45 protein-coding genes and 1 tRNA gene (1 of these 46 running past the window's edge) are annotated in these 57,671 nt (G+C 63.4%); 34 read left to right on the forward strand and 12 right to left on the reverse strand.

Features of this window, described 5'->3' with window-relative positions:
- The 3 genes from K289_RS48730 to K289_RS0119045 all read left to right on the forward strand — a co-directional run.
- Window positions 1–116: biotin/lipoyl-containing protein (locus K289_RS48730; protein ID WP_156918057.1), on the forward strand; the 116-nt coding region annotated here is incomplete at its 5' end.
- Window positions 117–322: 206 nt separating this feature from the next.
- On the forward strand, window positions 323–1,189 hold the full coding sequence (locus K289_RS0119040; protein ID WP_027552993.1) for an oxaloacetate decarboxylase: 867 nt from the start codon (window positions 323–325) through the stop codon (window positions 1,187–1,189).
- Entirely contained in the window at window positions 1,186–1,485 is a 300-nt protein-coding gene (locus K289_RS0119045; protein ID WP_027552994.1) for an acylphosphatase, read from the forward strand. The genes K289_RS0119040 and K289_RS0119045 overlap by 4 nt, the downstream gene beginning before the upstream one ends.
- A gap of 6 nt (window positions 1,486–1,491) precedes the next feature.
- Here the strand turns inward: K289_RS0119045 and K289_RS0119050 are convergent, their stop codons facing one another.
- A complete protein-coding gene (locus K289_RS0119050; RefSeq protein WP_027552995.1) occupies window positions 1,492–3,012 on the reverse strand; it encodes a PAS domain-containing sensor histidine kinase in 1,521 nt (506 codons plus the stop codon).
- Between the two features lie 156 nt (window positions 3,013–3,168).
- Between K289_RS0119050 and K289_RS0119055 the strand changes: the two genes are divergently transcribed.
- From K289_RS0119055 to K289_RS0119070, 4 genes are read left to right on the forward strand one after another with little or no spacing between them, the layout of a single operon-like run.
- Complete coding sequence (locus K289_RS0119055) at window positions 3,169–3,726, forward strand: GbsR/MarR family transcriptional regulator (protein ID WP_027552996.1); 558 nt, start codon at window positions 3,169–3,171, stop codon at window positions 3,724–3,726.
- Between the two features lie 16 nt (window positions 3,727–3,742).
- Window positions 3,743–4,408, forward strand: coding sequence for a DUF4166 domain-containing protein (locus K289_RS0119060; RefSeq protein ID WP_027552997.1), 666 nt, complete (start codon window positions 3,743–3,745; stop codon window positions 4,406–4,408).
- On the forward strand, window positions 4,405–5,841 hold the full coding sequence (locus tag K289_RS0119065; RefSeq protein WP_027552998.1) for a TIGR01777 family oxidoreductase: 1,437 nt from the start codon (window positions 4,405–4,407) through the stop codon (window positions 5,839–5,841). Before K289_RS0119060 ends, K289_RS0119065 begins: the two co-directional genes overlap by 4 nt.
- Window positions 5,838–6,284: a hypothetical protein gene (locus tag K289_RS0119070; RefSeq protein WP_156918059.1), complete on the forward strand. Its 447-nt coding sequence runs from the start codon at window positions 5,838–5,840 to the stop codon at window positions 6,282–6,284. Before K289_RS0119065 ends, K289_RS0119070 begins: the two co-directional genes overlap by 4 nt.
- Before the next feature lie 18 nt (window positions 6,285–6,302).
- Here K289_RS0119070 and K289_RS0119075 read toward each other — a convergent pair whose 3' ends face one another.
- Window positions 6,303–7,160: a LysR family transcriptional regulator gene (locus K289_RS0119075; RefSeq protein ID WP_027553000.1), complete on the reverse strand. Its 858-nt coding sequence runs from the start codon at window positions 7,158–7,160 to the stop codon at window positions 6,303–6,305.
- A 113-nt stretch (window positions 7,161–7,273) separates the two neighbouring features.
- Between K289_RS0119075 and K289_RS0119080 the strand changes: the two genes are divergently transcribed.
- Entirely contained in the window at window positions 7,274–7,702 is a 429-nt protein-coding gene (locus K289_RS0119080; protein ID WP_027553001.1) for a 4-oxalocrotonate tautomerase family protein, read from the forward strand.
- On the opposite strand, the gene lipB is transcribed toward K289_RS0119080, so the two are convergent.
- Window positions 7,699–8,433 carry a lipoyl(octanoyl) transferase LipB gene (gene lipB / locus K289_RS0119085; RefSeq protein ID WP_027553002.1) on the reverse strand — a complete coding sequence of 245 codons (735 nt, stop codon included), beginning with the start codon at window positions 8,431–8,433 and terminating at the stop codon, window positions 7,699–7,701. The genes K289_RS0119080 and lipB overlap by 4 nt on opposite strands.
- A gap of 70 nt (window positions 8,434–8,503) precedes the next feature.
- Between lipB and K289_RS0119090 the strand changes: the two genes are divergently transcribed.
- Both K289_RS0119090 and K289_RS0119095 read left to right on the forward strand, forming a co-directional pair.
- Window positions 8,504–8,746, forward strand: a complete 243-nt coding sequence (locus tag K289_RS0119090; protein WP_018647371.1) for a FliM/FliN family flagellar motor switch protein — start codon at window positions 8,504–8,506, stop codon at window positions 8,744–8,746.
- A 135-nt stretch (window positions 8,747–8,881) separates the two neighbouring features.
- Window positions 8,882–8,966: transfer RNA gene (locus K289_RS0119095), tRNA-Leu, on the forward strand.
- A 212-nt stretch (window positions 8,967–9,178) separates the two neighbouring features.
- On the opposite strand, the gene K289_RS47770 is transcribed toward K289_RS0119095, so the two are convergent.
- Both K289_RS47770 and gspD read right to left on the reverse strand, forming a co-directional pair.
- Window positions 9,179–9,943, reverse strand: a complete 765-nt coding sequence (locus K289_RS47770) for a Hint domain-containing protein (protein WP_051310666.1) — start codon at window positions 9,941–9,943, stop codon at window positions 9,179–9,181.
- 214 nt (window positions 9,944–10,157) lie between these two features.
- Entirely contained in the window at window positions 10,158–12,512 is a 2,355-nt protein-coding gene (gene gspD, locus K289_RS0119105; RefSeq protein WP_027553003.1) for a type II secretion system secretin GspD, read from the reverse strand.
- Window positions 12,513–12,821: 309 nt separating this feature from the next.
- On the opposite strand from gspD, the gene K289_RS0119110 reads away from it, so the two are divergent.
- From K289_RS0119110 to K289_RS44690, 11 genes are all read left to right on the forward strand, one after another.
- Window positions 12,822–13,073: a hypothetical protein gene (locus tag K289_RS0119110; protein ID WP_027553004.1), complete on the forward strand. Its 252-nt coding sequence runs from the start codon at window positions 12,822–12,824 to the stop codon at window positions 13,071–13,073.
- Window positions 13,074–13,268: 195 nt separating this feature from the next.
- Window positions 13,269–13,736, forward strand: coding sequence for a type II secretion system major pseudopilin GspG (gene gspG / locus K289_RS0119115; RefSeq protein WP_051310667.1), 468 nt, complete (start codon window positions 13,269–13,271; stop codon window positions 13,734–13,736).
- Complete coding sequence (locus K289_RS0119120) at window positions 13,681–14,205, forward strand: prepilin-type N-terminal cleavage/methylation domain-containing protein (protein ID WP_084788648.1); 525 nt, start codon at window positions 13,681–13,683, stop codon at window positions 14,203–14,205. The genes gspG and K289_RS0119120 overlap by 56 nt, the downstream gene beginning before the upstream one ends.
- Window positions 14,183–14,578 carry a prepilin-type N-terminal cleavage/methylation domain-containing protein gene (locus K289_RS0119125; RefSeq protein ID WP_035685193.1) on the forward strand — a complete coding sequence of 132 codons (396 nt, stop codon included), beginning with the start codon at window positions 14,183–14,185 and terminating at the stop codon, window positions 14,576–14,578. The genes K289_RS0119120 and K289_RS0119125 overlap by 23 nt, the downstream gene beginning before the upstream one ends.
- Window positions 14,579–14,595: 17 nt before the next feature.
- On the forward strand, window positions 14,596–15,279 hold the full coding sequence (locus tag K289_RS44680; RefSeq protein ID WP_256380006.1) for a type II secretion system protein J: 684 nt from the start codon (window positions 14,596–14,598) through the stop codon (window positions 15,277–15,279).
- A gap of 2 nt (window positions 15,280–15,281) precedes the next feature.
- Window positions 15,282–16,205: a general secretion pathway protein GspK gene (locus tag K289_RS0119135; protein ID WP_051310670.1), complete on the forward strand. Its 924-nt coding sequence runs from the start codon at window positions 15,282–15,284 to the stop codon at window positions 16,203–16,205.
- Window positions 16,206–16,382: 177 nt separating this feature from the next.
- On the forward strand, window positions 16,383–17,192 hold the full coding sequence (locus K289_RS50565) for a hypothetical protein (RefSeq protein ID WP_156918060.1): 810 nt from the start codon (window positions 16,383–16,385) through the stop codon (window positions 17,190–17,192).
- A 310-nt stretch (window positions 17,193–17,502) separates the two neighbouring features.
- Window positions 17,503–17,754 (forward strand): hypothetical protein, encoded by a 252-nt coding sequence (locus tag K289_RS0119140; RefSeq protein WP_156918061.1) that lies wholly within the window; start codon window positions 17,503–17,505, stop codon window positions 17,752–17,754.
- A 353-nt stretch (window positions 17,755–18,107) separates the two neighbouring features.
- Window positions 18,108–19,286, forward strand: coding sequence for a polysaccharide biosynthesis/export family protein (locus K289_RS0119145; RefSeq protein ID WP_027553010.1), 1,179 nt, complete (start codon window positions 18,108–18,110; stop codon window positions 19,284–19,286).
- Between the two features lie 252 nt (window positions 19,287–19,538).
- The gene (locus tag K289_RS52350; RefSeq protein ID WP_245283956.1) at window positions 19,539–19,871 is read left to right on the forward strand and encodes a hypothetical protein; all 333 of its coding nucleotides are present in this window, start codon (window positions 19,539–19,541) and stop codon (window positions 19,869–19,871) included.
- Window positions 19,871–20,725, forward strand: a complete 855-nt coding sequence (locus tag K289_RS44690) for a lytic transglycosylase domain-containing protein (RefSeq protein ID WP_084788649.1) — start codon at window positions 19,871–19,873, stop codon at window positions 20,723–20,725. Before K289_RS52350 ends, K289_RS44690 begins: the two co-directional genes overlap by 1 nt.
- 50 nt (window positions 20,726–20,775) lie before the next feature.
- On the opposite strand, the gene K289_RS53095 is transcribed toward K289_RS44690, so the two are convergent.
- Together K289_RS53095 and K289_RS44695 are read right to left on the reverse strand one after the other, a co-directional pair.
- Window positions 20,776–20,973 carry a DUF4880 domain-containing protein gene (locus K289_RS53095; protein ID WP_027553012.1) on the reverse strand — a complete coding sequence of 66 codons (198 nt, stop codon included), beginning with the start codon at window positions 20,971–20,973 and terminating at the stop codon, window positions 20,776–20,778.
- 16 nt (window positions 20,974–20,989) lie between these two features.
- Complete coding sequence (locus K289_RS44695) at window positions 20,990–21,649, reverse strand: RNA polymerase sigma factor (RefSeq protein ID WP_051310671.1); 660 nt, start codon at window positions 21,647–21,649, stop codon at window positions 20,990–20,992.
- A 505-nt stretch (window positions 21,650–22,154) separates the two neighbouring features.
- On the opposite strand from K289_RS44695, the gene K289_RS0119170 reads away from it, so the two are divergent.
- The 9 genes from K289_RS0119170 (at window position 22,155) to K289_RS44700 (ending at window position 45,225) form a co-directional block, all read left to right on the forward strand.
- Entirely contained in the window at window positions 22,155–23,735 is a 1,581-nt protein-coding gene (locus K289_RS0119170; RefSeq protein WP_245283957.1) for a ShlB/FhaC/HecB family hemolysin secretion/activation protein, read from the forward strand.
- Entirely contained in the window at window positions 23,736–25,676 is a 1,941-nt protein-coding gene (locus K289_RS0119175) for a DUF2341 domain-containing protein (protein WP_027553014.1), read from the forward strand.
- A gap of 4 nt (window positions 25,677–25,680) precedes the next feature.
- A complete protein-coding gene (locus K289_RS0119180) occupies window positions 25,681–26,085 on the forward strand; it encodes a biopolymer transporter ExbD (protein WP_027553015.1) in 405 nt (134 codons plus the stop codon).
- 12 nt (window positions 26,086–26,097) lie between these two features.
- The gene (locus K289_RS0119185; RefSeq protein ID WP_027553016.1) at window positions 26,098–26,820 is read left to right on the forward strand and encodes an energy transducer TonB; all 723 of its coding nucleotides are present in this window, start codon (window positions 26,098–26,100) and stop codon (window positions 26,818–26,820) included.
- An 83-nt stretch (window positions 26,821–26,903) separates the two neighbouring features.
- Entirely contained in the window at window positions 26,904–28,703 is a 1,800-nt protein-coding gene (locus tag K289_RS0119190) for a putative porin (RefSeq protein WP_245283958.1), read from the forward strand.
- A gap of 2 nt (window positions 28,704–28,705) precedes the next feature.
- Entirely contained in the window at window positions 28,706–29,299 is a 594-nt protein-coding gene (locus tag K289_RS0119195) for a hypothetical protein (RefSeq protein WP_027553018.1), read from the forward strand.
- On the forward strand, window positions 29,296–30,318 hold the full coding sequence (locus K289_RS0119200) for a peptidylprolyl isomerase (protein WP_027553019.1): 1,023 nt from the start codon (window positions 29,296–29,298) through the stop codon (window positions 30,316–30,318). Before K289_RS0119195 ends, K289_RS0119200 begins: the two co-directional genes overlap by 4 nt.
- A gap of 312 nt (window positions 30,319–30,630) precedes the next feature.
- Complete coding sequence (locus K289_RS0119205) at window positions 30,631–44,199, forward strand: filamentous haemagglutinin family protein (protein ID WP_156918062.1); 13,569 nt, start codon at window positions 30,631–30,633, stop codon at window positions 44,197–44,199.
- A 36-nt stretch (window positions 44,200–44,235) separates the two neighbouring features.
- A complete protein-coding gene (locus K289_RS44700) occupies window positions 44,236–45,225 on the forward strand; it encodes a glycosyltransferase family 2 protein (protein ID WP_063614152.1) in 990 nt (329 codons plus the stop codon).
- Window positions 45,226–45,407: 182 nt separating this feature from the next.
- Here the strand turns inward: K289_RS44700 and K289_RS44705 are convergent, their stop codons facing one another.
- The 3 genes from K289_RS44705 to K289_RS48230 form a co-directional block, all read right to left on the reverse strand.
- Entirely contained in the window at window positions 45,408–46,430 is a 1,023-nt protein-coding gene (locus tag K289_RS44705; protein WP_051310674.1) for an NAD-dependent epimerase/dehydratase family protein, read from the reverse strand.
- The gene (locus tag K289_RS0119220) at window positions 46,427–47,572 is read right to left on the reverse strand and encodes a hypothetical protein (RefSeq protein ID WP_027553021.1); all 1,146 of its coding nucleotides are present in this window, start codon (window positions 47,570–47,572) and stop codon (window positions 46,427–46,429) included. The genes K289_RS44705 and K289_RS0119220 overlap by 4 nt, the downstream gene beginning before the upstream one ends.
- Window positions 47,573–47,766: 194 nt before the next feature.
- Window positions 47,767–49,284, reverse strand: a complete 1,518-nt coding sequence (locus K289_RS48230; protein ID WP_198024736.1) for a sugar transferase — start codon at window positions 49,282–49,284, stop codon at window positions 47,767–47,769.
- A gap of 477 nt (window positions 49,285–49,761) precedes the next feature.
- On the opposite strand from K289_RS48230, the gene K289_RS44715 reads away from it, so the two are divergent.
- Entirely contained in the window at window positions 49,762–51,558 is a 1,797-nt protein-coding gene (locus K289_RS44715; protein WP_051310676.1) for a carbamoyltransferase C-terminal domain-containing protein, read from the forward strand.
- Window positions 51,559–51,597: 39 nt separating this feature from the next.
- Here the strand turns inward: K289_RS44715 and K289_RS44720 are convergent, their stop codons facing one another.
- A complete protein-coding gene (locus tag K289_RS44720; RefSeq protein WP_051310677.1) occupies window positions 51,598–52,836 on the reverse strand; it encodes a glycosyltransferase in 1,239 nt (412 codons plus the stop codon).
- On the opposite strand from K289_RS44720, the gene K289_RS0119250 reads away from it, so the two are divergent.
- Window positions 52,805–54,169: an alpha/beta fold hydrolase gene (locus K289_RS0119250; RefSeq protein ID WP_198024737.1), complete on the forward strand. Its 1,365-nt coding sequence runs from the start codon at window positions 52,805–52,807 to the stop codon at window positions 54,167–54,169. The two genes, K289_RS44720 and K289_RS0119250, sit on opposite strands and share 32 nt — an antisense overlap.
- Before the next feature lie 190 nt (window positions 54,170–54,359).
- Here K289_RS0119250 and K289_RS44725 read toward each other — a convergent pair whose 3' ends face one another.
- Window positions 54,360–56,012 carry a substrate-binding domain-containing protein gene (locus tag K289_RS44725; protein ID WP_051310679.1) on the reverse strand — a complete coding sequence of 551 codons (1,653 nt, stop codon included), beginning with the start codon at window positions 56,010–56,012 and terminating at the stop codon, window positions 54,360–54,362.
- Window positions 56,013–56,520: 508 nt separating this feature from the next.
- On the opposite strand from K289_RS44725, the gene K289_RS0119260 reads away from it, so the two are divergent.
- Together K289_RS0119260 and K289_RS0119265 are read left to right on the forward strand one after the other, a co-directional pair.
- Window positions 56,521–57,492, forward strand: a complete 972-nt coding sequence (locus K289_RS0119260; RefSeq protein ID WP_198024738.1) for a peptidylprolyl isomerase — start codon at window positions 56,521–56,523, stop codon at window positions 57,490–57,492.
- A gap of 110 nt (window positions 57,493–57,602) precedes the next feature.
- Window positions 57,603–57,671, forward strand: partial view of a hypothetical protein gene (locus tag K289_RS0119265; RefSeq protein ID WP_156918064.1) — the start only. It continues 1,206 nt past the right edge of the window; 69 of the gene's 1,275 nt are visible here — the first part of the coding sequence; it begins with the start codon at window positions 57,603–57,605; its stop codon lies beyond the right edge, outside the window.

A 57,671-nucleotide genomic window follows, 5' to 3' on the forward strand; every position in this document is an offset into this window, starting at 1 on the left:
AAGCCATGAAGATGCAGAACGTGCTGCGCGCCGAGCGCGACGGCACCGTGAAGAAGGTCCACGCCAGCGCCGGCGCGACGCTCGCGGTGGACGCGCTGATTTTGGAGTTTGCGTAAGGAGCGGGCACAGGCGGTAGATCCTCACCCTGAGGAGTGCGCTCTTCGCGCGCGTCTCGAAGGGCGAGGCCACCGCTCGGGCCTTCATCCTTCGAGACGCGCGTTCCGCGCTCCTCAGGATGAGGAGCTGGCATTCTGGATTGCTTCGCGGCGCTCGCAATGACGGAGTAGGTTGCGGACTGCGTCGCAACAGTTGAGAGAGTACCATGGCCTTTCGTTCCCGCCGCGAAAAACTCCGCACCATCCTGTCGAGCTCGGCCTGCGTCCATCCCGGTTCGGTCTATGACGCGATCTCGATCCGGATCGCCGAGGATCTCGGCTTTCCGCTCGGCATGTTCGGCGGCTCGGTCGCTTCGCTCGCCGTGCTCGGCGACCCTGATGTCACGCTGATCACGCTCACCGAGCTTGCCGAGCAGATGCGGCGGATGTCGCGCGCTGCAACGCTTCCGGTGCTGGTCGATGCCGACCACGGCTATGGCAATGCGCTCAATGTGCGCCGCACGGTACAAGAGCTGGAGACTGCGGGTGCGGCCGGCCTCACCATCGAGGATACGCTGCTGCCGGCCGCCTTCGGCGAAGCCAGGACGCAGCTGATCTCGCTCGAGGAAGGCGTCGGCAAGATGAAGGCGGCGCTCGATGGCCGCAGCGATCCCTCGCTCGTCATCATGGGCCGCACCGGTGCGGCCTCAATCTCTTCGCTCGACGATACCATCCGCCGTGCGCAGGCCTACGAGGCCACCGGGATCGACGCTCTGTTCTTCACCGGCATCAAGTCGCGCGCCGAACTCGATGCGATCGCGGCGGCAACGAGCCTGCCGATCGTGCTGGGCGGCGCACCGGACGAATTGAACGCGCTTGACTATCTCGCCGGCCAGCGCGTCCGCATCGCGCTCCAGGGCCACGCGCCGATCGCGGTGGCGACGCAAGCCGTCCACGACACGCTGAAGGCGCTGCGCGAGGGCACGCCGCCGAAAAACCTCAAAGGCCTCGCATCGTCCGAGCTGACCGGCCGCGTCATGCGCGAGGCCGACATGAAGGCGCGCAGCGCCGAATTTCTCGGGCTGAAAAAATGAGCCGGGCGATCCTCCAGGTCATGATCCGCGGCCGCGTCCAGGGCGTCGGCTATCGTGCCTGGGTCGAATACCAGGCTGTTACCAGCGGACTCGAAGGCTGGGTCCGCAACCGTCGCGACGGCAGCGTCGAAGCGCTGTTTGCGGGGGCGCCGAAGCATGTCGCCGACATGGTCGCGCTGTGCCGCCACGGTCCGCCGTCTTCGCGCGTCGACAGCGTCACCAGCGAGACCGCCGGCGCCGACGAACTGAACCTGCGCAGGGCAGGGGAAGCCTTCTCGGTGCTGCCAACGGTCTAGTCGGCTTCACCGCGGCAGCTTGGCGATCGCCTCGCTCAGCTCGTGGATCTCATAGGGCTTGCGCAGGATCGGGAAGTCGCCGCGGACGTCGGCGGCGACGTCGCTGTAGCCGGTGGCGAGCAGGATCGGCAGGCCGGGGCGGATCTGGCGCAGATGGTGGGCAAGGCTGAGCCCGTCCATCTTTCCGGGCATCACGATGTCAGAGAAGACGAAGTCGACGCCATTCGTCTCAAGCTCGCGTAGCGCGGCCTCGGCATCGGCGACCCGGTGCACGCTGTAGCCGAGCTGCTCCAGGAGCCCGGTGCTGACAGATGCGACGTCCGGATTGTCCTCCACCAGCAGCACGGTGCCGCTGCCGCGGAACGGTGCCTCCTCCGTGGTCTCCCGCACTGGTGTGTCCATCCCGCGCGGCAGGAGGATGGTGAAGGTCGTGCCCTTGCCGAGCTCGCTGGCGACCTTCACTGTACCGCCCGCCTGGTGGGCGAAGCCGTGCACCTGGGAGAGGCCGAGGCCGGTGCCCTTGCCAATCGGCTTGGTCGTGAAGAATGGCTCGAAGATCTTGTCGAGCACGTCGGAGGGAATGCCGAGGCCGGTATCGGCGACGCCGATCGCGACGAACTCGCCGACGTAGGGCGTTTCGGCCAACACGGTGTTGCGGGCGCCGATCGTCACGGTGCCGCCGTCGGGCATCGCGTCGCGGGCATTGATGACGAGATTGAGCAATGCGGTTTCGAGCTCGGAGACGTCGGCCTTTATTGGCCAGACGCCGCGATCGATGTTGAAGGCGAGTCGCACGGCGCTGCCGACGCCGGCCTCGAGTACCTCGCGGATCGCCGCGATGCGGCCGGCGAAATCAATCGCCTGCGGATTGACGCTCTGCCGCCGTGCGAAGGTGAGGAGCTGGTTGGTGAGCGCAGCGCCGCGTTTCGTCGCCGTGTCGATCGCGGAGATCGCGCGCTGCACCTTTTCGTCGTCTTCGGTTCCCCGCTTCAGCATGTGCAGGCTGCCGCTGATGATCATCAACAGGTTGTTGAAGTCGTGCGCGACCCCGCCGGTGAGCTGGCCGAGCGCGTCGAACTTCTGCGACTCGGCGAGCTGCTTCTGCATCGCCTCGAGCCTGAGCTGGGCATCGCGCCGCTCGGTGATGTCCCGCGTGATCTTGGCAAAGCCGACGAGCTCGCCGTCCTCGTAGATCGGATCGATTACCACGCTGGCCCAGAAGAAGGTGCCGTCCTTGCGGACGCGCCAGCCCTCTTCCTCGTAGCGGCCCTTTTCCCGGGCAATGCCGAGCGCGCGTGCGGGCTTGCCGTTGGCTCGGTCGGCCTCGGTATAGAAGCGGGAAAAATGTTGTCCGACGATCTCGCTCGGCGAATAGCCCTTGATGCGCTCGCCACCGATGTTCCAGCTCGTGATGATCCCGCTGGGGTCGAGCATGTAGAGGGCGTAATCCGAAACGCCGTCAATCAACAGTCGGAAACTGCGTTCGCTTTCGAACAAGTCTCTCTGTCGATTGTACTTTTTCACCATTCCCAGCACCCTGCGTCGACCCGTGCAAACGCCGCAGGACAGGGATTGTTCCCGGCCCTGGGACATTTTTAGGCAAATGTCGCGGACGGTATGCAAAGCATCAAAGCATTCGGCGGCGGGCTTGACAGTCGGTCGGCGTCGTCAGATATTTCTGTTATGACAGAAACAACCGGCAAGAAGAAACTCCCCGCGGCCGTCGAGCGCTTCATCCTGCATTGGGGCGACATGGGGGACGAGTGGGGCGTCAACCGCTCCGTCAGTCAGATCCACGGGCTGCTCTATCTCGCGGAAGCGCCAATGACGGCGGAAGACATCGCCGACACGCTCGGCATGGCGCGCTCCAATGTTTCCAACTCGCTCAAGGAACTCCTCGCCTGGAACCTGATTCGGCGCGTGCCGATCCTCGGCGACCGTCGCGACCATTACGAGGCCGAGGCCGATATCTGGGAGGTCGCGGCGCGGATCGCGGCGCGCCGCAAGGAGAGGGAAATCGACCCGGCCATCGCGGCGCTGCGGGCCTGCGTGTCCGACGCCACCGACGATCCGACCATCAGTCCGGTCGCAGCTAAGCGGCTGAAGGAGATGCTCGCCTTCACCGAGCTCGCCGACCACTGGTTCATGCAGATGCTGAAGGTGCCGCGGCCGCGGCTGGTCGCACTGATGAAGCTCGGCGAGAAGATCGCCAACCTGCTGCCGCTGGGTAAGGCCAGATAGCTTTGAGGAGGGGGCGATGACGTCGGCAAGATTACCAGGTTCTCTCGCACCTCACCCCGCTCACACCAAACTGCTCGACGATCGCCGCTTCCGTGCTCTGTTATCGGACGAGGATTGGGGGCGCCTGCCGCTCGCGACCTGGCGGCGCTTCTCCAAGCGCGTCGGCGACGGCGACAGCGTCGTCTATGTCGGCGTGGTTGACGAGGTCACCTTCAGCGACATCGGCTGGTGGTTTGCGCAGGCTGCCCGGCTGATCGGTGGGCCCTTGCCGATCAGCCGCGACACCGGCGTGCCCATGATCGTCACGGTCACCGAGGATGGCGTGAGTGGCGGCCAGACCTGGACGCGCATCTGCGCGCGCCGGTGCGGTTTTCCGCAAGTGATCCACTCCGCCAAGCGCTTCGCCGGCCCGACCGGGCTCGAGGAATATGTCGGCTTCGGCGTCTGTATGGCGCTCCGCATCGCGGTCGAGGATCAGGCGCTGACCTTTCGCAGCGCCGGTTATGGCCTCCAGCTTGGAGGCCTGTGGATTCCGCTGCCGCAATGGCTCACGCCCGGCAATCTCACAGTGACGCATCGCGATCTTGGCGAGGGCGTCTTCCGCTTCACCCTCGATGTCACTCACCCGCGTTACGGCGCGCTGATCCACCAGTCTGCCGTGTTCAGGGAGGCCGTATCATGACGCCGCTCTTGTGGACCCTCATCGCCATCCAGATCGTGATGGGCGTGTTCGACACCTTCTATCACCACGAATTCACCGAACGCCTGGCCTGGCGCCCGTCGCAGCGGTTCGAGCTGCAGCTGCACGCCGTGCGCAACATGCTCTATGCGCTTCTGTTCCTGGTGCTCGGCTGGTTCGAGGTCCATGGCCTGTTGGCGCTGCTGATCGTCGCGGTGTTGGTCGCCGAGATCATCATCACGCTGATGGATTTCGTCGAGGAGGATCTGAGCCGGAAGCTGCCGCCGAGCGAGCGGATCAATCACACGCTGCTGGCGATCAACTACGGTGCCATCCTGGTACTTCTGCTACCGGTGCTGATCGATTGGGGGATGCAGCCGCTCGGCGTGATCGTCGTTTATCAGGGCTTGCTCAGCCTCGCCGCGACCGCCTGCGCGGCGGGCGCGGCGCTTTGCGGCGTGCGCGATTTCGCGGTGACGCGGCGGCTCGCCCGCATGACGAGCGCGCCCGGGCACAGGCTCGTCGATAAGCTCTCCGGCCGCCAGACCGTGCTGATCACGGGCGCCACCGGCTTCATCGGCAGCCGGCTCGCCGCAAGCCTCAGCGGAGAAGGGCATCAGGTCATCGCGCTCCTTCGCAATCCCGCGAAGGCGGAAATGCTGCCGCCGCCGGTCACCCTGATCACGAGCCTCGACCAGCTTGCTTCGGATACGTGCATCGACGCCATCGTCAATCTCGCCGGCGAGCCGATCGGCAACGGCCTCTGGACCGAGGCAAAGCGCGCGAAAATCCTCTCTTCGCGGATCGACATGACCGGAGAGGTCGTGAAGCTGATCGCACGGCTGGAGCGTAAGCCCGCGGTGCTCATCAGCGGCTCCGCGATCGGCTGGTACGGCTTGTGGGCCGATCAGGTGCTGACGGAGTCGGCGAAATCGCACGCCTGTTTTAGTCACGAATTGTGCGAGGCCTGGGAGAGCGCGGCGCGGCCCGCCGAGGGACTTGGCGTCCGCGTGGCGTACTTGCGTACCGGGCTCGTGCTCGGCACCGAGGGTGGCTTCATCACGCGCATGCTGACGCCGTTCGAATTCGGTCTTGGCGGGCCGCTCGGAACGGGCCGGCAGTGGATGTCCTGGATCGAGCGCGACGACCTGGTCCGACTGATCGCCTATGTGATCGCGACACCGGAGCTTGCAGGTCCCGTCAATGCGACCGCGCCGATCCCCGTCACCAATGCAAAATTCACCGAAGAGCTCGGCCGCCGCCTGCACCGGCCCGCTGTGTTTCGCATTCCTGGCGGCCTGCTGCGCCGGATCGGCGGCGGCTTCGCCGATGAGCTCCTGCTCGGCGGTCAGCGCGTGCTGCCGAACAAGGCGCTGAGCCGCGGTTTTGTCTTCAGGCACGAGACGCTGCGCAGCGCGTTCGAGGCGATATTGTGAATGCAGCTGTGTTGTCCGGTCGTTTCTGGTTGCGCGTCATCAAAGGGTGGCTGAGCGGATGCGTGACGGCCACTATCGCCGCTGAAGTCTGCTTCATCGTCGCATCGATGTGGGAGAACTATCGCGCCAATGTACTGCCTGCGGCGTCGGACTACCTGATGGGTTTCGGCATCACCGCACCGTTTGTCCTTCTCGTGATCGGAGTGCTTACTGCGATCCCCGCCGTTATCGTCATTGGGCTGACCGAGCGTTTCCGGGTACGTTCGCTGCTCTTCTATGTTTGCTCCGGCGGCGTGACCGGAGGCCTCGGCCAGCGTCTGCTCGAGCTTTCGTTCTTTCGCATCTGGGTGTTTGCCCTGGCCGGATGTGCGGCAGGGTTGATTTATTGGTATGTGGCCGGACGCCATGCCGGTCGCGATCATCCAACCGGCGAGGATGGCTAGCGGCCGCCTGCGGCATGTTCAGGCCGCGGCCGCTGCGCTCCGGAACGTCGCCGCCACCGTGCGCAGTGCCGCGAGCTTGGCGGGATCGCTGACCTTCGCGTGCAGCATCACCTTTGATGCCACCAGCTTGGGCAGCTTTTGCGCCGGGCCGATATCGATCAGTCCAGGTGGCGCGATCCGCCGCGCCAGCGGTGCGATGGCAAGGCCCGCAAGCGCGGCCGCGACCACCGCCGTGACGCCGCCGCCGACGAAGCGCTCGCGGGAGGGGATGCCGGCCTTTTCGAGCGCGCGCGCTGCCATGGCACGCACGCCGCAGGGTGGGGCCAGGGTGGCGAGCGGCAGCGCTTCGCCTTTCGGCACGGTAAAGCGTCTTGACGCGAACCAGCCGAACTCGTCCTCGACCAGTTTTTCGCCGCCGCGCCTGCTGCCTTCCTGGCGCACGATCACCGCATCGAGCCGGCCTTTGTCGTAGGCGTCCAGCATCTCACGCGAAAAGCCGATCGTGACGGCGAGGGTGAGCTGCGAGGACATCGCGTGCAGTCGTTCCAGCAGGGGCACCAGCTCGGGGCCGGCGGCGTGGTCGGAGATGCCGAGCGACAACAGTTGCGCCGTCTGCGCCTCGCCCGACAGCGCGCTGTCATGGGCGTCCATCAGCGCGCGGGCCCGCGGCAGGAACGCAGCGCCCTCGGCGGTCAGCTTCACCGCGCGCGGCGAGCGCTCGACGAGGCGTTTTCGAAGCAGCGTTTCGAGCCGTTGCAGCTTGAGGCTCACAGCCGCCTGCGTCGTCCCGAGCGCCTCAGCAGCGCGCGTGAAGCTCTGGAGGTCGGCGACCAGCAGGAAGGCCTGTACCGTGGCGATGTCGAGCGTTGCATTCATTATGAATAGTTATCACTGATATCAACAGAGATAAGGTACCAGAATGATGTGGTCGGGTCTAGTTTTCCATGGACGCGGCGCAGCAGCCTGCGCCGAAGCTTAGGAGAACCGCCATGCCCCTGATCACTGTGTCCTATTCGACCTCCCGCCAGTCGCCGACGCTCAAGGCGGACATCGCGAGTGCGGTGTCCGAGCTCACCGCAAAGATCCTGCACAAGGATCCCAAGGTCACCGCCATCATCGTGAAATCAGTCGACGCCAACGACTGGTTCGCGGGCGGCAAGCCGCTCGCCGAGCAGAAGCTCGCGAGCTACTGGATCGATATCCACGTCTCCGAGGGTACCAACACCAAGGACGAGAAGGCGGCCTATCTCGCCGCGATGTTCAAGCGCATGGCCGAGATCTTGGGCCCGCTGCATCACGAAACGTATTTGCATGTCGACGAGGTGAGGGGCGATGCCTACGGCTTCGGCGGCCTCACCCAGGAGCGCCGCTATATCGCCGGCAAGCTCGAAGTCGCACCGGACCGCGCGGCGGCCTAGGCGGCTTCCGGCAGCAATGCCTTTGTCGGGCCGAACAGCTCTTCAAAAGCCTGCCGGAGCGCGATGTCGACCTCGGCCATCGTCACGGGATGGCCGAGGTCGACCAGCGAGGTGACGCCGTAGCGGGGGTCGGCGACCCCGCATGGCACTATCCCGGCAAAATGCGACAGCTCCGGCTCGACATTGATCGCGATGCCGTGGAACGACACCCAGCGCTTCAGCCGGACGCCGATGGCGGCGATCTTGTCCTCATGATCGGCGCCCTTGTCCGGCCGCCTGACCCAGACGCCGACCCGGTCCTCGCGCCGCTCGCCGCGAATGTTGAAGGCGGCCAGCGTGCGCAGAATCAATTCCTCAAGGCTCGCGACATAGGCCCGGACGTCCGGGCGTCGACGCTTGAGGTCGAGCATGATGTAGGCCACCCGCTGGCCGGGGCCGTGATAGGTGAGCTGCCCGCCGCGACCGGTGGCGAAGGTCGGGAAGCGCGAATCGAGCAGGTCGGAGGGCTTGCCTGAGGTGCCGGAGGTGTAGAGCGGGGGGTGTTCGAGCAGCCAGACGAGCTCGGGCGCTTCGCCCGCCGCGATCGCCGCAACGCGCGCCTCCATGGCGGCAACCGCGTCCGGATAGGCAACCGGGGCGTCCGAAATCCGCCACTCCACGGGCGCGCCCGCGGAGGCCGAAAACGACGTCAAATCGAGGTCTTGGCGGTGGTTTTCGGGCTTATTAACCATTGGCTAACCATAACGTGGTGATGATCGCGAGAGCAAATGCGAAAGTTCCAAAGTTGCGGCGGTCCTGACAGTGCCCACTCTCGATAAAGTCACCGTGGATCTCATGGTCGTCCTCGGGACGACCACCATGCCCATCCATCAGGTATTACGTCTTTCCCGTGGCGCCATCATCGAGCTGGACGCGACCGAGGCCGACGAGGTCAAGGTTCTCGCCAACAACCTGCCGGTGGCCTCTGGCGTCGTGCTGGTCGACCGCAACCGGATCGCGGTCGAGGTCAAGCAGATGCTGCCGCGCTCGCCCGGCACGAGATAAGGCCGGTTCGGGCGGATCTTTCCGCGCAAGCCTGTGGAATTCGCCTCCTTTGCAGGCTTGTATCCCCCTGATGGATTTGTTAGATCGGCGGCCGCTGATCCGGCTGGCCTTAAAGCCTCAGGCCGGCATCTCCTAGCGCTCGTGGCGGAACTGGTAGACGCGCTGCCTTGAGGTGGCAGTGGGTAACACCGTGGGGGTTCGAGTCCCTCCGAGCGCACCAATCTCATTGAAATTGCTGAGAGTTTTGGTCGTGATACCGCGCTGCCTTCCTGAGGGAAGGTTGCTGCGTCGCGGCGACCCGCTTGGTCGCGCCTACAATCTACTTTCGGAGAGGCGCGGAATCGCCCGCAACAAACGTGCACGCAGGCGAGAGCTTCGCACCTGATATCCGTGCCGCCGGCAGCGACACGATCAGGGCCCTAGCGATCGATGCTATGCCGCCGTTCCCAACGGCTGCCGCCCGCCAAGAGCAGCCGCCCGGGCGTTCAGCCGGGCTCGGATGAGGTGGAGTTGTCGCGTGTGCTGCGACGGCGACAGCAGGGTTCTGACGCCGCCCGTCAATTCCGCGCGCAGACCGTTGGAAACGATTGGCGCGCAATGTTGCTCCAGCGTCTCGCCGAGATAGCTGGACGAATTGCTCATTGTGTCATCCACACGGAGCAGGGACTCGCAAGGCGCGTTCTCGGCATAGATCACGTCGTGGCTCGCGAGCTTGATATGGAAGAATTCCAGTTCGTGATGCTCATGGGCCGGGTAGAGCGAGATCGTGGCGTCGTTGACCAGGCGCTCCGCCGGGATCAGCAGCCCATCGATCAGCAATGCGTGCCCCCCCGTCACGAACAGGTCGGCCGACGGGACATTGGGAGCCAGCGCGCCGCGAGCGACGCGGACAGGCCGCTCATGCTTATCCCAAGGCCTGTTCGGACTGCGGCGTGTCCGCCGGAATCGTGCGATCGACTCGATCGGCCGTGCTCCTCCGAAGGCGGTCAGCACAATGTCACCGGCACTGAGGTCTTCGATCCTGCAAGCGCTCGTGAGCGTCGCGATCCTCGTGCCTTTCAAGAAGCAGTTATGGCCATGGGGGTAGGCCCGGGCAGCGCTGACCCCGCACCCCGCGATTGCGGCGGCCGCGGCGGCGAAAATCGTGCGGCGCGTCATCGTTTTCGATGGGATCTTCGCTTTATCTGCCTGGGACATTCGGCGCGTCTCCAAAATTCCGCTACCCCGCGACTGTCCGCTCAACGAAATCGGAAATGATGCGCCGTAGCGTTACAATCATCCTATTATGTTAGTTCAATGTTATACATTAACGCATGTGCAAGGTAAACCCCTAGGGGCTCTGCGCCGACTGCGACATGATCTCGCTCGCGGTGGCTCAGAACGGAGAGTCTTGGGGCCATCGTACCGAAGCTCAACGATACGTGGTCGGGGCGGTCTGCTTCGGCCCGATTGCGTTGATCGTGCCGCGCAACTTGGTGCGCAGCTCCTCGGCAACGAAATGTGCGTCTGCGCCGTCGCGGATGATCTGCGGGCGGATGAAGATGATCAACTCGGTGCGCTTGATCTGCTTGTCGGCCTGTCCGAACACGACGTCGCCGAGGCCAGGAATCTGGTCGAGCCCCGGAATACCGGAGCGGGACTTGGTCTGGCTGTCACTGATCAGGCCTGCCAGCAGTACCGTCTGCCCGCTGGCGACCGCGACAGAGCTGCGCACCTTGCGGGTCGACACTGTCGGCGTCAGCGTATTGGTTGAGGTCGAGGAGGAACCCGACGACGAATTGGCGACAGGATTGGATATCTCCTGCTCGACGTCGAGCCGGACGTTGCCGTTTGCATTGATCCTCGGCGCGACGCGCAGGATGATGCCGGTGCTGCGATAGTCCGTTGTATTGGCAATCGTGTTGCTGCCGGTCAGCACGGTCGCGCTTCCGGTCTGGATCGGAATCTCGTCGCCGACCTGGAGCGTCGCGATCTGGTTGTCGATCACGACCACGGACGGATTCGAGAGTACCTTGACGTCGGTGATTGCATGCAAGGCATTGAGCACCGCCCGCGGTGTTTGCGCAGAGCCGACCAGGAAGTTGAAGCCGGGGATTGCGCGCTGGAGCACAGCATCGGCAGCCGCAGAGACAACTGCGCTCGCACCGTTGTAACCGAACGAGCCGGTGTTCGGCTTGAGACCAAGATCGCGGCTCATGATGTAGGACTGGACGCCGTATTGAAGATCGTCGGTGAGGGTCACCTCGGCAATCGTGGCGTCGATGGCGACCTGAAGCTGCGGTTGGTCGACCTCCTTGATGGTCTGTTCGATGATGCGATACTGCTCCTGGCTCGCATAGATGAGGAGCGTGTTGTTGACGCTGTCGGCGGTGATGCGAACGCCATCGAGAACGCCAGCCCCACCGGGGCCGCCTCGTCCGCCGCCCTGGCCGGTGGCGGAATTGTCGAACAGGCTGCCGCCTCCTTGCGCGCCTGAACCTGCGCCGTAACTCGCTTGATTGCCGGATGATGCGTCAGCCGTTGTGCCTCCAGCGCTCCGTCCACTCGATCCGAAGCCTCCCGACGTCTGGCCGGTAGGTGAGGCCGAGAGCCGGTTGAGTGCAGAGCCGCCGCTCGAGCTCGCTGACATGCCCGAGCCCGGTGCGACCTGTCCGGCGGGCGTATCCAGCGGCGATGACGAGGATCCCGACGCGCCGCTGCCGCCGAAGACGTCGTTCAACACCCGTGCAATCTGCTTGGCATCGCCGAACTTCACACGATAGACGTGGACAGCGGACCGTCCCGTATTGGTCGCATCGAGCCGGCGAATCCAGGTCTCGACGCGCTGGAGCAATTCCGGCTTCCGCGTCACCGCGAGCACCGCGTTCATTCGTGCGATCGACTGGAACTTGATGAGGTTTTGCGACATCCCGCCTTCGCCGGAGTCCACGATCTTCTCAAGCTCAGCGATGATGGGGCCCGGATTGCTGTTCTGCACCGGGAAAATGCCGACGGATTGTCCCTTCAGGAAGTCTGCGTCGAAGCTGAGCACGAGGTCGACCGCATTGCGGCGCTCGCTGCCCGTGCCCTGGATCAGAATGAGATTGCGGCTGGTATCGGCGCGGATCATGCCTTGCTTGGTCGCAAAGCTGTCGACCAGCTTGATGACGGTCTGCGCGGACACATATTGCAACGGCACGATTGTAACGCCATAGCCGGGGGTCATGCGATCGGCCGCATCCGCCATTCCGACCCCGACCGCATCGGTCTGAGGCATCAGCCGGTAGCCAGTGTCGTCGCGCACGAGCGCAACGCCCGCGAGACGAAGGGTGTTCTCGAGCGCGAAGACGACGTCGGTCTTGGGGATCGGTCGACCCGACGAGAGGCTTATGTTGCCCTGAACGCGCGGATCGATCACGTAGCCGACGCCTAGGATGTCCCCGAGGACGATCTTGGCGACCGATGCAATCGGTGAATTGTCGAAATTCAGCTCGATCCGGTCCGCGCTTGTCGTGGCTGCCTGCGTCGATGTGGCGGTCGGGGTATTATCTCCGGGGTCAGCGGCGTAGATCGCGGTCTTGGCCTTGGGCCCGGTGCTGAGCTGCCGCTGCGGCAACTGGTTCGGATAGCGCGGCAAGAGATCTATCGAGCGCACTTTGTCGAAGACATCCGGGTCCTTGTTGCTGTCGGCATCGGCGATACTGCCCACCGTATTGCAGGACCCGAGCAATACGCAGATGACGGCGCATTGGACGACCAAGCCGATCCGGAATGCTGCTCGGCTCACAGTCGACCTCACTCACGCGCTGCCCGCTGTTGTCCCCGTCGAGACGGGGCGGGCCGAATGGCGGTTGCTTAGCTCTCTCGTATGACACTCGTGTGTTACGAATGTTGTCTATCGCGTATCGATCGATGCGCTACAATGTTATGTAGACTGCGACGAAGACGAGAAATTGGTGGGGAATATCAACAGCGTTACGCGCACGTACCGTGAATTGCCTGCGATTGATCGTCACGTCACATTTCTAATCGGAAAAGTAGGGTAAACGGCCCGCTCGCCGCTCTGCGGCCACCAGAGTGACTGCGGTAGACGTTCATGGCCTCTCCGAATGCGCACGAATTCGCAGCTCGGTTCAGCCAGGACGCCAGCCGGAAAGCGGACGCGGACAAGCGCGGCAGGCTGATTGGGTCGGGCCCCGCCGAAGGCGGCCTGCACGAGCTGTGGGAGATGAACGAATTTTCGGCGAGCGGATTCGGCGACGAAGTGGCGATGTTCTTCGAGCTTCCGCATGTCACGCTTCTGGAGATGATGGCGGCGGAGGTCTTGCGCGTGACGATCGTGCGGTGACGAGATGCCGAACTTCCGCTATCGCGCACCGACGCAAAAGGGAAAGATGGTTTCCGGATCAATCACGGCAGCCAATCTAGCCGAGGCCAGGCTGCAATCTCCTCCTCATCGGCGTCGTCGGCGGATCGATCGTTTCCGTCAAGACTGCGCGGCTGTCGGTAACTCGAGTTGTGGGATAAACAGGGGAGGGTGCATATGATCGGCTTTTCGCGGAGGGGCCTGTTCGCACCACCCAGGCGTCGGCGTCGTCGCGGGGAGGAAGGCTTTACGCTGGTCGAGATGCTGGTCGTCATCACCATCATCGGCATGATCATGGCGTTGGTCGGGCCTCGAGTGCTGAACTATCTCAGCGAGTCCCGTGTGAAGGCGGCCAAGATCCAGATCCAGAGTTTCAGCAGCGCGCTCGATCTGTTCTACCTCGATGCCGGCCGCTTTCCGACGAGTTCGGAGGGACTGGGTGCGCTCGCGCACCCGGTGAGCGGTGTAGCGTCCTGGAATGGGCCCTATGTGAAGGGCGGCAACGTTCCCAACGATCCATGGGGCAATCCTTATGTCTACAAGCAGCCGGCGGAGAAGGATCCTTACGAAATTCGATCGCTTGGTTCAGATGGTCAGGAAGGTGGGACGGGAACCGCTGGCGATATCACGTCGTCGACGAAGTAGCCTCGACAGCGGAGAAGCGGGTTTCACTCTACTGGAGATGGTTTGCGTCCTTGGGATCATGGCGCTGCTCGTTGCGATCTCGCTTCCGCGCATCCCAGTGGCGACGTCGCGGCCGAAGCTGGAGGCTTATGCGATCCAGATCGCCACATTGCTCAAGGCCGACCGCAATGCGGCGATGGGGCGCCGGCTGTCGCTTGGCGCCGTGGTCGATGCGCCTGGACGAACCGTCCGGGCCGGTTCGAGTGCGGGATTCGTCAAGGTGCCGGACGACGTCGTGTTCGATGCGCTCCTGCCGCAGCGCTGCAATGGGCGGGAGGTGCCTTCGACCATCACGTTCCTTCCGAGCGGGATGTCTTGCGGCGGAGCCATACGGCTGACGCGGTTCGGCAGCGGGTTCGACCTGCGGGTGAACTGGTTGACGGGAGGAGTGGACATTGTCGCGCAGGATGCCGTCCAGGCGGAGCAGTGAAGCCGGCTTCACGATGATCGAGGCGGTGGTTGCGCTGGCGCTGCTGTCCATCGTGCTCGCGGCAATCGGTTCGCTCGTGGCCCGTAACGTGCGCGGCGCGCAGCAGCTCGAGCAACATACGGCATTGATGCAGACGGCGCGTCTGATCGCATCCCGCCTTCCGCAGGAAGGTCAACCGCTTCCGACTGAACTCGCGGGTAGGGAAGCCGGCTATCGCTGGCAGATGCGGATATCGCCGTTCGTGGATGCAGACACGGCGATTCCGGACTCTCCGTTCGTTCCGCGACGGGTCGAGTTGCGCGTCCAATCGCCAACCGGGGCGATCGTGTCGCTCGAGACCGTGCGCCTGCAATACCGGGACGCGCGCCAATGAGGTCGTCGCTTGTTCGGATGTGGCGGTCGAATGCGGGCTTCACGATGTTCGAGGCCCTCGTCGCGCTGGCGCTGATGGGGCTGGTTCTCGGCGTGTTGGCAAGCGTGACAGGGGGGTGGTTGCCACCCTGGAATCGTGGTCTGCTCCAGACCCAGCGCAACGAGCAGGTCACGATCGCGCTCGATCGCCTGGCGGCGGATGTGTCCGCAGCCGAATTTGTGACGCCGAACCGGGCCAGCACTGCCGCGTTGTTCCGTGGTGATGAATCGTCGATCGTCTTCGTGCGCTCGGCGCTTGGCCCCAACAACCGTCCGGGCTTGGAGATTGTGCGAATTGCCGAGACGACCGATCGCACCGGGCGGGTGCTGGTGCGGGCCCGAGCCCCTTTCGTCTTGCTCCCGACCGGGGATCCTGCGGTTGATCCAATACCGTTCAGGGATCCCGTCGTGTTGCTGCGCGCGCCGCTTCGTATCACCTTCGCCTACGCCGGCCCTCGTGGTGACTGGTTCGGCAATTGGCCCGCCTGGGCGGGCCTGCCGACGACGGTGCGTTTCGACCTTCATGACGCCGAAGGAAGGATCGTGCTTTCGACCGCGACGCGTGTCCGCGCCAACACAGCAGCACCTCAGTCCGAGGCGGTCGATGATGTTCGCCCTGGCGACAGTCAGGCGGCGAACAACAACGGGACCGGGGTCAGGTGACCATGGATCCTTCAAAGATCTGCTCCAGGACGACCGAGCGCGGCTTCATCGTGGTGGCGACGCTGTGGCTGCTCGCCGCCCTGGCCGGGTTGATCCTGGTGGGGTCGGTGTACATGACGCAATCGGCCATCGCGCTCAGCGCTTTCGATGCGGCTACGCAGCTGCAAATGATATCGACGGGGGGCGTCGAGCTGGCTGCCTACCAGCTGTCCGGTGTCGCACCGGAGGAACGCCCATCTCGGGGCAGCTTCACGTTTCGACTTGCGAACGCAAGGGTAGCGGTCGAATACCAGTCGGAGGCCGCGCGCATCAATCTGAATATGGCGCCTCGATCCGTTATCGCGGGCCTGTTCACGGCCCTCGGCGTCGGGTCCGATGCGGCGCGCCAGTTTGCCGATCGGGTGGTGGCGTGGCGGAATGCGCCAAGACCAAATTTACAGGACGAAGAGGACTCTCTCTATGTCGCTGCCGGCTTGAAGTACCTGCCGCGCCACGCAGCCTTCAATAATATCGACGAGCTATCGCTCGTTGTGGGAATGCCCGCGGCGCTGGTGGAGCGCGCGCGGCCGTACCTGACATTGTACAGCGGCATAGCGGGGATCAATGTCCTGGAGGCCGCTCCGGAAGTCCTTGCCGCACTTCCCGGCATGACCTCCGCGCAGGTTGATGCATTCCTCAATCAGCGTGACTCGTTGCCTTCGAAGGATCCGGAGTTCGTCCTGGGTATTCTCGGCGGCAGGGTGTCTGGTGCCACGGTGGCCGCAAGCAGTGCTTACCGCATTCGCATGCGCATCATCCTTCCCGACGGCCGGGACAGCAGATCGGAAGGGGTCATCATGCTTCCCGATCGGGGCACGAAGAGCGCCTACCGGGTGTTCACATGGCGAGACGAGATAGATCCTTCGGCGGGCGGGGTGCAAAGATGAGCATCGTCAGTGAAATTACGGCAGCGTTGTCGTTGTGGATCGATGCCGTTGCCGGTGTCGTGTCGCATCCGTGTGTCGCTTGGTTGGATCGCAATGTTAGCGCTATAATGATAATGTCACAATTTCGAGAGATGCGAACGTTATTGCTCGCCCCCAGTGTACACCTTGGGGAAAGGCGTGGAAATGCGCGCTCTTGCCTTGCTGATGAGTTTGGTGCTGATCGGTAACGCCGAGGCGCTGGCGACGAACGCGCCGCTAACGATCAATACGCAAATCGTCGATCCGAGCGGTAGTGATTTGTTCGCGCCGAAGCCGGTTGAGGCGGCGCCGGTTGCTGCTCCTCCGCGAGCGCCGGAGCCTAGCGCGGCTGCGACTACGATTACGACTGCGCCGCCGGTTGAGCATATCACGAGCGGCAATCCGCTATGGGAGATTCCTCTGGCGCGTTTGACTGCTTCGCGCGATCAGCCGTTGTTTGCGCCGTCGCGGCGTCCAGCGCCGCCGCTGGAGACGATCCGACCTTCGCTGGCGCCGGTCGGTCCGCCACCCAAGCCGCCAGAACCTGAGAAGCCTCAGCTCACCTTGCTTGGCACAGTTGCAGGATCGCGCGAACGGATCGGCCTGTTCATCGATTCCGTGAGCAAGGAAGTCCTGCGTCTGAAAGCAGGCGAGAACCATCAGGGATGGACGCTGCGCAATGTGCGCCCACGTCAGGTCGAATTGGCGAAGGGGCTGGATAATACCATCCTCGATTTGGCGCCCCCCGATCTCACGCCAGGGCCATCTGCACCAGTGCTTGCCGGGACGGCAGCGCCGATGCCCATTCCGGCAACGGCGGCGCGAGGCGCATCGTCACCACCAGCGGCCCTTGTCAATGCATTCAAGCCTACAGGCTCGCTTCAAACGTTGACGAGTACTGGGGTCCAACGTGCATTGCAGCCGCCCCAGCCACCTGGAAGTGCAGGCATGCAGCAGCGGCCGCACTAGGTGAGCCACATCGCATCGCTGGGCGATACGTCGGCGGGAGAGGCCGGGCAGATCGGTCGCGGAATGCGCGGCTTTCGCCATCGTGGAAGACGACGATATTGCAATGAGCGGACGTACCGTGCTCGAACCAAGTCCGGGCCGTGATGTTCGTGCCATGTAATGACCACTTTTCGTCCAACATAACGATCGCTTTTCATCTTAAATCTGAATTCTTTTTTAGGATTGGTCACAGCAACGATAAGAAACATTCTTACAAGAATGGCAAACAGGCGTCGCTCGGCAGGCAGTGGGCTGCTGCATTGCGCGAGAGTTGGAATTCGAGCCTGTGTTTTTTGTTTTGGGGGTTGGAATGCGCGCGACAAATGCGATTGATCTGACTTGTCTCAACTCCGCGCCCCAAGCGTCAAACGAGAACGTGTACGATCTGGGTTTGAAGCAGGACGAAAGCAGTCGGCTCCGCCGCATTGAGAACCTCAAGCACGAGAATGCGCTTCTGATGCGCATGGTCGCGGAAACCCAGATCGAAGTCGCACGCCTGCGCAAGTTGCTGTCCGCGATCTGAAGACCGACGCTCTTTGACGTAGGCGTGTTGGCGGCCCGCACGATCCGCTGCGATAATTGGCAGGCAAGCGGGCGGACTGATCCGATCAGGCCAGCGCGCGCAAATAGGTGGGCCCAGCGCCTACCTCGTTGCTTCGCTACGACCGTGAAGGTTTCCTCCTCCCAGTCTATTTGAGGGACCCCACACAGACCCTCCGAGCATTGTTGCGGGTCTTGTTTTCGCAGTCGCTGTACGGATGGCGTCTATGAAGCAGGAACCGCAAACTGATCCGCCGTTGGTTTGCGGAAAGCGTGCCGGCGTGTACAGCGCCGTGCAGGCTTGGCGAAGGTACGTCAGCTGAGTACGAAACGGTCATGCGATTGAGAAACCACCTGGCGATCGCATGCTGTCTGGCCTGGTCCACGCTGCTCGGCGGCTGCGGATTCATTTCGATGTCCGGACCGGCAAGTATTGACGTCAAAGCCGAGAATACGACAGTGCTGCCTTTCGCTGTCGTCAAGCTCACTCCCGATATCGTGCGTCAGCTCGAGAGGTTCGAGCCCAGCGGAATGCCGGGAGCTCTTGCAGACAGCCGTCCCCCGTCAAGTATTCGCTTCGGCATTGGCGATATCGTCAGCGTCACGATCTTCGAAGCGTCCGCGGGCGGATTGTATGTGCCGCTCGAGGCAGGTGTCCGGCCGGGCAATTTCGTGAGCCTGCCCGATCAGGCTGTCGATAACGACGGAAATATCACCGTGCCCTATGCCGGCAGGATACGCGCGGCGGGGCGCACCAACGTGCAGATTCAGGACGACATTCTGGCGCAGATCAAGAAGCGTGCGATCGATCCGCAGGTCGTTGTCACATCGAGCCAGCAGCGGTCGTCGCTCGTCAGCGTGTTTGGCGAAGTCAGGACGCCGGTGCGCTTCCCCATGCCTGCGGCGGGGGCGCAGGATCGGATCACCGACGCGATCACGCGCGCCGGCGGTATCAGCGGTGCCGGCTGGGAGACCTGGGTGGTGCTCGAGCGCGGCGGCAAGCGTGCCACGCTGCCGTTCGGAAATCTCGTCTATTTCCCAGCGAGTAACGTCTTCGTGCAGCCAGGTGATCGCATCTATCTCTACCGCGAGCCCATGAAATTCATCGCGTTTGGCGCGACGGGCCAACAGGGCGAGTTCAACTTCGACGCCTGGCGGATCAACCTCACCCAGGCGGTAGCGAAGGCGGGCGGGCTGCTCGATCTGCAGGCCGACCCGGCTTCGGTCTTTCTCTATCGTCGCGAGCCGCGCGATGTGGCAAGGCAACTGGGGGTCGATTGCTCGAAATATGAAGGCGAGACTGTCCCGATTGTCTTCAACGTCAATTTCCAGGACCCGGCGGGTTACTTTGTCGCCACCAAGATGCAAATGCGTCCGTTCGACGTAGTTTATGCCGCGAACGCTCCGCAGGTCGACATCACCAAGGTCCTGAACTTCATCAACGCCGCCGTCGTGACCGCCGACAACGGGGTAACTCTCGTCAATGATGTCAAGGTAGTACGAAGCAAGCTCTAAGTGTGAACCGTTCCGAGGCTCTGGCAGGCTCGAGGGGGAGCGTTTCATTTCCCAAATCGGGACGCGCCGGATTCGACGAATTATGATAGTGGTCGAATCTCATACCGTATCGGTTGGTCGGCAATGTTATCGTCCCGCTGGTCAACAAGCGCTGTCGGAGGCCTCACATTGGGTGACGCTCTGTCGAGATTTGGACTTTCCCATCGTGGTGGCTTGGGAGCCTGTCTCATTGTGATGATGGCGGTCCCGGTGATGGCCCAGGCTCCCGTCCCGGCCAATCCGCCGCCTGGGCCGCGCGCGGGCACGATCATCGGTGGCGGAGCGACCGGCCCCGCGATTCAACGTTGCGTCGATGTCCAGATCGGAGGCGATAGCGCGTTCGGCTGTCTGAACGAGAAGCTTCGGCGTGAAGTGGATAAGGTCAATCCGACGCTCAACCTGCCGCCGATCGATGCGCGCTCACCCGACGTGCGTGTGGGCAACGCAAACGAGGCGGCTGTCCGCCAGCAATATGGCTCCAACTACGGTCGCTCGGCCGTTCCCTATCGCCCGCCGGCCATTTCCAACGTGCTGCCGCGTCGCTGATGTCGAGATCCTCTCCGCAGATAAAGACCATTCGGGCTGCGCGCCGATTGTGGCCGTCGGCCGCATTGTGCCTGCTCCTCATCCTGAACGGCGAGGTGAGGGCGCAAGACGATGAAGACGGCCAAACGACCGGCATTGGCAGCGCCACCGCTTCGCCGGCGGATTTGGACGATAGCGCGCCCGAGCCCCTGGTGCTTGAGCCGTTCGCTCCGAAGCCGCTCACGGCCGCCGATCTTCCACCCGCAAATCCGCCTCTCGGGAACTACACTTTCCGGACGAGCGCCATGTTCGGCCGCGACTGGCGTGCCGGCCGCGCGCAGTACCGGCAACTCATCGAGCATGAATCGCTTGCGTTTGGCTTGCCGCCGGCGCTCGTCGATGCCGTGATGGCGGTCGAGAGCAGATACAATTCGGCCGTGGTCGGCATGGACGGCGAGGTCGGACTGATGCAGGTGATGCTGCCGACGGCGCGGATGATGGGTTTCGCCGGTACGCCGTCGGAGCTGGCTTCGCCCGAGGTCAACGTACACTATGGCGTGCAGTATCTGGCTGGCGCCTGGCGCCGCGCCAACGGAGATCTCTGCACGGCGACGATGAAATATCGCGCCGGTCACGGCGAGACCCGGTTTTCCTACCTGTCGGTCGAATATTGCACGCGCGTCCGCGCGCACTTGGCGGCCAACGGCGTTGCCGTCACCGGCTCCGTTCCGCAACCGACCTTCGGAAGGGCGTTGGCCGCAGGCGGCGGAGCCCGCGGCCGCATCCGGCCCGCAGGCAGTACGGTCAACTTCGCAGAACTCAATACGCGCTTGCGCAGCGTCGCCCAGCGAAAGTCGCCGTCCGACCTACGCTGATCCGATCTGGGCTGAGAAGGACCCGCGGCCTTTAAACCAGGCGCGCCGTATCATGCGCGCTTCTTGCCGCCGGTTGGACGCCTGCGCCGAACGGCCGGTGCCGGGCTGCTGGTCGCCAACGCCTGGCCAATGGCGCGCCAGCATCTTACGGCATCGCGGAAGGCGTGCTCGTGGGCGGAGCTCCTGCCGCGCCAATCCATCAGTTGTTCGGCATCCGCGATCGTTGCCTCACCCGACTTGAGCCGCATGATCCATGACAGGGCTTCACGGATTAACGGATCTAAGTGATCGACCTGATGGCTTCGCTTCGTCACGATCCAGCGCTTTCCCGCAGACGCCGGTCACGAGCGGATGCTCCCGATCGACATATCTCTGTACGTAAGACGACGCGGGACGCTGATAAGCGAATTTGACGCGGGTGGGGCGTTTGAGACGATCGGCGCAATGCTCGACCGCCTGCTTGAGATCGGTTTCGACCGTACGGACGGTGACGCCGAGCAGCGCGGCGATCTCGCGGTTCGGCATGCCGTCGATGCGCGAGAGCATCAGCACACGCCGCCGGCGCTCGGGGAGCTCGGCGATGGCGTGCCGCAGCAGGTGGATATCCGAGCGGTCCTCGATCACGCGGGCGGCGTCGGGCCGGTCGTCGGGAATCTCGAGCAGGCTGTCGACCTCGTCGGCGGTGAGGCGGCGCTTCTCGGCGCGGCGGCGGTCGCTGGCGATGTTGAGCGCAATCCGAAACAGATAGGCCTTCGGGCTGCGCACCGGTCCGATCTCCCGCATGCTTTCGAGACGAAGATAGGTCTCGTTGAGCGCCTCGGAAGCGAGGTCCGGCGAACCCAGGCGCCGCGTCAGCCGCCGATCGAAATCGACATACTCGGCGAGCAGCAGGCTGCGCAAGCTGGTGATGTTATCGTTGGTCATGTACGCCCCACTTCACTCAGTCCCCAAATTGCGCGGGACCGTAGTGAGGCCGCACAACGGTAATGTGACGAACTGTTAGTGAATAACAGAGTCGAAATGATAGTCATGTTATGTTGCGCAAAATCATCACAGCGTCGATCGACGCGTGTTGCAGGTGGCTGCGAAATTTTTTTCGCAAGCGTCCGGCGCACGACGTCTACCGGATAAGGCCAGGCAGGCCGGCTCGTTCCGGCCGGTTCGGGCTGTCCGAAGAACGCCGCGGTCACGCGTGAGCTGGCTGCAATGCGAGCATGATATCGAGGCTTAGGTGAATTCGCGTGGTCTGTATGAGAGGAGCGCGCGCCGCCATGTGCCGCTTCGGTTGCGCGCCGCGCGGAGAGGCCGGTTCGTCGCCGCATGCGCTTCGCAACTCGCCGTCTGCGGTCTGCTGATCTGTGCGATATGCGCAAGACCGGCGGCGGCGAAATCCGAGGCGGATGCCACGAAGCCTGCTGCGGCGAAGCCCGTGGCTGCTGTGCCAGCCAGGGGCGCCGCGGATTCCGCCAAGCCGGCGGCCTTGGAAGCGCATTTCGATATCGACGAATTTCGCGTCGAGGGAGCGGACAATCTGCCGCAGATCGAGATCGAGGCTGCGGTCTATCCGTTTCTTGGTCCGAAGAAGAGCGCAGAGGACGTCGAGAAGGCGCGTACCGCGGTGGAGAAGGCCTATCACGACAAGGGTCTTCAGACCGTGAGCGTGGCGGTCCCGCAGCAGGACGCGCAGCGCGGCTTCGTCGTGCTCAAGGTGACCGAAAATCGGGTCGGACGCTTGCGCGTGAAGGGCTCACGCTATTTCGATCTCAAGAACATCAAGGACAATGCTCCATCGCTGAAGGAAGGAGTATTGCCCAATTTCCAAGACGTCACGAAAGATATCGTCGCGCTCAATCGCTGGTCGGACCGGCGTATCACGCCGGCGCTGCGGGCAGGCATCGCTCCTGGAACGGTCGATGTGGACCTCAACGTCGAGGATACCTATCCGCTGCATGGCAGCGTCGAACTCAACAACAAGCAGAGCCCGAGCACCACGCCGCTGCGTACCAGCGTCTCGATGCATTACGACAATCTTTGGCAGCTCGGCCACTCCATGACCTGGACCTATCAGGTCGCGCCGATGAATCCAAAGGACGCGATGGTCATCTCCGGCTCGTATCTCGCGCGCACGGAGATCGATTGGCTCAGCGTTCTCGTTTATGGCCTGGTCTCGGACAGCTCGGTCGCGACGGTCGGGGGAGCGAACGTCGTGGGCCCCGGTCAGGTCGTCGGTGGACGCGCTGTCCTGACGCTGCCGGCCAAGGGTGATCTGTTCCAGACGCTGTCGCTCGGCGTCGATTACAAGGACTTCAAGCAAACACTCCAGCTCGGCTCCGATGCGTTCGGCTCGCCCGTGACCTATGTTCCGCTGGTCGGCTCCTATGGTGCGACTTGGCAGGGCGAGGGTCGGCTCACGCAGCTGAATGCCACTGTCACCACCGGTCTGCGCGGCATCGGCTCCAGCCGCGACGAGTTCGACGCCAAGCGCTTCGACGCGACCGCGAGCTTCATCACGCTGCACGCCGACATCTCGCACACCCAGGATTTTGCCGGCGGCTTCCAGCTCTACGCCAAACTTCAGGGGCAGGCTGCGGATCAGCCCCTGGTGTCCAGCGAGCAGTTCAGCCTCGGTGGGCAGGACACCGTGCGCGGCTATCTGGAGTCCGAGGTGCTCGGCGACTATGGCGTCGCCGGCACGCTGGAACTGCGCACGCCAAATCTCGCACGATATCTCGAGCAGAAGCTGCCCAATCCACTCGGCGAGTCCATCAAGTACAACGCTTTCGACGACATGCGCTTCTTCACGTTCGTCGATGGCGGCAATGCCAGGATCTTCCAGCCGCTCCCGGATCAACAGTCGCATTTCGACCTCGCGAGCTACGGCGTCGGCCTGCGCATGAAGACGCTTCGCTACCTCAACAGCATCGTGTTCGTCGGCATGCCGCTGACGAGCCAACAGGTCACCGTCGCCAATCATCCACGGTTCAGCTTTCGGGTCTGGGGAGAATTCTAGATGTCGCTCCTTCGCTTTGGATCACGTCCCGGATTTCGCCTGAGCGCGCCGGTGATGCTTGCTCTGATCTTCCTTGCGGCGCTGTGGCCGAGTTCGGCGTCGGCGTGGTGGAACGATCAGTGGACGCTGCGTAAGAAGATCACCATCGACACCGGCCCGTCGGGCGCCGGCATCAGCGATGCGATCGGCCCGACGCCGGTCCTGGTTCGTCTCCATGTCGGAAATTTCCGCTTTGGCGCGGCTAAGGAGGACGGCGGTGATCTCCGCTTCATCGCCGGCGACGACAAGACCCCGCTCAAGCACCATGTCGAGAAATACGACGCGCTGCTCGGCGAAGCGCTGGTCTGGGTCGGCGTTCCCGATCTGAAGCCGGGCGCCAAGAACGATATCTGGCTCTATTATGGAAACCAGAAGGCGCCGACTGCGGCCGACGCCAAGGGGACGTACGATCCCGACACGTTGCTGGTCTATCATTTCAACGATCGCTCGACGCCGGCGCAGGACATCACGGCCTGGGCGAACTCCGCGCAGAACGCAGTGCCGGGAGCGGATGGGGCGATCATCGGCCAGGGTGCGCGCCTGGACGGCCAGACCGCGCTCATGCTTCCCGGCTCGCCCTCGCTGGTGGTCGCCGAGAACGGCGAGCTCACCTGGTCGCTCTGGGTCAAGATGACTGCGTCGCAGCCTGGCGCCGTGCTGTTCGAGCGCACCGAAGGTACGAACGGGCTGACGGTCGGATTGGACAACGGCGTGGCCTTCGTGGAAGTCGCGAACGGCGGCAGCACGCAGCGCAGCTCCGGCGGCGCGGCGATCGCGGCAGGGACCTGGCACCAGATCGCGTTCACGGCGAAGGGCGCCCAGATCACGCTTTACGTCGACGGCAACCAGGCTGCGACGCTCGCGGCGGGCCTGCCTACCATGACGGGCGCGGCGCAGCTCGGCCATGTCGCGTCTGTGGCGGCACCGGCAGCAGATGCAGCCGCGCCCGCCGCTGATGCGGCGCAGGCATCGCCGCCCGCAGCCGCACCGGCCGGCGCGGCTGCCGGCTTTGTTGGTGATATCGACGAGTTTCAGATCGCCAAGGTTGCGCGCGCGCCCGGCTTCATCAAGCTCGGCGCGATCGGGCAGGGCCCCGACCAGGCCAAATTGATCACGTTCAGTGTCGACGAGGAAAACGCGGGCTGGTTCAGCGGTGGTTATTTCGGCGTGATCCTTCGCTCGGTGACGCTCGATGGCTGGGTCGTCATCGGCCTGCTCGCGATCATGGCGTTCATCAGCTGGTACGTCATGGTCGATCGCGTCTCTTATCTGAACCGGGTCGCGGCCGGCAATACGATCTTCCTTAAGCATTTCCGCGAGACGTCGACCGACATCGGCGGTCTGCTTCAGCTCGACAGCCAGGAGAACGATCCGAGCTTCGGTGGCGAGCTCGGCAAAAAGCAGCGCAAGGCGGTGCATGCCGCGCCCCTCTATCACCTGTTCGCGGCCGGCGCGCAGGAAATCCGGCGTCGCTTCGCGGGCGGCGGTTACCGCCGATTGTCGCCGCAGGCGATCCAGTCGATCCGCGCCGTGCTCGACAGCGGTTTCGTGCGGGAGAACCAGCGCCTCAACCGTCTGATGGTGATGCTGACCATTGCGATCTCCGGCGGTCCGTTTCTCGGTCTCCTCGGTACCGTCGTCGGCGTCATGATCACCTTCGCGGCGATCGCCGCCAGCGGCGACGTCAACGTCAACGCGATTGCGCCCGGCATCGCGGCTGCGCTGGTCGCCACCGTCGCCGGCCTCGGCGTCGCGATCCCCTCGCTGTTTGCCTACAACTACCTGACGATCCGCATCAAGGACGTGAGCAGCGAGATGCAGGTCTTCGTCGACGAGTTCATCACGCGGATCGCGGAGTCCTACGAGCTTCCTGACGAGCCGGTGAAGCAGGCGGCGGAGTGAACCGATGCAAGTCCAGTCCGAAAGCAAGCCGTACGACGACATCAACATCACGCCGATGCTCGATCTCGCTTACGTGCTGCTGGTGATCTTCATCATCATGACCACGGCGACCGTGCAAGGCATGAAGGTGAACCTGCCGAAGGCGAGCGCGGCGCCGAGCCTTGCGCAGCAGACCACCAAGGCGATCACGGTCGCCAATGACGGAAAGCTGTTCCTCGATACGATTCCCGTGACGCTGGCCGAGCTCGAGCAGCGCCTGGTGCAGCAACGCGCGCTGACGCCGGAGTTTCCGATCGTCGTGCGCGGCGACAGCCAGACCCCGTACCAGAACGTCGTCGACGTGCTCGATCTGCTCGGCCGCCTGAACTTTACCCAGGTCGGCATGGCGACCAAGCCCGTAGCGCGGTGAACCCGACTGCACATGACGCCGATGGATCAGCGCAGCAACACCGACGAGAGCGAAGGACCTGCCTGGCGGCGCTATCTGCTGCTGGGCGGCGGCGGTCTGTTGGTCGTCGTGCTCCTGGTCGGCGGCATCATGGTCCTGATGAGCGGCGACAAGAACCCGCCGCGCAAGGTGAACGAGCTGCAGGTCACGATGATCATGCCGCCGCCGCCACCTCCGCCTCCGCCGCCGCCTCCACCGGAACAGCAGCCCGAGCAGAAGATGGTCGAGCAGACGCCGGTCAAGCAGGAGATGATCGAGGAGAAGCCGGTGGACATCCCCAAGGACGCGCCGCCGGATGCGCCCGACAGTCCGATGGACAGCCCGCCATCGCTCGAAGCCAACACGACCGGGCCGGGCACCTTGAAGGGCGGCAAGGGAGGCTTGATCGGCGGCGGTGGCGGTGGAGGCGGCGGCGGCAAATGGGGCTGGTACGCCAGCATCGTGCAGGCGCAGATCGAGGCTGCCCTGCGCTCGAACGAGAAGACGCGCCACGCAGTGATGCGGGTCAGGGTCCGGTTGTGGCCGGACGCCAGCGGCCGGGTCAGCCGCGTGCAGCTGGTGTCCTCGACCGGTAACAGCGAGCTCGACGCGGTGATCCGCGATCAGATCCTCAGCGGCATGACGTTACGCGAACCGCCGCCCATGGAAATGCCGATGCCGATCGTGATGCAGGTCACGGCGCGCAGTCCGGGTTGAGGAGACGGCGGGACGGCGACAGCCGTCCGCGTAAATGAGTGAGAGAGACTGGAAGAAGGGTTGATGTCATGTGGCGTGCAGAGATGACGAAGCGACAACTGGTGGGGAGCGCGGCGATCCTGCTTGCGCTTTCCGTTCCCGCGTCGGCCCAGGACGATACTCAACCGGTCAAACGCCCAACGGTCTCGCGCAACGCGCCGCCGTCGTCCAACGCGACCGTCAACCTGATCAATCTGCTGGTGAAGCAAGGCACGCTCAGCGAGGAGCAGGCGGCAGCGCTGATCAAGCAAGCGGATGACGAGGCCTACGTCGCCCGCCAGGCCACGCGTGATGCCACGGCGAAGGCGGAAGGCGCAGAGAAGGCTGCGACGACTGCAACGGAAGCGGTCTCGCCGCCCGGCACCAAGCGCGTCACTTACGTCCCGGAGATCGTCAAGAAGCAGCTGCGCGACGAAATTCGCGCCGAGGTCATGGCGAAAGCGGAGAAGGAGAACTGGGCGTCTCCCGGCAAATATCCCGAGTGGGCGCAGCGGATCCGGATTTACGGCGACATCCGTGCACGGTATGAAGGCGATCATTTCCCGGCTGGAAACGGGCCGCTTGAGAACTACAACGCCATCAACACGGGAAATCCGTTCCTCGAAGATAACTTCAACGCGGTCAATCAATATTTTCCCCCGTCTTACAACACGACGCAGGATCGTAATCGCTTCCGCTTCCGCGCACGACTTGGTGCCGACGTCGATCGGTTCGACGGCTTCAGTGCGGGTTTGAGGATTGCGACGGGCGAGAACAGCTCGCCGGTATCGACCAATCAGACGTTCGGCGGCAATGGCGGCGATTTCTCGAAATACGCGCTCTGGCTCGACCGCGCATTCGTCAAGTATCAGCCCGTGCAGGACTTCGTTGCCTCGGTCGGCCGGTTCGATAACCCGTTCTGGTCGCCAACGGATCTTGTCTGGTACAGGGATATCGGCTTCGATGGCTTTGCAGTTCAGGCCAAGCAGGAAGTCGCTGAAGGATTGACCCCCTTCTTCGTCGGCGGCGCCTTCCCGGTCTTCAATACCGATCTGAACGCGGGTCTCAACACCTCGAACCTGAATGGACCGATCAAGTCTCCGAGCCGCGACAAATGGCTGTTCGGTGCGCAAGGCGGCTTTGCCGCCAGGTTCGATCCCGAAACCAACCTCACCATGGCGGTTGCCTATTACGATTTCACGAACATGCGGGGCAAGCTTTCCACCCCATGCCTTGTTGGCGCGGCAACCGATATCTGCGACACAGATATCCTGCGGCCGTCTTTTGCCCAAAAGGGCAACACATACATGCAACTGCGCAACATCCCTCTGGTGCTGCCCGCCTCGTTCCCGCCCAATGGCTCACTGAAATACCAGTACTACGGTCTCGCCGGTGACTTCCGCCCGGTCGTCGCGAGCGCGCAGCTCGACCTCGCTCAGTTCAATCCGATCCACGTCATCCTCGATGCCGAATATATTTGGAACACGGGCTTCGATCGCGCTGCTGTAGCTGCCGTTGCGGTGAACAATTTCGCGGGCACTTCGAGCGGCGCGGCCGGCCCCTTTAACGGTGGCAACCAGGGTTGGCTCACACGTCTCACCGTCGGCAACAAGGAGATCAAGCATCTCTGGGATTGGAACGCACACGTCGGATACAAATATCTCGAATCCGACGCGATGGTGGATGCGTTCGTGGATTCCGATTTCGGCCTCGGGGGCACCAATCTCAAGGGCTACTTCATCGGCGGCAATGTCGGCCTCGGCGAGAACATCTGGGCTTCGGTGCGCTGGATGAGCGCCAACAACATTGCGGGCCTGCCCTATGCGGTCGATATCGTCCAGCTCGATCTCAATGCGAGGTTTTGATCATGCGGCTTTTGCGTCTCTCCTCCGTTGTCGCCTTGGCGTTGACTGTCCCCTCGATCGCCCACGCCGACCAGGAAAGCGATCGTTTGCGGGAGGCGCTGCGTACCGCCACCGCGCAGGCGAGGGCGGCGGAAGATCAACGCGCCGCGCTCCAGGCCAAGCTGACATCGGCCGAGCAGGAGCGTGACCGTCTGCGCAAGCAGAGCGAGGCGTATCGTGCCCAGGTCAAGGAAGCGGAGCAGGCCTATCGCCAGGCTGTGAAGGACTTCAACGAGCGCCTCGCCGAGCGCGACGATTCACTCGAGAAGTGGAAGACCGCCTATGGCGAGGCGGCGGGCGTGGCGCGGGCCAAGGATGCCGAGCGCGCCAAATTCGAAGCCGAAGCGACCGCGTTCAAGGCGAGCACCAAGGCCTGTGAGGCCAAGAACGTCCAACTCGTGAAGACGGCGAACGACGTCGTGACCAAATATGAGGCGATGGATCCGTTCGAGAAGGTTCTCGACCACGATCCCGTATTTGGATTGAAGCGGGTCGAGCACCAGAACGCGGCCCAGGATTTTCGCGACAAGATCCTCGAACAGAAGGCCAAGCCATGACCAGCCATGCACTCAAGACCGCCGTACTCGCGGGCGCACTGTTCGCCGTCACTTCGTCCATGACGATGGCGCAAACCCGCAATCAGCCGCAGCCGGCACCGGCACGCCCCGCACCTGCGGCCGCTGCTCCCACGCGCCCGACAGCCACGGAGGATGCTTCGGCGGTCAAGAGCGGCGGCGAGGTGATTGCGCGGGTCGGCGACAGCGACGTGACCGCGGACGAGGTGCGCGCGACGATCCAGCTTCTGGATGCGCGCCAGCAGGCCGCGATGGCGCGTGATCCGGCTCTGCTCAGCCAGACCGTGCGGGCGATCCTCGCCAATCGGCTGGTGCTCAAGGAGGCCGCGGCCAAGAAATGGGAGCATCAGCCGGCAGTCATCGCCCAGCTCGCACGCGCGCGAGAAAGCCTGATCGTCGAAAGCTATCTGCAATCGGTGACGGCGCCGCCTGACAGCTTTCCGAGCGAGGCGGAGGTCAAGAGCGTGTATGAGGCAAATGCCAGCGCTCTTCTCGTCCCGCGCCGTTTCCGGCTTGCGCAGATCGTGGTGGCGGTGCCGAAGGACGCGGACAAGGCCGCCGAAGACACTGCGCGAAAGAAACTCGATGATGTCATGAAGAAGGTCAAGCAGACAGGCGCGGATTTCGGCGCGATTGCGCGCAGCGCGTCCGATGATACCACGTCGGCCGAGCGCGAGGGCGAGATCGGCTGGGTCAACGAGCCGGACCTTCGGACCGAAATTCGCGGTCAAGTCACCGGATTGCCGAAATCGGGCATCACCGATGCAATCCGGCTCGATGATGGCTGGCACATCGTGAAGCTGGTGGATACCGAGGCTGCGCATACGCGGTCGTTTGCGGAAGTGAGGGATGCCCTGGTCCAGCGCATGCGAGCGGAGCGCATCGAAGCCAATCGCCGCGCCTATGTGGCGGAAGTGCTCAAGCAATCCCCACCTGTCGTGAACGAGATCGCGCTCTCCAAACTGCTGGAAGCGAAGCCCGACTCTACGTCGTCGCGCTAGGCCTGCGTTCTGTCCGAATGGTCCCGGCCGAGTTGCGCGACAGCGCAGCTCGGCTGCTATTTTGCGCTCCGTGGAACAGTGGAGGCGGACCCCGGAATATCGTTGTTCCCAAGCGGCAATTGATCACCTGCGACCTTAGAACCTTGTTTCGGTCGTCGATATCGTTAATCGTTAGTTAAATATCATATATGTGTAACAGTTTATGTGATACCCGAGACGCACGTTGCGTGCTCTCAGCGGCGGCCGCGAACCGGCTGGTGCGGCCCCGTCAGCCGCCCTAAGCAACGCCCCGTTCCCGCTGGAGTGCGCCGCGTGAATATCGATCTGAAGTCTTCGGCCTTTTCGCTTCGTTGGCGCAGCATCCGTGCCGCGCTGCTGACCTCGACAGCTATATTGCCCGGGTTGATCGGCCATCAGGCCCAGGCACGCAGCCTCACTCCGAGCAATTCGTCGGTGGCCCCCGCCACCGCGGCTCAGCTGGCTGCTGGGCTGGCGGCGCAGCAAGCCGCTGCCGCGGGTGCCCAGGCGCAAGTCTCTCTCGCGCGTGCCGCGGCCGCACTTTCTGCTGCGCGCCAGGCACAGAAGGACGCCGCGGCGGCAGCCGCACAAGCTCTCAAATCGACTGTCAATGGCGTCGTCACTGGTGGTTTGATGCCGATCGGGGGGGTGAAGGACGTCACGGCCCAGAGCGCTTGCGGCGATTCCTGCTCGTCGCTTCAACTCAACACCCCGACCTCGTGGCAGAACGCGAACACGACCTTCACCCAGACCGTCAAGAACGGGCAATACACGGTCGACATCACCCAGACCCAGAATCGGGCGATCCTGAACTGGGAGACGTTCAATATCGGCCGCAACACGTCCGTGAAGTTCGAGCAGAAGTCCGCCGACTGGACCGTGCTCAACCGCGTGACCGATCCGACCGGTTCCCCGACGCAGATTCTGGGGCAGATGAGCGCGCTCGGCGGCGTCTACGTCATCAACCGCAACGGCATCATTTTCGGCCCCGGCGCGCAGGTCAACGTGCATGCTCTGATTGCCTCGAGCCTCGACGTCGGTGCGCTGGGTTTACCGCAGGATAAGCGCGACAAATACTTCATCAACACAGGCATCAACAATGCGAACGTGACCGCGTTCTCGGTTGCGCCCACGCACTCGCCTGGGTTCGGCTCGCCGGATGACGGCGGCTACACTGCGGAGAACAACGGCTGGGGCGACGTCAAGGTCAATGCTGGTGCCTCGATCAAAACCAGCGTAGTCGATCTGGAGTCGACCGGCTTCATCTACCTTTTCGGTCGCAACGTGTCTAATTCGGGCACGCTCACGTCGCCGGCCGGCGAGGTCGCTCTCGTCGCGGCCCGTAGCATCAGCCTGATCTCCGGCGGCTATTGGAAGCTGCCCTCGGCGGTGCTCCCTACCGGTGTGACCTATCGCGGAACCGACTTCCAGATCACCCACTTCGCCGACGTCTATAGTCCAGACGGCAACGCGATCGCACCCAACTACGCGACTGGGACAGGTCTCATCAGTAATGACGGCTTGATCGAAACGCCGCGTGGCATCACCCAGATGAACGGCGACCGGATCACGATCGGTCAGACCGGCATCATCTCGGCGGATACCGGTATCACCCGCAACAGCATGGTGCTGCTGCGCGCTGCGACCGGCATCGACCTGGAAGGTACGATCAGCGCGCTTCCCTATGAGGATCCGTTGACGCCCAGCCTGCCACAGGGTGGAAGCAGGGGGAGCACGGTACAAAGCTTCGCGCCGGCCTATGTCGAGCTGTCTGCTCAGAATTCGGTCACGGTGGGATCGAGCGGCCTGATATCGGCGCCCTCGGCTACGGTGGCGCTACGCGCCATCGACCTTGGAAATGGGCTGCCGAACGCTCCGTCCCTCTACACGAAATCTACGACAAACACGTTGTTTGGTAGCCCGGGCGTCCCCGGCGCGGTTAAGGCAAGCGTGACCGGCCCGCAGCAGGTCCTGCTGGAGGACGGCGCAACCATCGACGTCGCCGGGCTGCAAAACGTCGTGCTCCCGGCCAGCTACAATTTCATTCCGTTCAAGCCGACCGGGAATGAAGTTGCGGACATGCCGTTGCAGCGCAGCTTTTTGCCTGGCCAGACGTTCTACATCGACATCCGCGCGTCGGGGACGCGGAGCGACGGCACGACGTGGGTCGGAACTCCGGTCGCCGATGCCAGCGGTACGATCAACAGCTACGGCCGCAGCATCCAGCAGCTCATGACGACCGGGGGCGTCGTGAGCCTGCAAACGGACCAGATCGCAACGGACAGCTCGACCACCAGCCGCAGCGTGATTACACAGTCCGGTTCGGTGATCAATGTCGCGGGGGGCACGGTCAAGTACCTTCCGGGCATGGTCTCGACCACCAAGCTGCTCGGCGCCGACGGCCGAATGTACAGCATGGCGAATGCCGATCCCAACATGGTTTATCTCGGCATCGCCGGCCAGTTCACGGTCAATCACTCCCGTTGGGGCGTAAAGGAAATCTGGTCGACGGCGACGCAGATTTATCAGCCCGGGTATGCCGAGGGGCATGACGCCGGCGGCATCAACATCACCACCGTCAGCCCACAGCTCCAGGGTCAGATGTATTTCGGGTCCGCGGCGGGTGAGCGGCAAATCTCCCTCGGCCTCAAGCCATCGGCGACGAATGGCGTCACCGCCACTCAAGCCAAGGGCGATGAACTCCCCTCGCAGGGATATCTCACCTTCAATCTCGCGAGCAGCGTCGTGATCGGCACGAGCACGGATTCGACGTCCGGCGGGTTGGGAGTGACGAACCAGATCAGGCATATCGCCGACGTGCCGGACCCGTCGCAATTCGCTCCTGCCGTGGCGGGCGCCGATTTTACCCCGACCAGCGCCTACCAGACCGTCCTGTCGGCCGCGACATTGTCGAGCTACGGTCTCAGCCTGCTGCGCATCAACAGTAATGATCTGCTGGTCACGCACAATTCGGCCAATGACGCAGCAGGACTGCCCGACCTCAGCCTTGCGGCTGGCGGAACATTCTCGGCCACGACCGGCAGCGCGATCAGCGTGGCAGGCAATATTGCGGCGGCCGGCGGTCAGATCAGTCTGGTGACCGACGGCTTCGCGTTTAGAAACAATCCCTTCTTCAAGGCGGCCCAGACTGCATCCGGCAAGGACGACATCTTCGTCCAGGGGACGCTTGATGTCAGCGGCCGCTGGGTCAACGACACCGGCCGGTTCGGGACCGGCATGACTGGTCCGGGATACATCGACGGCGGTTCGATTTCGATTGCGACAAATACGAACAGCGATGGGACCGTCGACACGACTGGCAGCATCCTGCTCGCGCAGGGATCGCTCTTGGATGCCTCGAGCGGCGGATACATTTCCTCGACCGGGATTGCCAAGACCGCCTCGACGGGCGTGTTGGCCGGGCGTGGCGGCAGCGTTTCGCTGCTTCTCTATCAGGGCAAGCGCTATGATGTGCAGGGCGCTACGGGACCGGCGACGCCTACCGCTGGCAACGTCGCCCAACTCCAACTCGACGGTAGACTGCGGGCCTATGGCTTCGAGCGCAACGGCACCCTGACGCTGGGCACGGGGAAGACGATCACGATCGACAGCACTGCGCATGCCGACGCAAGCTCGGGCATCGTGACCTCGACCGGCGGCGCGGGCATGACGGCCGTCACGCTCGCAGCCTCCCGGCTGACTGATGGCGGGTTTGGCGCTTATGTGATCGAATCGACGCCAGACGGCTGGACCGGTACGAACGCGGTGATCGCCGTGGCCGCCGGGGTGAATCTGACGCTCCAGCAGCAGAACCTGGCGAGCCTTGCCGACTACCGTGCGGTCGGCACCGGCAGCAAGATCGCGGACGCAGCGACCCGGGCGCGCTTGCCGGACGATCAGCGCAATGGGGTCGACCTCACACTGAAATCGGACAACATCCTGCTCGACACCGGCGCCGTGATAGCGACCGATCCGCAGGCAAAGGTCAGCTTCGGCGGCATCCCGAACTACACCGTTTCGGATCCGACCCGGGAGCAGGCCGCTCAGAACGTCCTGCTGCGCGGCAGCGTGATCGATCATGGCGGCACGGTCGTGGTGAACGCGCAGAAGACCTGGCTTGGCCCCCAGGCCAGGGTCGACGTGTCCGGAACATTCGTGGCCAACTCCCGTTTCGGGCAGCCGAAAGGCCAGCTTGTCAGCGGTACGGTCCTGAGCGGCGGTACCTTTACCATCGAAGCCGCCGCGCCGAACGTTCAGGTCGGCACCCTCGCAAACACCTACACCCCCGGTACCGTGCCGTCCGGCACTTACGTCGTCGCCGAGCAAGGTGCTGTGGTCGACGTATCCGGCTACGCCACGTCGATCCAGGCCCAGAACGGCCACGGCGGCGCGGTCACGGTCCAATCCTGGAGCGACGCCGGCACCGTCAAGATCGACGCCGCCGCATTCGTCTGGGCCGGCACTTTCGAAGCGAAGGGTGGGCGCTCGGCCGACGGCAAGACGCCGCTGGCCAATGGCGGGACCCTCATGCTCGGCGGCGGCGCGATGCAGTTGCAGCAGGATTCTGCCAATGTCACGGCTGCGCTGTCCGGAACCCTTGCAGGCGGTCCGGCGACGCTTGCCAACCTTGCCAGCAATTCGAGTTCGCTCGTCAATCAGCTTGCGTCGGCGTCGGGTACGTCGTCTTCGATCTTCGCCGCGGTCGATCGGCTGAGCGCGTTCGAGAACGTCCTTCTCTACAGCGGCACCGCACAGAATGGTGTTGCGCGAATCTTCACGGGCGTGTCGGGCAACACCTACGCCATTGCCGCGCCGACGCTGAACCCATTGGCGATCTCGGGCTCCGTGACCTGGACATCCGACGACGGCCTGTCCCGACTCTACATCGCGGCCAACACGATCAGCTCCACGACGTCCGGCAGCACGGTTACGCTGGCCGCACCCTATATGCTGCTCACCGGCGGGGGCGGCAGCACCAGCACCGCCGGCAGTTCGCTGCATCTGGGCTTCGAACGCACCAAGGCGGGTGATCCGACGTCGGACGTCATCATCGCGCGGACGATCGACATCGAAAATGCCGCCTTTGCGGGCTTCAACGCTATCGAGCTGAAGAGCTCGGGCGACATTCGTCTCAGCACCCCGAAGGTCGCCAACGGTTTCACGTCAGGCGGCACGTCGACGGACGCTGCGAGATTTACCGGCCAGATCGCGGCGGGTGGGGCGAACCTCATTCTCGACGCCCAGCGAATCTACCCTGTCTCGGATGTCGACTTCACCATTCAGACCACGGGCAACGTTACTTTCCAGGCCACCGCCGGCGGACGCAGCGTTATTCCCCTGTCGGCCGGCGGCTCGCTCAGCGTCTATGCAGCGACCATCGATCAGAACGGCAATATCTACGCCCCGCTCGGCAGGATCACGCTCGGCGATGACGGCACCGCGACCGGCAACACGTCGAAAATCCAGACCACGTCGGTGACCCTGGAGCCGGGCAGCCTGACCTCGGTCACGCTCGCCGGCACCATCGTGCCCTACGGCGAAACGGTCGACGGCGTGAATTGGTATTACAACGCCAGTCTCCACCCTCTGCTGGCCGCAGCAAGCGGTACGGAGCCGGTGCTGCCGTCGAAGGGGCTCGTGCTCAACGGGAACAACGTCGCGGTCAAACAGGGCTCGACCATCGACACCCGTGGTGGCGGCGACCTTCAGGCCATGGAATGGACCCCGGGCAAAGGCGGGTCCCGTGACACGCTGACAACGACGCCCTCGGGCCAGACCGTCTACGCGCTCATCCCGTCCTACAACGATCCGGTCGCGGCTTACGATATCCATTTCGCCACGACGCGCAGCGATGGCGGCCAGAACTTCAAGGCGGGCGACGCGTATCCGCTGGCGGGACAGCAAATCCATCTCGACGGCAGCACCGGCGTTCCGGCCGGCACCTATACGCTCTACCCGGGACATTATGCGACTCTGCCAGGTGCCTTGCGCGTCGTGGACTATGGCAGCAATCTCGGACGCAACATCCCGTCGGGGACAACGCTGCCGGACGGGACAGTGCTGGTCTCGGGACACTACACGCAATCGGTACGGCCGGGAGCCTACTCGTCGGGCAGCGAACTGTTCGCGGTTCAGAGCAACAGTGTCTGGCGCCAGTACAGCGAATACAACTTCAGAACGGCCAACGGCTATTTCACCGACAAGGCGAACCACGATGGCGTTGCCATCCCGCGCCTTCCGGTCGATGCGGGCCGCATCGCTGTCGTTGCGCAGCAAACGCTTCTTCTCGGTGCCACCGAGCTGAGCGCGCCCGCCGCAGGAGGACGCGGCGGCGAGCTCGATATTTCCAGCGACAAGCTGGCCGTGCTGAGCTCCAGCGTCAACCGGCAGCCGTACACGGCTGCCGGCTATGTCGTGGTGGCGAGCGAGCAGCTCGCGAGCTTCGAAAGCGTGCTGATCGGCGGACTGCGCAGCGATACGTCGAAGGGCACGCTGATCACGGGAACTGCGTCTGAGCTCGTGGTCGATACGCCGGCGGATCCGACGACGCAGACCGGTGGCCTGTCAGTCCCCGAGATCATGTTCGTGACGCAGCCGGGCGCGGCACAGACCGTCTCGACGTCGTTCCAGGTCAACGTCGGTGGCAATTGGCTCGACGGTACCGCAAGCGCACCGGCTACCACAGGTACCATCTCGATCGTGACCGGGAGCGTGATCACGACCAGCGGAACGGTTCATACCGGCGCGGGACGCAGCTTCTACGTCGCGTCAAATCCGAGCGGCGGCTACGCGACGGCACAGCAAGTGGCGGCGGCCGTCGGAGGAACGCTTGATTCCACCGGCACCGTCATCACGGGTGCTGACATCAACAAGATTCCCGTCAACGTTCCGGGGGCGGGATATGCCGTTAGCCCGGCCACTGACGTGTTGTCCAACTACTCGTACGGCAATCCCTCCAGTCGGCCGGGCCTCGGCGCGCTGTTCGTCGCATCGCAAGATTCGACGGTTGCCATTACCGGACCCACGGCATCTTCGCAAAACGCGCCGCTGACGATCCAGTTCACGTCGCTCGCGGGCGCGTTCCCGGTGCGCGGTGCCAACGGCAGCAGCGGTCCGGCCACGATCACGTTGCCGGGCGGCAATGTCGGTCATGTCGAGATCGAGGCGGGCGCGCATATCTCGACCAACAACCTGTTCATGCAGGCAACGGCAAGCACCAACAACATCATCCTCAACAAGCCGGTCGCGGGCAATCCCAACGCGCCGGCCGCCACCATCACCGCGAACCAGGCAAAGCTCGCGGGACGCAGCATCGGGATCGGGGCGAGCTCGAGCGACGGCGTGATCCTGAATCAGACCAATCTGGATCAGCTCGGCGGCGTGAAGAATCTCACCCTCGCGGCGATCAGCGGCGACATCACGTTCTACGGCTCGAATCTGGTCCAGGCGACGATGCAGTCACTGACGCTCGACGCGCGCGCGGTCACCGGCAGCGGCGGCAACAGCCAGATCGAGGTCGGCGGCGGCGTAGTGCACGACGCCGTGAGCGGTCGTGACGTCGCGGTCGCCGGTACCGTGACGCTGCTTAACAGCAGCGGTGCGACCGGTACTTCGGCGCAGGCGGGCCGGACCGGGACCCTCGGCATCACGGCGACCGATGTCATATTCGGCGGCGGCAGCCAGACCATCGCCGGATTCTCGCAAGTCAACATCGCCGCGGTTGATCAAGGTCCGCCTGGTCTTCCCAAGCAGCCTGATATTCTTCCGAAGGTCCTGTTCAGTAATCAAGGTTCCCTGACGCTCGGGACCGGCAGCGACGTGGTCGGCCTTCAGATGGTCACGCCGCTGGTCTCGGTCGGCGCCAACACCTCGAAGGGCGGCGGATCGTTCCTGCTCGCCACCTCCGGCGCCGTCAACATCGGCGGTGTTGCCAGGACCGGCGCGCCCGCGGACAGCACCGACACCGGCGGCAGCCTGACCGTCAAAGGAGGCAGCGTCAGTGTTGGCACGGTCATCCAGGCGCAGGCCGGCTCGATCACGCTGGAAGCGACGACCGGCGACGTGACGCTCGACAACAATGCCTATGTATCGGCGCGTGGCTACGCCAAGACCCTGATCGACACCGTGACGTATCTCCCGGGCGGAAAGGTCGTGCTGAAGGCCGATGCCGGCAATGTGCTGACGCGCGACGCCAGCGTGATCGATGTGGCGCAGCCGGATGGTGGCATGGGCTATGGCGGACAGGTCCGGATTCTCGCGACCGCCGGTCAGGCGACCGTGCTCGGGGACCTCCGTGGCAAGGGTGGCAACGGTTTCGGCGGCGGTATCCTGATCGACACCAAGAGTCTCCAGGTCGACAGCCATGGCTTCACGCCCGAGGTGGCGCTCGATCCGCTGGCGGACAAGTTGCTGGCGGGCGGCTTCACCGGTGCAGTCGACATCCACACCCGGACCGGCGACCTGATCCTGTCCCAGGGACACACACTCAAGGCCAACTCGGTCACGCTCACGGCGGATGACCAGACGTGGGACAGCACCGACCCGACGAGGCAGTTCGGACGCATCGTCATCGCCGGCACGATCGACGCCAGCGGCTATGCGGGCAGGACGGCTGACGGCACCGGGCAGGCGGGTGGACAAGTCAACCTTTACGCTGCCAATGAAATCACCTTGACGACGACGAGCCTCATCAACGCATCCACCGAACACGGCGATGAACGCGGCGGCGACGTGACGATTGCGATCGGCTGGGGCACCAAGAGCAACGCAGGCATCGATCTCCAGCCGGGCTCGCGCATCGACGTCCATGGCGGCACCAAGGGCGGGTTGAGCGGCGGGACGGTCCTGGTCCGTGCGCCGAACGACGGCGGCAACGACGTCTACATCACGGAGATCGCGTCGACGATCACCGGCGCCCGCGACGTGACGATCGAGTCCTTCGTCAGCTTCAGCACCAACGGCCAGGGCGGTATCGATGCGTCCTCGCTCGGGTGGAATGGCGTGCTCGATCCGGGCGGCTCGGTGACGAAGACGAGCCTGAAGGTCAACACGGTGTATGTGCCTCCGGGCAGCGGTGGGGCGTACACCCAGGTTCCCGACGTGATATTCTCCGCGCCTGCGACGTCCGTGACCGGGCTCAAGAGCATTTCGATCGCCTCGACGAGCAACTGGTATCACCTCGATCCCAATCTGATCGGCGAAGTCGTGATCGAGGCGCCCGCGGGCGGCACCGCCGCAAGCGGCATCGTGACGACGGACGCGAACGGCGTTCCCACGTTCACCATCACCAACCCGGGCAGTGGCTTCACCGGCGCGCCCGCAACGATCCGCTTCTACAGCCAGGGCGTTCTTCTCACCACTGCGCACCTGACGAGCAGCGACTTCGCCAGCGCGCAGTTGACGACGACGGCCGGCCAGGCCCAGGGCACTGCGGTGATGGGGCTCAAGAGCATCTCGATCGCCTCGACCAGCGGCTGGTATCATCTCGATCCCAATTTTGCGGGCAATGTGGTGATTGAATCCGCGTCGGGCGGCGCTTCGGCGACCGGAACCGTGACGACGGACGCGAATGGCGTTCCGACCTTCACCATCACCGGCGCCGGCAGCGGCTTTACGGGCGCGCCTTCCACCATCCTGTTCTATCGCGACGGCAAGCTCATCCTCACCGGGCATCTGACGGGCAGCGATTTCGCCAGCACCGTGATGACGGTCGTCGGCGTCAATGTGACGAATGCCGGCAACTACACCCCCGGCACGGCGGCCACCGCCAGCTTCTCGGGCGGCGGCATCGGCGCGACGCAGGCTGCTTCGGTCACGGCGGACATGGATACGGCCGCGGCGACGGGCTCGGGGGCCTTTGCCGCCGTGACGCTGCGGCAATATGTGCAGGGCAACTGGACCTACAACACCAGCACCGAAGTCAAGCACTACGGTTTCAGCGGTGCGATGGATCGGATCGTGAAGCCGCTCGCCGGCGAACTCGGTTCGGTGGTGCATCTGCGGCCCGGCGTGGATCTGGTCAACCCGGATTCGAACACCAACGGCGGCAACATCACGGTCGCCAGCAACTGGAATCTCGCAGCCGGTACGGTCGGGAATCTGAAGCAGAACACCGGCACGCTGGCGGCGTTCAAGTACTTCGATCCCAGCACAAGTTATGTCGATTTTGCCTACCGGTACCTCGCGAACTACGGAACCTCTGACACCCCGAATTACGCGGTCGAAGCAGGCGCGCTGACACTGCGCGCTTTCAACAACATCAACGTCAACGCCTCGATCTCCGATGGGTTCTTCCAATTCGGGGATTATCTGAATACGAGCTACAAGAGTGCCGTCTCGAGCTATCTCGTCGGAAACACAAGGATAATCGACGGTGTCGGTGTCGCCAACCTGAACAACTACAAGCCGGCTCCAATCGCGCCGTACAACACGACCGGAAATCCCAACGGCATCAGCGCGAGCGCGACCGACCTCGACGAAGCGGACCTGTTCCCGCACACGCTGAATGTCTGCATCAGCCATTGTGGTGCCGACTCCGCGCCGGATGGTCTGGCTGCGATCACCAATCCCGGCTCGTGGTCCTACCGTCTGACGGCCGGCGCCGAAATCGGGAGCGCCAATCCAAACGCGATGCAGTCGCTCGCAAGCGTGAACAAGCGCGGTGCCGGGGACGTCGTCGTGAACGGGCACGTCCTGGCCACGACGATCGCACCAAACCTCAATCTCCCGACCATGGTGCGGACCGGCACCGGCAGCATCTCGATCGCGGCCGCACGCGACGTCAGTCTCGCCGATACCGCCGCGCCGGGCGTCATCTACGCTGCGGGCGTGAACACGGCCCGATACGCCAATCCCTATGATGCGTCCGGCAATGTGACGGATGCCAACGGCTTCCTCGAGCCGCAGCTGTTGAGCTATGGCAGCAATACGCAGGGCAACACCAACCGGACCTCCGTGGCGGTGGTCTACGGCGCGCCGACCGCTGCGGCGTTCCCGGTTGCTGCGGGTGACGTGTCGGTCGTCGCGCAAGAGGACGTCAAGGGGTACAGGAACGTCACGACGGGGAACGCATTCGGCACCGTTCTGTGGAACGCCTATTACACGCCCTGGCTTATCGCAGATGCCGGCCTGACGAGCCTGGCCAACGTGCCAATCGTCGGTGCCGGCGTGTTCGCTCCCTCGACAGTCGGCATTGGATCCCAGACAGCCTGGTGGATCCAGTACGGCAGCTTCCGGGAGGGCATTCTCTCTGCCGGTGGCAACGTCAACGTCGTGGCGGGACGCGATCTCGTCGACGTCTCGGTCTCGCTGCCGACGACCGGGCGGGTCACCGGAGGACTTGCCTCGCTGAACACACCGCAAACCCAGCTCTACGGTAGCGGCAACATGACGGTGCGGGCGGGCCGCAATCTGCTGGGCGGTTCGTATTACGAAGGTTCGGGTCACGCGAGCATCCAGGTCAGCGGCATCGTGGCCCAAAACGGCACGATCACGCTCAAGGACGGCACGCCCGCGCCGAATTACACGCTACTCGCGGTGGACACCGGCCAGATCAGCATGATCTCGGGCGGGTCGATGTCGATCGGCGGCGTGGTCAATCCTGCCGAGTTGCACCAGCAGTCGCCCACGCAGGCCAATCCCTTGGGTGCGGCGAGCAACCTTCTCATGAACACCTACGGGCCGGACAGTGGCGTGAGCGTGACGGCGGTCACTGGAAACCTGAATATCGCGATGCCGCAGACGTTCGGCACGACGTTCTGGCTGACGGGATTGACCTACCCGGCGAGTTTCACCGCCATCGCTGCGGGCGGGGACATCACCACCAAGGGACTCGTGACCAATTCACCCGCAGCGGCCCAGAATCCTGCCATGCCAGGCATCGTCCTGACCGGGTCGGAGAATGGCAGATTTGAGCTGCTCGCGCAGGGCAGCATCGATCTGACCGGTGGCTACACCAATCTGGCCACGTTCGCGCCGTCCATTTCGGCGGGGCCGTCGCTGCTTGATACAGCGTTCGATCCCTACCAGCCCAACAACGGCATGACAGGCGCCTTCAGTTCGGCGTTGCTGGCGCACCGGGACGACCACGATACCAACCCTGCGCGCATCTACGCGGTGTCGGGCAACATCTCGGCGGTAGCGACCACGAGCAGCACGGTCAACCGGATTGCGGGTACGATTGTCTCGGCCACGCCGACGTCGTACTCGAGAGTCGAGTTCAACCGGCCGGCGAAGATCTATGCAGGCCGCGACATCCTCAATCTCAACCTCATTGCCCAGAACATCGCAGCCGACGATGTCACCACGATCCAGGCCGGCCGCGACATTCTGTACAATTACGGCGGCGGAACGGTAAATCTGACCAACCAGGCCGTGACCTTTGGCGGACCGGGACTGCAGATCGCGGGGCCGGGATTCCTGGTGGTACAGGCTGGCCGCGATCTCGGACCGTTCCTGCCCGTGACGCGCGACAGCATCACATACACACCGGGCCAGGAAGGTATCGCCTCGGTCGGCAACGCCAGCCTGTGGCCGGTCGGCAACCGATATGTCAGCCACGGCTCGAGCGGCATGTACGACATCACGCTGCTCGGCTCCGTCAGCGCAACCACGAAAAAGCGCAACGAGCTGCTGCCAGGTACCGGCGCCGACATCATCACCATGTTCGGCGTCGCCAACGGCATCAACTATGACGGTTGTTCGGCCGTGAACCCCGCCACCAATCAGTCCGTCTATCATCCGGGCGTGATCGGCACCTATATCGATCCCGCCAACGTCTCCCGCGTCGATCACAACTACATCAGCGAGCTGAAGGATTTCCTCGTCAGGATCGGCAGGCCGGCCAGCAGCGACGGCGACGCATGGAGCATCTTCCAGTCGTTGCCGAAGGACCTCCAGCACGTCTTCGCCGACAAGGTTTTCTTCGCCGAGCTCAAGGCCGTAGGCAAGGCGCAGACCGCAACGTCCAACAATTACCAGCGCGGTTACCAGGCGATTAACACGATGTTCCCGTCGGACTTCGGGTACACCAAGAACGCGCTTGGCGGCGGTTCCAATGGCGCCAACGCGCTGATGCACACCGGCGATCTCGATCTGCTGCACGCGACGATCCAGACCAGGCTTGGCGGCGACATCTCGATCTTCGGTCCGGGCGGAAACATCCGCGTCGGCTCGCTCGCGCTCGAGCCGAACAATCTGCTCAAGCCGAACGATCTCGGCATCCTCACGCTCGGTGTCGGGGACATCAATACGTTCACGGACGCAAGCGTGCTGGTGAACTCGAGCCGGGTCATGACCCAGCAGGGCGGTGACATCCTGATGTGGAGCTCGAACGGCGACCTCGACGCCGGCCGCGGCGCCCAGACGACGCTGTCGTTCCCGCCGTTGCAGGTCGTGTTCAACTCCGACGACTATCAGAGCGTCGATCTCGGCGGCCTCGTCAGCGGCGCCGGCATCGCCGTGGTCCAGAGCTCGAAGGTTGCGAAGAAGTCCAACGCCTATCTGCTCGCGCCACGCGGCACCGTCGACGCCGGCGAAGCGGGCATCCGGGTGTCGGGCAATCTGACGATCGCGGCCGTGCAGGTGGTTAATGCCGGCAACATCCAGGTGGGCGGCACCTCCACCGGCATCCCGACGGTTACAGCCCCGAATATCGGCGCGCTCAGCGCGGCCTCGAACACGGCCGGCGCCGCGGCCAAATCGGCAGAACCGCCGACGGCTGCGGGCAACAATGATCGTGCCTCCGTCTTTATCGTCGAGGTGGTCGGTTATGGCGGCGGCGACAATGGTAGTCAGGACTCCAATTCGTCGTCTGGCAATGGGCAGGGGACCAAATCCGACGACCAGGAGCGCAAGCAGCCGTAAGGGGGCGCGCCAAACAGCAGGGGTCCAGGGGCCGCGATGACCGAAATCCACGCCATCATCCTGACGCTCGACGAGGAGAAGCACATCGCGCGCTGCATCGAGAGCATCCGCGATCACTGCGCGAGCATCCTCGTCGTCGATTCCGGCTCAAAGGACCGCACCAGGGAAATGGCGGCCGGCCTCGGGGCGGAGGTGATCGAAAATCCCTGGATCAACTACGCGACCCAGACCAACAAGGCGATCGCGGCCTGCGCCGGCAAGACCGGCTGGCTGATGCGCATCGATGCCGACGAATATCTCACGCCGGAATCGGCCGCCGGCCTGCACGATCTCCTGGACCGGCAGCCGCGCGAGGTCGGCGGCATCGTCGTCCGCCGCCAGATCGTGTTTCTTGGACGCCGCATCAAATGGGGCGCGATCGAGCCGAGCTGGCAGCTCAGGCTCTGGCGCGCAGGGCAGGGCTCCTGCGAGCAGCGCTGGATGGACGAGCACATCATCGTCACCGGCAAGGTGGTGCGATCGACGATCGACCTGGTCGACGAAAACCTCAACTCGCTCGACTGGTGGACCGGCAAGCACAATCGCTACGCCTCACGCGAGGTGATCGACATCCTCGCCTCGCGCGGGCTGCTCGGCGAGAACATGGACATCCAGCGCCACAGTGCATCCTGGCAGGCCAAGCTCAAGCGCTTCGTCAAGGAGCGGATCTACGGGAAGCTGCCCGGCGGCGTCCGGCCACTGCTCTTCTTCCTCTACCGCTACGTCGTGCGGCTCGGCTTCCTCGACGGCAAGCAGGGATACTATTTCCACATCCTCCAGGGCTTCTGGTATCGCACCCTGATCGACGCCAAGCTCGACGAGATCATGGCGCTGGCAAAGCGGCGGGGGATTCCAGTGAGCGAGGCGGTCCAGATCGCGACGGGTTTCGACCCGAACGTCGCGGCTCCAGCCCCGGCGCAGCCGCTGCCGCGAATTGTCGCGGCCGAAGGCGAGCGCAGCCGCGCGCGGGCTGTCGCGCACGGTTGACGCGGAGGGCGTCGTCACCTGAATTGAGTGCTCAGCTCTTATGAAGGGCGACGAACGCTTTCGGCAGCGACCTCGCCGTGCGTCGAGCTGCGCCGATCGAACCGTGCATACGCCGACGCAATACCGTGCCGCATCCGCACCGGGGACGCGACACCGCCGATATCAACCCGTTCGCCCGCCTCTTACTCCGCCGCAACGATTTCCGGCTGGCGGATCGCAGGCTTCGGCGCGTCCTTGAGACGCTTTGCCTTTTGGACCTGCTGGTCGATCCAGGCATAGGTCTTGGCGAGGCCGCTCGCGAGCGGCTGCGACGGGCGCCAGGCGAGCTTCTCGAAGATCAGCTTGTTGTTCGAGTTGCGGCCGCGCACGCCGAGCGGGCCGGGGATGTGGCGCGGGGTGATCGTCTTGCCGGCGATCTCGGCGGCGATTGCCGCGAGGCGGTTGATCGAGACCATTTCCTCGGAGCCGATATTCACCGGTCCGGCCCAGTCCGACCGCATGAAGCGGATCGTGCCATCGAGGCATTCGTCGATGTAGAGGAACGAGCGGGTCTGCTCGCCGTCGCCCCAGATCTCGATCTCGCCGGGGTTGCCGGCCTGCGCGACCTTGCGGCAGATCGCCGCCGGCGCTTTTTCCTTGCCGTCGTTCCAGGCGCCTTCGGGGCCGAAGATGTTGTGATAGCGCGCGACGCGAACCTCGAAACCGTGATTGCGGGCGTAGGCGGCGTAGAGGCGCTCGCTGAACAGCTTCTCCCAGCCGTATTCGCTGTCGGGTGCGGCTGGATAGGCGTCGCTCTCGGCAAGGCCCGCGTTATCGGCATCGAGCTGACGGTATTCCGGGTAGATGCAGGCCGACGACGAGTAGAAGATCCGGAAGCTGTTGCGGCGCCGGCAAGCCTCGAGGATGTTGAGGTTGATCTGCGCCGAATTATGCATCACCGACGCATCATTCTCGCCGGTGAAGATGTAGCCGGCACCGCCCATATCAGCGGCGAGTTGATAGACCTCGTCGAAGCGCGTATCGACGGCCTCGTGGCAAACCGAGAGATCCCTGAGATCGCCGACGATGAAATCGTCGGCCTGGGTCGGGCTGAAGCGCGGATATTTGAGGTCCACACCGCGGACCCAGAAACCTTCCGCCTTCAGGCGCTTGACCAGATGGGACCCGATGAACCCGCCTGCGCCGCAGACCAATGCCTTTTTCATACGCTGCTCCTGACTGATCGAATTTTCTTGGCTGACGATGCGCTCTGCTTCGTGCCCAAATCTTCGAGCAATCGCACGCATCGATTGGTGTCGCCGACATCGACGTGGAAATACGAGCTGGACTTGCGCTCGTCGCAGAGGAGATGGACGTCGGAGTCCGTGGGGCCGATGAAGATCACCGGCAGGTCCGAGTCGACGCAGGCATAGACCTTGGAGGGCAGCACGTAGCCGACGAACGCGTTCTTCAGGGTGATGAGATGAGCGTCCGGCGTCCTGAGCAGGGAGGCGAGCTGATCCAGCGGCACGAGATCGGTGCGAATGTACGGCACCCGAGCTTCGTCAAGCGCTTCGGCTACGGTGGCCGCGCCTTTTCCGATCGCGTTGAGCCAGAGGAGGACCGTTCCCGATCCACTCTTGTGATGCTCGACATAGGCGTCAACGAACGTCGTCGTGTCGTGCGCGATGCCCCAGTTACCCGAGTAAAGCAGGAGAAACTTGCCTTCGGTTTGCGGCGGGCGGGCGAGAGCCGGGGTGTCGGGGCCGATCTCGATCGGGGAGGGATCGCGCTTCAGCACGATGCGGTCCTTGGTCACCCCGATCTCGTTGAGCCGCATCGCCTGGTCGTGTCCGAGCACCTCGAAGGTGTGGACTCGCCGGCGCCAGAACAGCGTGAGGGTGAGGACGAGCCTCAGGAACAGGCTGGCACTGCCGCGTTCGGCGATCGCGCACTCGGGATGGAAATCCGTGATGCGATAGATGAGCCGCTTGCGCAGCAGCACGTTCAGCGGGGCAATCCAGTGAAGAAACAAAGGGGGGCTTCCGGTGAAGAGAACCGATTGCGCCTCGCGGATGAAGGGCAGGGCAACCCGAAGCAGCTTGGTGTTGGTTGTGATCGTCCAGCGAATGCGCGCCGACGTCCTGGCCTTGTCGTATGCCGGGACTGCTACCTTGACGACCTCGAGCTCACCGCGTTCGAAGCGTTCGACCGAATGGGTTGCTTCGCCCGACGTGAGGCCGACCAGCGTGACGTGAAGGCCGCGGTCGCGCGCAAGATCGCGGGCGAACAGCACGGAGTACTGTCCCACCGCGCCGAAGTCGGGCGGGAGCCAATCGCAGATATAGACGAGCCGGGAGTCGGACATGATGGCGGAAGGCTGCTCAATGATCCGGCGCGATGCCGGAGCGGCCGTGCAACGGCGCCAAGTCGCTACGGTCCAGGACATCATCCGTGGCGCGCGGCTCGCTCGCTAGCATATCGGGACGCTCGGGTGGCATAACATGAGATCCGCAAGTTAGATCATAGTGTGTGTGACGTTATGAGAGCAACATGTCGCCTTCACGACACGTGAAGCCTCGCGCCGAGCGCTACCGAAGCGGCGGCGTTCCCATTCTTTTCGGCTAGCGCTTGCGATTTTTCCAGCTCGCGCCAAGCCTGTGCGATCGCGTCGTTCTCGACTTTCTCGCCGAACAGTATCATCGGGATCGTGCCGATAATGATCTTGATATCCAGCAGGAAGGACATGTTCCTGACGTACCAGACGTCGAGCGCGGCCTTGTCGGTTGGCGAGATTGCTCGCCCGCCCTTGATCTGAGCCCAGCCTGTGAGGCCCGGGCGAACCAGGAGGCGCGCCGAATAATCCGCCGGCTGATCGATCGGAAGCAGCGGTCGCGGCCCCACGAACGACATGCGGCCCATCAGGATGCTGATCAACTGGGGCAGTTCGTCGAGCCGCGTTCGGCGCAGGACATTGCCGATCGAGGAAATGCGCTGCGACTCGAGCCTGCGGCGCCCGTGCGCGTCATGGGCCGCGGCCATCGTGCGGAACTTGAACACCTTGAACGGTTGCGCACCAAGCCCGGGACGCTCTTGCCAGAACAGCACTGGAAATCCGACGTCCATGATCGCGACGAGCGCGACCAGGCCCATGATGGGCGCCAGCATCACCAGGAGCAACGCTGCAAAGACGATATCGAGGAGCCGCTTGACGGTGCGGTAGGGCGAGCCTACCAAACCCTCGCCGCTCCTTGCACTGAATGCATAGGTCTGCGTCCGCGTCTCGGAAGCACTGTCGCTGTGCGCCACCTCCCGGCTCGGACGATCCGATGCGATCTTCTGATCCAGGAATTCGAGCGGAATCGCGTTGGAGGCCTCGAGCGCGAACAGCGCTTCCCGCGCCTGGGTCGACAACTCGCGAAGGGGAACCGCAAGCACGACCCGGGTGATGACGACGCCGTGCACTTCGAGTGTGCGGACAACGTCGGCAACGTCTTCCGGCGTGCCGAGAACACGATGCGACAGTAGGGACAGCCCGCGACGGGCCTGGGAGTCCAGCAGCCCTACGACACGGACGCGGTCGCGGGCATAGCGGGTGATGCTGTGCAAATAGAGTTCAGCCAATTCGTTGAGGCCGACGAGAAGGACGGATTCGGCGGTGGGAACGATTACGTCCTGCTGCCAATCGCGCGGCGAACGTCGCATATGCCACAGCCGGCTCGCGATTCGTGCCCCGATCATCAGGGTGATTGTGATGAGCGCCTGGAGCAGGGGCAGCGCGCGCGGCACCCCTTCGAGCCGGTTGGCAATGAAGGTCAGTACCGCGGCACCGGCGACGATCGCCACGACCGCGGTAACGATGTCACGATAGTTTTGCGGAGAACTGTACCGCCAGACTGCCGTGGTGACGCCCGACAATGGCAGCACGATTGCGGCTGTGGAAATCGTCAGGAGGCCATACGGGATCAGTGCCAAGAGATGATCGCTCGAGAACTCCAGATTCTCGCGGAGGATCGAGGACGCGACCAGCGCGAATGACACCAATGCCAGATCCGCCAGCAGAACGCGCAATGATCTCATGGCAATTACCATCTAATCCCTGATCATTTTCATAAGTATTCACCGCATCTGTCGGCGCTCCAGCGAGCTTGATGCGATTAACGTCGAGTTAACATTGCTCTGTGACATCGGGGCGACATCACAACATCAGTTGGGCAGAGTTCCACATGACTTGCGCGGTCGTTCCAGGCCGCGGCGACGCTGCTGCAAGCAGGCCAGGCCTCGATTTACGAGACTGTCGGTGTTGCGAGGCGCAGTGGCGCGAGCGATCGGTGCTCAATGGCATCGTGATGTGATTGCGATGTTCTCATGTCATCGTAACATAATATGACGTGGTGTATCCCGTGACGGCGTTGCTGGGGGCGAAGCGTGCCGAACAGGCAGGTTATGGGTCTGGCGACCGTGAGGTGCGTGCTTGAGGCTCGCGCATGACGTTCCGCGTAACACACGCGCCGACGCAGCAAGCCGCGGCGGGCGTTAGAGGAGACGGGTGGGCATATGACTGCGATCCTGGGGCTGAATTTCAATCACGCCGACGCGTCGGCTGCGCTGATCCTGGACGGCAAGGTCGTTGCGGCTGTCGCCGAAGAACGCTTTGGACGTCGCGTCAAGCATGATCCGACCTTCCCGGAGCAAGCGATAAGGTCGGTCCTCGCGATCGGTGGCGTGAGCGTCAAGGACATTGATTTCATCGCGGTTCCCCGCGACACGCAGCAAAACCGATTGAGCAAGGCCCTGTACGTCCTGCAAAACCCCTGGCACGGGGCGCAGGCGGCGATGGAGCATCTGCGCCGCGCCAATGCCGAGAAGGGCACCGCGGACCGGGTTGCGGAAGCGTGTGGCGAGGCGCCTGGCGCGCTCCGGGCCAAGGTCGTCAACGTAGAGCATCATATCGCGCACATCGCGAGCGCCTATTATTGCTCGCCGTTCGAGGGCGTTACGGCCGGCTTCTCCTACGATGCCAGCGGCGATTTCGTGAGTGCGATGGCCGCGCGATGCGAGGGCAGCCGCATCGAGGTCCTCGATCGTGTTTCGTTGCCGAACAGCCTCGGGTTCTTCTACACGGCCTGCTGTCAGTACATCGGCTTCGACGGATTCGGCGAGGAATACAAGGTCATGGGTCTCGCCCCGTATGGGGAGAACACCTACGCGGAATTCATGCGCGAACTGGTGATCTCGCCCGACGACGGCTGGTTCCAACTCGCTCCCGGATGGTTCGGAATGCATTCGGGCGGTGTCAGCGGCGGAATGGATGAACGCAACGCGATCGAGATGGGTCTGCACTACACCGACAAATGGATCGAAAAGCTCGGCGTCCCGCGCAAGCGCGGCGAACCGCTGACGCAACGGGAGCACGACATCGCTCGCTCATGCCAGGTGCGGTTCGAGGATGTCGCGATGGATTGCTTCCAGAAGCTTCACGATCGGGTTCGCAGCAATCAGATCGCCTACGCTGGCGGATGTGCGCTCAACGGCGTGGCGAATGCGCGGCTGTTGCGCGATACCCCGTTCGAGAACGTCTATCTTCAGCCGGCAGCTTCGGACGACGGCCTGTGCATCGGGGCGGCCATGTGGGCCTGGCACAATGTCGCGGGCAGGTCGGAGCGCTTCTACATGAAGCACGCCTATTGGGGTCCGGAATATCCGGACAGCGTGATACGGAGGGCGGCGGAAGCTTCCGGCTTTCCGGTTCATCAGGTGTCACGCGCCGAAGTCCCGGAGGCGGCGGCCCGACTGATCCGAGCGGGCCTCGTGATCGGATGGTATCAAGGCCGATCGGAATGGGGGCCGCGCGCCCTGGGCAATCGTTCGATCCTCGGCGATCCGACGCGGGCCGACATCAAGGATCTCATCAACGCCAAGATCAAGCGCCGCGAGCTGTTCCGCCCGTTCGCACCGACCATCGTGCGGCACGAGGTCGGGAAGTATTTCGAACAGGACGTCTTCAGCCCGTTCATGATGCATGTGGTAAAGGTTCGTCCCGAATGGCGTGAACAACTTCCGGGCATCACCCATGTCGACGGCACCGGTCGGCTCCAGAGCATCGAGCGTGAGACGAACCCGTTGTATTTCGACCTGATCGAGGCGTTCGGACGCCAGTCCGGAATCCCGATCGTTCTCAACACCAGCTTCAACGAGAACGAGCCGATCGTCGATACGCCGGAGCAGGCCGTGAATTGCTTCGTGCGGACCGGTCTCGACGCGCTTTGTCTCGGCAACTACATCGTCGCCAAGCCCGAGCACGAAGCGCTGGTGCGCGAGGTGAGCGGGCTGGAAGAGGCCGCGGCGGGGTGAGAATGTCATTCGCTGCGCCGAGGCGCGCCAGCCTTTCAGCTATGAGATCGCACTGGCAGCGATCTCCGGTGTCCGATTGTGGGCCGTCGCGATCTCGGAGAGCACGCGGCCAAGCTGCTTGGCCGGGATACTGATCTCGAAGCGTCGCAAGAAGCACTCGCGGGCGGCCTGGCCCATCGCGCTCTTCTCTGACTGAGGCAGCGACACGAAGCGCGCCAACATGTCGCTGACGCCGGCGGCATCATCCGTCGAGACCAGTCCGGCGGCATCCGACGTGACCTCGCGCCAGATGTTGACCTTGTCGGTGATCAGGACCGGCTTGCCGGCTGCAAGCGTCTCCGCAACCGCGACGCCAAAGTTCTCCTGATGTGATGGCAGAACGAAAGCATCACAGGCGCGCAAGGCGCCCCATTTGACATCGCCGAACACCGCGCCGGGCCAATGGATACGACGTTCGATGCCGGCCGCGCGTGCCTGGGCATCGAGCTGGCTCCGCCATCCGACCTGGTCCGGGCCCGCGATGACGAGATCAAGTTCGGGGTTCTCGGCAGCGATCCCTGAGAACGCGGTAACCAGCAGGTCGCAGCCTTTCTTGGGGTGGATGCGGCCGAGAAACAGCAGGAACGTCCGGTCGCCGAGGGCAGGCAAGGATTTGCGGAAGGCGCTGATCTGCTGCTCGCAATCACCCTGGATGTCCGCAGTCCCATAGCCGGCAATTCGCTCGCGGACGCGATACGGCCGAAACGTGTTGCGGGCGCGGATCATTTCGTCTTCGGTGGTGAACAGCACGGCGTTCGCATTCTTCAACAGCGGGCCCTCAGAGAACGCCCACAGCGCCTGCTTCATCGCATGCTTCAAGCCCCCCCGAGCCCATGGATCCAGCATGCCATGAGCAAACACGACGTAGGGAATGCCGGATCGTGGCAGGACCTGCCGCGCTCCGAGCGTTGAATAATTCCAGAGTCCGTTGACCACCACGATGTCATGGTCGCTGACGTGCGATCTGAGCCACGGTACGAATTTGGGCGCGTAACCGTAGTGGGTCCACAGCCAGTTCAACGGGCCGGATGGACGGCTCAGCATACCGCTCCCGACTGCGAAGGTCGGCACCGGACATTCGCGGACCCAGGGGTCGTCAGGGTCGTCGAGGCTGACGATGTGCGTGTCCATTCCGAACGCGCGCCGGGCCTCCGCCTGGCGCAGCAGGCCCTCGATGGCCCCGCCACCGCGTGGATCGACCGATGCTATGATCTCAAGAACGCGTAATGATGGTTTCATTGCTGGCTTCACATCCGCATATGATCCATACGATATATCAATGTGTGGCGATACCAAATTGATTGTGGCCGTATCAAGGATCGTGCTGGATGACGCTGGCCGCACGGCTGGACATCAGACTGTCAAGGAGGGCTGCCATCACGGTGCGCTGGCGACACTTGCGGGGTCTCGCCGGAAGCATCGCGGCAAACGGCAGGGCCGCGCAAGCCGGGAAGATCGCCGGGCCGTTTGCCGGCAAAGGGATGCGATGATGAGCGACGCAATGACACCCAACGCACGAGTCGGGTCTGCGCCGATAGAGCAATCACTTTCCGTCCAGGAAACGGTCCTCGCGATCTGGCAGCGCACGACGGGCCCGAAGGGACAGCAGGCGAATGCAGATCTTCGCCACATGGGGATCGGCGTCAGGCGGGTGGTTCGCTTGCTGGATGAGATTGAATGGTCGCTGGGCAAGAGGATTCCGATCGGTACCGCGTTGAGGCTGGGCACGCCGGAGGCCATCGCGGAAGCCATCGCGACGGATCGATGGCCCGAGCCTTCGCCGTTGCTGCTGCTGAAGGATGGCGACGATCGTCCGCCGCTCTATCTGATTGCCGGTGTTCGCGGGACCCTGTTTGAAGTCGTGGCGCTGGCGCGAGCGTCATCATTCCCGGGCAAAATTTGGGGATTTCAGCCGCCCGGCTTCGAAGGCGACACACCGCGTTTCGAATCCATTGAGGCGACCGCGGCCTGGTTTCTCAAGCATCTCGGCGGGGATCATGCCGAGCCGGTCAATCTCGTTGGATACTCGATGGGTGGTGAGATCGCGATCGAGATGGCGAGGACTCTGCGCTTGGACAATCGAAAGCTTGGATTGATCGGCCTCATCGACACCAACGTCGTGGAAAGGCATTGGTCGTTGACGACGCGGTTGCGATACATGGCCCGGCGTTCGCAGTTGCGCGTGTGGGGACTGTTTGAGGCTCCATCGGGGCAGCGCCTGGAGACCTTGCTCAATCTCGTGCGCCCGCTGATCCGTCGCCTGATCGGTCAGTTCACCTATGATGCCGAATTCACGCGCTATTACGAATCCTCGCTCGACGAGAGGATTAAGGTCGTCAAGGACCTCGCGCTCGTGGCCTACGAACGGTACGTGCCGCTCGTGGTCGATTTTCCCGTCGTCCTGTTCAAGTCGTGGGAGTCGGCGAAACGCGATCTCGTCGATCCCGTCGAAACATGGCAACCGAAGGTTCCGGAGCTCGAAGTGGTCGAAGTCGACGGGACCCATGCCAACATGATTTTCCCTCCTTTCGTGCACGAGCTGGCAGCCGAGATTTCCATCCGCCTGTCATAGGGCGCTATCCCGTCAGGAATTCGCCAATCCGAGCCTGCGAGCGCGCAGGCATCGAGTGGCTTCGCTCGGCGAATGGATGGCCTTATCTTGGCCGATTGAGGCGACGCATTTCTCAAAGGGGAGCAAAAAAGATGCACCCGGCCGGAGCCGGGTGCAGATGCTTCGTTTGACGGAGGCCTTGAGCGGAAGATCAGGCGCCCTGCTTGCTCGCGCAGAACGTGTTGCCCGGATCGCCGGCGTTACCCATGACCGAGGGGCCGCCCGTGATGAGCGGGATGATCGGGTCGCGCCAGGCGTTCGGGATCGACGCGAAGCCCTGCGAGTTGAGGATCGCAGCGGCGGTCGAGTCGTAGTAGTGGAAGGTCAGGTAGTTCATCATGTTCTGGAACGTGCCGAGACCGAGGCCCGAGTCGCGGGTCTGGCTGTAGCACTGATAGAAGTCCAGCCAAGTGAAGCCAGCGATCGGATACGAATTCGGCGTGGCCGGATTCGGAACCTGAGACTGCGAGCTCCAGTTCAGCGGGTTAGCGATCGCGTTGGCGTCCGGCAGGATCGGGCTGACGGCAGCCATCGAGTTCTTGATGCGGGTCGGCGAGGGCCACTGGAACGCGCCCGTCGCGTTGTCCACGTCGTACTGCGACTGGACGTTGGCGACCTTCATGCCGACCGAGAGGACCGGCTGCGCGAAGTCGGTGGTGGAGTAGCCGATCGCACCGTTGGTGCTCTCGATCGCGCTCTTGACGCCGCCATTGGTGCTGGCAGCAACGAACGTGCCGCCGCCCGGGTTGTTGTTGAGCGGCTGCGCCGGCGAGCAGGTATCGTTGGTGTTATCCGGCCAGTTGGTCAGGTTGCTCGCGCGATAGAGAGCGTCGGGGCAAGCCGCGGTTGTGCGGTCGCTGAACCGGAACTCCCACGAGCGAGTGGTCGGAGAAGCGCTGAGCGCATCGGTCGTGTTGTTCGGACCGGTGACGCCCTGGCACTGACGATACAGAGCATTGGTGAAGAGGAAGTTGGTGCCGCTGCCGTCGGCGCGGTGGATGACCTTGATCGCGCCGTTGCCGAGAGCAACGTTGTTGTTGGACTTCTTCAGCTCGGGGTCGTTCCAGGCGGTGATGTGGCCGGTGAAGATGCCGCACAGCGCCTTGCGGGTCAGGTTCAGACCGGAGTAGTTGCCCGGATAGCCGAACGTGGCCTTGTCGGCGGTTGCACCAGTGGGAACCGAGTTCTGGATGTTGAGCGGCGTACCGTTGCCGTCATTGCCGTTGAACGCGATCACGACAGCGCCAGCCAGAGCCGGCATCTGGATGATGTTGCCATACTTGGCCTGGTTGCCCGAAGCAACGTAGTTCGCCGCATCGGTCGAATTCCAGACGTCGTCGCTGCCGACGAACTGCACGGACGGATAGCCGTACTTGTCGGTCCAGCCGGGAATCCAGCCGGAGACGTAGGGCAGTGCAACGGCGGGCGCGTTACCGAAGCCGGTCGAGTTGGAAGAGCCGTCATGGGCAATGAGCGCGCGCTTGCCGCCGCCCGAGCCAACCGGAACGTAGAGGATCTGCATGAACAGGCCGCTCGAGTCGCCGCTCGCGCTCGGGCAGGACGGAGAGATCGGATACGCGGGCTGGAACGTGCCAGCGGGAGTGGTGCCGATGGCGGGATAGGGCCAGGTCGGGCCGTTGGGATTGCCGTCGACTTGGACCGAGTGGCAGTCGAAGAGATAACGATACACCGGTGCAGGGAACGACGCACCTCCCGCGTAAACCAGCTGAGCTTCAGCCGGCGCAGCCAGGCCGCAAGTGCCGATGGCAGCCGTGGCCAGCAAATACGCTTTCCAGTTTCTCATTAGAGACTCCTGTTCAATTTCCAAACACCCGACCTTCTCCCCCAGCGGGCATCGTATCGGGCGCGGCGGACCCTAGTCAGGCTTTGTTATGATTTAACGTTACATTTGTGAAGTGAGTAACATGATTTAATGATGTGCGCGCCGCGCATCGTTTTCGCTGGCAGGGCGCGCCGCCGTGAAATTTCGCGATGACCTTGAAGGCGAAATAGCGCCGCGTTTGTCTTGTTTTTCTGCGCGTCGCGCAGCGCTTGGTCTCGCGTAGTGCCGTGGTCGCAACATCCGATTCTCAGGTTGCGCCGGCGACATCATGCATGGATGAATAACATAATGGGGGTGATGGTCACAAATCATTCTTCTCTACATTATATTAGCGTCAGGCTTGAATCATTACAGACGCATCCTGGTCATGCCGAGCGGCACGACCGGTTGCAGTTGCAGGGGCATCGCGTTCTCGCGTCGTTGCCGCGCAGCCTACGATGATGCATTTCGAAATCTGATCGAGGGTATGATGGTTCTCTATCGTGGTCGCCGCCAGCAATCGTCTGGCGTGTATTCTCGAATGGTGGTGGGCTTCGCAGTCGCTACGAGCCTTTGGGCCGCGAGCGGACCAGGCCACGCACAGTCAAGCGACACGGTCCGCGCCAAGGTCAGCGACCTGGTCGTCGCCAGGGTTGACGGCATGGTGATCGACGGCCGCGACTATGAATTGGCGCAGCAGATGTTCGTGCATGACCTGAAGGGATTGGATGAAAAGGCGCGTCACGACTTCCTCGTCCAATACCTCATCGACGTCGCGTTGATGTCGAGGGACGCGCAGAAGAAGGATCTCAAGATCGACGAGGCCGCCCTGCAGCGCAACGTCGAGTTCCTGCGCAAGAAGGCGCTGATGGAAAGCTGGCTGGGTGACGTCGCGCGTTCCGCTGTTACGGCAGATACGGTTCGCGCGGCATATGATCAGGCGGTCAAGGATGCGGCCGAGCCTCAGATCCGTATGCGGACCATGCTGTTCAAGGTCGATGCTGCCGACGATGAAAAGGTGGTCAAGACCGCAGAGGATCGCGCCAATGAGGCGGTCGCCCGTATCAAGAAGGGCGAGGAGTTCACCAAGGTCGCCGAGGACATGACGGGAACGTCTTTGCCCGCCACGCTCAAGGAGGCGGGCTACATGGGCCGGCAGCAGATGAAACCGGAAATCGCGAAGGTCGCGTTCGCGACCGAGGTCGGAAGCACGGCAGCTCCAATCCGCACCGAGCAGGGTTGGGAGGTTGTCAAGGTCGAGGACAAGCAGACGCGAAAGCCGCTGGAGTTTGACGTCGTGCGGGACAAATTCGGAATGGTTGTCGCTCGGAAAGCTCAGCTCGTGGCTATGGAGAAGCTGCGGTCGGAAGCGAAAATCGAGCGGCTGGATATCCCCGAGCAGCCGCAGGATCAGGCCGGCAAGGCGACGAATGAAGGTGCCAAGGTGAAGGCGCCGAACTGAGCCCGCATACTGCGATCGCGCCGTTTAGCGGTGGAAGAGGGGCGATCGGCCCTGCGCGGTCGACCGTTGTGGTCGATCGTTCCATGAGGATGCGGGAACAGGAATTGCCAGTGAAGGCACGGTTGTCGTCGGCCGCCAATATCGGTCTCCTGTTCGGCGGATACGGCTTCGGACAGGGA

Source organism: Bradyrhizobium sp. Cp5.3 (assembly GCF_000426265.1).
In the GTDB taxonomy this organism is placed as follows: domain Bacteria; phylum Pseudomonadota; class Alphaproteobacteria; order Rhizobiales; family Xanthobacteraceae; genus Bradyrhizobium; species Bradyrhizobium neotropicale.

Excerpts from the sequence above, each read along its gene's own strand:
- K289_RS47770 (WP_051310666.1), bottom strand. The coding sequence starts at position 9,943 with ATGTCCCAGGCAGATAAAGCGAAGATCCCATCGAAAACGATGACGCGC.
- lipB (WP_027553002.1), bottom strand. The coding sequence starts at position 8,433 with ATGGTTAATAAGCCCGAAAACCACCGCCAAGACCTCGATTTGACGTCG.
- K289_RS44715 (WP_051310676.1), top strand. The coding sequence starts at position 49,762 with ATGACTGCGATCCTGGGGCTGAATTTCAATCACGCCGACGCGTCGGCT.
- K289_RS44720 (WP_051310677.1), bottom strand. The coding sequence starts at position 52,836 with ATGAAACCATCATTACGCGTTCTTGAGATCATAGCATCGGTCGATCCA.
- K289_RS0119080 (WP_027553001.1), top strand. The coding sequence starts at position 7,274 with ATGCCCCTGATCACTGTGTCCTATTCGACCTCCCGCCAGTCGCCGACG.
- K289_RS44725 (WP_051310679.1), bottom strand. The coding sequence starts at position 56,012 with ATGAGAAACTGGAAAGCGTATTTGCTGGCCACGGCTGCCATCGGCACT.
- K289_RS0119065 (WP_027552998.1), top strand. The coding sequence starts at position 4,405 with ATGACGCCGCTCTTGTGGACCCTCATCGCCATCCAGATCGTGATGGGC.
- K289_RS0119075 (WP_027553000.1), bottom strand. The coding sequence starts at position 7,160 with ATGAATGCAACGCTCGACATCGCCACGGTACAGGCCTTCCTGCTGGTC.
- K289_RS0119260 (WP_198024738.1), top strand. The coding sequence starts at position 56,521 with ATGGTTCTCTATCGTGGTCGCCGCCAGCAATCGTCTGGCGTGTATTCT.
- K289_RS0119200 (WP_027553019.1), top strand. The coding sequence starts at position 29,296 with ATGACCAGCCATGCACTCAAGACCGCCGTACTCGCGGGCGCACTGTTC.
- K289_RS0119180 (WP_027553015.1), top strand. The coding sequence starts at position 25,681 with ATGCAAGTCCAGTCCGAAAGCAAGCCGTACGACGACATCAACATCACG.
- K289_RS0119145 (WP_027553010.1), top strand. The coding sequence starts at position 18,108 with ATGCGATTGAGAAACCACCTGGCGATCGCATGCTGTCTGGCCTGGTCC.
- K289_RS44695 (WP_051310671.1), bottom strand. The coding sequence starts at position 21,649 with ATGACCAACGATAACATCACCAGCTTGCGCAGCCTGCTGCTCGCCGAG.
- K289_RS0119040 (WP_027552993.1), top strand. The coding sequence starts at position 323 with ATGGCCTTTCGTTCCCGCCGCGAAAAACTCCGCACCATCCTGTCGAGC.
- K289_RS0119175 (WP_027553014.1), top strand. The coding sequence starts at position 23,736 with ATGTCGCTCCTTCGCTTTGGATCACGTCCCGGATTTCGCCTGAGCGCG.
- K289_RS0119120 (WP_084788648.1), top strand. The coding sequence starts at position 13,681 with ATGGTCAGGAAGGTGGGACGGGAACCGCTGGCGATATCACGTCGTCGA.
- K289_RS0119185 (WP_027553016.1), top strand. The coding sequence starts at position 26,098 with ATGACGCCGATGGATCAGCGCAGCAACACCGACGAGAGCGAAGGACCT.
- K289_RS0119055 (WP_027552996.1), top strand. The coding sequence starts at position 3,169 with ATGACAGAAACAACCGGCAAGAAGAAACTCCCCGCGGCCGTCGAGCGC.
- K289_RS48230 (WP_198024736.1), bottom strand. The coding sequence starts at position 49,284 with ATGAGATCATTGCGCGTTCTGCTGGCGGATCTGGCATTGGTGTCATTC.
- K289_RS44705 (WP_051310674.1), bottom strand. The coding sequence starts at position 46,430 with ATGAAAAAGGCATTGGTCTGCGGCGCAGGCGGGTTCATCGGGTCCCAT.
- K289_RS0119045 (WP_027552994.1), top strand. The coding sequence starts at position 1,186 with ATGAGCCGGGCGATCCTCCAGGTCATGATCCGCGGCCGCGTCCAGGGC.
- K289_RS0119250 (WP_198024737.1), top strand. The coding sequence starts at position 52,805 with ATGATCTCAAGAACGCGTAATGATGGTTTCATTGCTGGCTTCACATCC.
- K289_RS0119190 (WP_245283958.1), top strand. The coding sequence starts at position 26,904 with ATGACGAAGCGACAACTGGTGGGGAGCGCGGCGATCCTGCTTGCGCTT.
- K289_RS0119060 (WP_027552997.1), top strand. The coding sequence starts at position 3,743 with ATGACGTCGGCAAGATTACCAGGTTCTCTCGCACCTCACCCCGCTCAC.
- K289_RS44690 (WP_084788649.1), top strand. The coding sequence starts at position 19,871 with ATGTCGAGATCCTCTCCGCAGATAAAGACCATTCGGGCTGCGCGCCGA.
- K289_RS44680 (WP_256380006.1), top strand. The coding sequence starts at position 14,596 with ATGTGGCGGTCGAATGCGGGCTTCACGATGTTCGAGGCCCTCGTCGCG.
- K289_RS52350 (WP_245283956.1), top strand. The coding sequence starts at position 19,539 with ATGGCCCAGGCTCCCGTCCCGGCCAATCCGCCGCCTGGGCCGCGCGCG.
- K289_RS0119050 (WP_027552995.1), bottom strand. The coding sequence starts at position 3,012 with ATGGTGAAAAAGTACAATCGACAGAGAGACTTGTTCGAAAGCGAACGC.
- K289_RS0119220 (WP_027553021.1), bottom strand. The coding sequence starts at position 47,572 with ATGTCCGACTCCCGGCTCGTCTATATCTGCGATTGGCTCCCGCCCGAC.
- K289_RS53095 (WP_027553012.1), bottom strand. The coding sequence starts at position 20,973 with ATGCGGCTCAAGTCGGGTGAGGCAACGATCGCGGATGCCGAACAACTG.
- K289_RS0119195 (WP_027553018.1), top strand. The coding sequence starts at position 28,706 with ATGCGGCTTTTGCGTCTCTCCTCCGTTGTCGCCTTGGCGTTGACTGTC.
- K289_RS0119125 (WP_035685193.1), top strand. The coding sequence starts at position 14,183 with ATGCCGTCCAGGCGGAGCAGTGAAGCCGGCTTCACGATGATCGAGGCG.
- K289_RS44700 (WP_063614152.1), top strand. The coding sequence starts at position 44,236 with ATGACCGAAATCCACGCCATCATCCTGACGCTCGACGAGGAGAAGCAC.
- K289_RS0119110 (WP_027553004.1), top strand. The coding sequence starts at position 12,822 with ATGGCCTCTCCGAATGCGCACGAATTCGCAGCTCGGTTCAGCCAGGAC.
- K289_RS0119135 (WP_051310670.1), top strand. The coding sequence starts at position 15,282 with ATGGATCCTTCAAAGATCTGCTCCAGGACGACCGAGCGCGGCTTCATC.
- gspG (WP_051310667.1), top strand. The coding sequence starts at position 13,269 with ATGATCGGCTTTTCGCGGAGGGGCCTGTTCGCACCACCCAGGCGTCGG.